Origin of the sequence: Microbacterium sp. NPDC056057 (genome assembly GCF_042266945.1) — a bacterium.
Taxonomy (GTDB): Bacteria; Actinomycetota; Actinomycetes; order Actinomycetales; family Microbacteriaceae; genus Microbacterium; species Microbacterium trichothecenolyticum_C.
On record NZ_JBHJWS010000001.1, the window covers coordinates 913,978 to 971,018 of the forward strand.

The following is a 57,041-nucleotide window of genomic DNA, read 5'->3' on the forward strand; positions in this document are numbered from 1 at the left end:
ACGAACGAGAAGTCGCACGACCTGGGCGTCGTCCTCGACGGCTCGACCCGCGCCGGCCGCGTGAACCACTACGCCTTCTGGGTCGACACCCGCGAGGAGCTGCTCATCGCGGCCGACGTCCTCGGCGAGAACGGCTACCCGATCGAGTACGGCCCGTCGATCCACGGCATCGGCGAGCAGAACTTCCTCTACTACCGCGAGCCCTCGAGCCTGCGCATCGAGCTCAACACCGGCGGCTACCGCAACTACGTGCCCGACTGGGAGGCCAACACGTGGAAGCCGTCGCAGGGGTCGAACAACTTCTACCGCAACAGCGCGATGCCGATGTCGATGACCGAGTCGTTCCCGCCCGCCGACGGTCCGTCCGCGACGGAGGAGGGCGTTCCGGATGAGATCAAGGACGCCCTGCTGAACCCGTACGCCAAGCACGGCCAGGGCTGACAGGCTCGAGGGTGGGGATGCCGCGGAGGCGTCCCCACCCTCGCACCACGTTCCGAACCACGGATCTGGAGAGAACATGACGACGTCGTCACACGGACTGACCGCCCCTTTCGCCCTCGCGCGCTTCCGCGACGGCGATTCCGTGCGTCTCGGGCTCGTCGCCGGCGACCGCATCAGCGCGGTCTCGGATGACGAGCTCGGCGCCGCCGGCCTCAACGCCTTCCTGGCGCATCCCGATTGGGACCGCCTCCGCGCGCTCGCCTCACACGACAGGGGGTGGATGCCGCTGGCCGAGGTCGTGCTCACCGCCCCGGTCGAGCCGCGCCAGGTGGTGCAGGCGGGCGCGAACTATCGCGAGCACGTCATCGAGCTGGTCGTGGCGGGCCTCACGCAGGACTCGTCCCGCTCGCCGGAGGAGGCGCGCGAGTTCGCGGCCAAGATGATGGACGACCGCCGTGCGAACGGCGAGCCGTACTTCTTCCTCGGGCTGCCCACCGTCGTCGTCGGCGACGACGTGCCGCTCGTGCTGCCCGGCTACAGCGAGGTGCACGACTGGGAGCTCGAGCTCGCCGTCGTGATCGGCACCCAAGCGTTCCGCGTCTCTCGCGAGGACGCGCTGCGCCACGTCGCCGGCTACACGATCGTCAACGACGTGACGACGCGCGATCTCGTCTTCCGCAAGGACATGAAGGAGATCGGCACGGACTGGTTCCGCTCCAAGAACGCCCCCGGCTTCCTTCCGACCGGTCCCTTCCTGGTGCCGGCGCCTTTCGTGGCGGGGGAGGACCTCACGGTGCGACTCGATCTCAACGGCGACACGATGCAGAACGGATCGACGAGCGACCTCCTCTTCGACATCCCGGCGCTCATCTCCGCCGCGTCGCAGACGACGGCGCTGCTGCCCGGCGACCTGCTCCTCACCGGAAGCCCTCCCGGGAACGGCCAGCACTGGAAGAGGTTCCTGCGGGACGGCGACGTCATGACGGGATCCATCTCGGGCCTCGGGACGCAGGTGGTCCGCTGCCTCGCGGAAGGACCGGCGGTATGAGCGCGCCGAGCGAGAACCCCGGCGACCTCGACCGCACCGACCCCGCGGCCGAGATCGCCGCGCGCGCCGAGGCGTTCCGCAATTGGGGCCGCTGGGGTGAGGACGACGTGCTCGGCACGCTCAACCTCATCGACGCCGCCAAGCGCGTCGAGGCCGCCGCCCTCGTGCAGGATGGCGAGGTGATCTCGCTCGCGCAGGCGTTCGACACGAACGGCCCGCAGAAGGGGTGGCGCCGGCGCACCAACCCGGTGCACACGATGACCGACACCGGCACCGACGCCGAGCGCGGCAAGCAGGGCTTCCCGCACGGGATCGGCGGCGCCGACGACGTGATCGCGATGCCGCTGCAGTGCTCCACCCAGTGGGACGGGCTCGGCCACATCTTCGACCACGGCAATGCCTGGAACGGCCGGCGCGCGGGCGACGTCGTCACGAGCGACGGCGACCTGGTCACGGGCATCGAGCACGCGGCATCCGTCATCGTCTCGCGAGGTGTGCTGCTCGACGTGGGCCGTCATCTCGCGCCCGAGACCGGCGAACTCGAGGACGGCTACGCGATCACCGTCGCCGACCTCGAGGCGACCATCGCCGCGCAGGGCGCCTCGAGCCGGGTCGGCCGCGGCGACATCGTGCTGGTGCGCACCGGCCAGTACGCCCGCACCCGCCGCGACGGCTGGGGAGAGTACGCCGGCGGACCCGCACCCGGCCTCTCGCTCACCACGGCCGGGTGGCTGCATCGCACCGAGATCGCCGCGATCGCCACCGACACGTGGGGCTTCGAAGTGCGGCCCAACGAGTTCGACTCGCCGGCGTTCCAGCCGCTGCACCAGGTCGTGATCCCGAACATGGGACTCACGATCGGCGAGATGTGGAATCTCGACGCCCTCGCCGACGCGTGCGCTGCGCGCGGGCGCTGGGACTTCCTGCTGTCGGCGGCACCGCTGCCGATCACGGGGGCGGTCGGCTCGCCGATCAACCCCGTCGCGATTCTCTAATCCCCCCCCGAACACGAAGAACAGAGAGGTTCTGACATGACCGCAGTCAACAAGGTCGCGATCGCCGGGAGCGGCGTCAGCGGACTCGCCGCCGCCATCCAGCTCGCCAAGGCGGGCGTCGAGGTCGACGTCTTCGAGGCGAAGCCCGAGCTCAGCGCGCTCGGATCCGGCATCTCGCTGCAGGGCAACGCCCTGCGCGTGTTCGACGCGCTCGGCGCGTGGGACGACATCCGCGCCGCCGGCTACCCCTTCGAGGGGCTCAACCTGCGCGCGCCCGGGCCGGGGGCGCCGATCGTCGCCGAGCTTCCGGACGTCAAGACCGGGGGACCCGACTACCCGGCGGCGATGGGGATGCCGCGGCCCGCATTGGCCCGCATCCTCCTCGACCACGCGCAGAAGGCGGGTGCGAACGTCCGCTTCGGAACCAAGGTCACAGGTCTCGAGCAGAGCGGCGACGGCGTCGAGGTCTTCGCCGACGGCGCCTCCGTCGGCACGTATGACCTGCTCGTCGGCGCCGACGGCCTGAACTCGGCCGTCCGCGGGCTCATCGGCATCGAGACCAAGCCCGAGCCGACCGGCATGGGCATCTGGCGCTCGTTCGTCTCGCGGCCCGCCGAGGTCGTCCGCAGCGAGCTCTACTACGGCGGCCCCGTGTACATCGCGGGCTACACGCCGACGGGCGACGACACCATGTACGCCTTCCTCGTCGAGAAGGCGCAGGACCGCTTCGACATCTCCGACGCGGACGCCACCCGCATCATGCTCGAGGAGTCGCGCGCCTACGACGGTCCGTGGAACTCGATCCGCGCCGACCTCGAGGGCGGTGCGCACGCGAACTACACGTGGTTCACCAAGCACATCGTCGAGGGGTCGTGGAACCGCGGCCGCGTCGTGCTCATCGGCGACGCCGCGCACTCATGCCCTCCGACGATCGCGCAGGGCGCGGCGCAGGGCCTCGAAGACGCGCTGGTGCTCACCGAGCTGCTGGCCGGACGCGACGCGGTCGACGCAGCGCTGTGGGACGAGTTCCACGCACGCCGGCTGCCGCGCGCGAAGGCCGTGGTCGAGGCATCCGTCCAGCTCGGCCAGTGGCAGCTCGACGGCGTGCGGGACGCCGACGTCGCCGGGCTCATGTTCGGCGTCGCCCACCAGATGGCGGTTCCGGCATGACTGAGCTCCCTTCGGTCAGCGGCGACCGGCTGCCGGTTGTAGACGTCCACGCACACCTGCTGCTGCCGGCGCTGCATGCCGAGGTCGAGCGCCGAGCGCCCGAGGACGTGGCCGCGGCCGCCGATCTCGAGCGCCGGCGCAACGGCGTCGAGAGCCTGCAGGCCTCGGGCGCGATGATCGGCGCCCGCATCCCGAAGCTCACCGACGTGCACGCGCGACTGGCCGCGATGGACGAGCAGGGCGTCGATCGGCAGTGGGTCAGCGTCTCGCCGAACCACTTCTATCCGTGGGCGAACGAGGGGCTGTCGGGCTGGGTCGCGGGGGAGACGAACCGGCTCATCGCCGAGCACGTCGCCCAGGCGCCCGAGCGCCTCATCGGCCTCGGCGTGGTGCCGCTGCAGCACCCTGCGCATCTCGTGGAGTACCTCGACGACGCGGTGCTCGGCCGCGGTCTCGCCGGCGTCGAGATCTCGTCGTTCGCCGGCGATGTGGAACTGTCCGACGAGAGGCTGGAGCCGTTCTGGGCGCGCGCTGCCGAGCTCGGCTGCGTGATCTTCCTGCACCCGTTCGGCTGCAGCCTCGACGAGCGCCTGGACCGCTTCTACCTCTCGAACACGGTCGGGCAGCCGACCGAGAACGCCGTGGCGCTGTCGCACCTGATCTTCGCGGGCGTGCTCGACCGGCATCCGGGGCTCAAGGTCGTCGTCGCGCACGGCGGCGGCTACCTGCCGTTCGCGATCGGCCGCTCCGACCGCGCGTGGCGGGTGCGCCCCGAGGCGCGCCGCTGCGCGCACGAGCCATCGAGCTACCTGAAGAAGCTGTGGTTCGACACCGTCGTGCACGACCCCATCGCCGTGCGGCACCTCGTCGAGGTCGCGGGCGGTTCGCGCGTCGTGCTCGGCAGCGACTTCCCGTTCGACATGGGGCTCGACGACCCGGTCGCGTTCGTGCGCTCGGCCGGCCTTCCGGTCGAGATCACCGACCGCATCCTCGCCGGCAACGCCGACGAGCTGCTGCGCACGAAGGTCTCCGCATGAGGATCGCGCGCTGGACCGACCGCCGCTCCCCGGTCCCCGAGCCTGTCGAGGGGTTCGTCGTCGGCGAGGGCTTCGTCGTCGGCGATCGCGTCATCGCATTCCCCGACGGCCAGACGGTCGCCGACATCCTCGCCGGGGGATTGGATGCTGCGCACGCAGCCTTCGGCCGGGTGGAGGGCGAGTCCGGCACAGCGCTCGCCGAGGTGCGGCTGCTGGCACCGGTGGTCCCGGCATCCGTCCGTGACTTCGTCGCGTTCGAAGAGCACGTCGAGGGCGTGAGCGCGTCGGTGGACGGCAAGAGCGAGGTCGTGCCGGAGTGGTACCAGGCGCCGACGTTCTACTTCACGAACCCGCACACGATCCTCGGCCCCGGCGAGCCCGTCGCCCCGCCGGTCACCGAGCGCCTCGACTTCGAGCTGGAGGTCGCCGTCGTCGTCGGCAACGCACCCGGGGTCGGCGAGGCGAACCTGACGGCGGCGGAGGCGGCCTCCCGCATCTTCGGCTACACGATCATGAACGACTGGTCGGCCCGCGACATCCAATCCCGCGAGATGAAGGTGCGACTGGGGCCGGCGAAGGGCAAGGATTTCGGCACCAGCCTCGGCCCGTGGATCGTGACGGCCGACGAACTGGAGCAGTACGTCGACGCCGACGGCTTCCTCGCGATCCGCGCCGAGGTGCGCATCAACGGCGAGCTCGTCGGTGAGGATCTCGTGTCGAACATGGGCTGGCCGTTCGCCGAGCTGGTCGCGTACGCCTCGCGCAACTCCCGGGTCGTGCCGGGGGACGTGCTGGGCAGCGGCACGGTCGGCAACGGCGGATGCCTCGGCGAGCTGTGGGGGAGAGGCTCGACCATCCCCGCCCTGCGCGAGGGCGACGAGGTGCGCATGACCGTCGAGGGCATCGGCGAGCTCGTCGGGACGGTGGGAGCGGCGGTGCCCACGCCCGCACTGCCCGCGGCGCGCCCGCGCCCGCGCACGAGGCAGCGGTAGCGCCCTGCGCCGAACGAGCTGCCGAGACAGGGGATCCCGCACGAGACCCAGGGCGACGTCCTCGGTCTCGTCGTGAGTCCCCGGTTTCGACGCCAGGCGCGCCAGGGTGGGCGCTGGCTTATGTTGATTTACGACCGAAGAGTGGCTAGAATCGACAGTGACGTCGGGGCCCACGCAGGCCCGTTCCCTGTGGCGAGGCCGCCCAGGGGCACACCCCGTCGCGTCGATCGCCCGGTCGTACGGGCCAGAACGCGTATGAGCATGTCACCGTGGAGGCTTCGCCTCCTGATCGTCTCCCTCCTGACGGTCGCGATCCTCGGAGCCCTCGACCACACGATCGTGTCGACCTCCCTCGCGACCGTCGCAGGAGAACTCGGAGCCCTCGCCCAGATGGGGTGGGTCGTCGTCGGCTACACCCTGGCGAGTACCGTGCTGCTGCCGGTCCTCGGAAAGCTCGGGGACGCGGTGGGACCGCGCGCCGTGTTCCTGGTGTCCCTGGTGCTGTTCCTCGTGGCGTCGCTCGCCTGCGGCTTCGCGCAGGACATGCCGCAGCTCATCGGCGCGCGCGTCGTGCAGGGTATGAGCTCGGCGGGCCTGCACCTCATGTCGCAGACGATCGTCGCCCGGGTGACCACCCCGCGCGAGCGGCCGAGGTATCTCGCCATCATCGGCGCCGCCTTCCCCGTCGCGATCCTCGTCGGCCCCGTGCTCGGCGGCCTCATCACGGACTACTGGGGCTGGCAGTGGGTGTTCTGGATCAACATCCCGTTCGGCGTCGCCGCGCTCCTGCTCGCCCTCGTCGCGGTGCCGCACCTGCCGGGCTTCGGCCGGCGCCGGTTCGATGTCGGCGGCTCCGTCTCGTTCGCGATCGCGATGGTCGCTCTGGTGCTCGCGGTGACGTGGATCGGCGATCCCGCGCTGGCGGCAGCATCCGTCGTCTCCTTCGCCGTGGCGGGCATGGCGTTCGCCGCGTTCTTCCTCATCGAGCTGCGGGCGCCCGAACCGCTGGTTCCCCTGCGACTCTTCGCCGACCGGACCATCGCGGTCGGCACGGTGCTGTCGGCGATCATCGGCATCGGCCTGTTCTCGATCACGGCGTATCTGCCCACGTACATCCAGATGGCCTACCGCACGAGCGCGACGGTGTCGGGTCTCGTGCCCATCGCGACCGTGTTCGGGATGCTGGTGAGCAATCTCGCGACCGGGTGGCTCGTGAGCCGCACCGGCCACTACCGCGTCTACTGCATCGCGGGCACCGCGCTGAGCACCGCCGGGCTCTTCGCCATGTCGGTCCTTCCGGTGGGCCTGCCGCTGTGGGTGCCGATGATCCTCATGGCCGTCGTCGGGGTCGGGACCGGCGCCTTCATGAGTCTCGTCATCGCGGTCGTGCAGAGCGCGGCGCCGCGTCGCGACACCGGCAGCATGACGGCGACGGTGAACCTCGTGCGACAGGTCGGCTCGACCGTCGCGACCGCGATCATCGGCGGAGTCATCGGCTTCGGCGTCGCGGCACTCCTCCCGTCCTCCCTCGATGCCGCGACGCTGACACCGCAGTTCGTGCACGAAGCGTCCGCCGCCGTGCAGAGCCAGGTCGCCGGGATCTACAGCGGCATCTTCGCTCCCGTGTTCGCGGCGCTCGCCGTCACCTACGCCGCCGGCGTCGTGGCCGCCGTGCTCCTCCCGGCCGGTCGCCTCTCGGACGAGTCCGAGCCCGCACCGGCACCCAGTTCCGAACCCCTCACCGCGTGACCAGAAGAGGTACTCCCATGTCTTCCACCCCCACCGTCGCCATCGTCGGCTCCGGCCCGATCGGCTCCGCGTACGCCCGCGTCATCCTCGAGGCGAGCCCCGACGCCCGCGTCGTGATGTTCGAGGCCGGCCCGCAGCTCACCGCGATCCCCGGTGAGAGCGTCCGCAACATCGCCGACCCCGACGAGAAGGCCCGCGCCCGCGAGATGTCGCAGGGGCCGCAGTCGGGCGCGTTCCGCGAGAGCCTCGGCATCCCCGCCGGTGTCGTCGTCGAGGGCATGTTCACGGCCCGGCAGGGGACGCACCTGCTCGACTTCGGCGGGCCGGGATCCGCGCACGCCGCCACCTTCCCCGCGGCGGCCGCCGCGACGAACGTCGGCGGCCAGGGCGCGCATTGGACCTGCGCGATCCCGCGGCCGGCCTTCAGCGAGAAGGTCGACTTCATCGGCGACGCCGAGTGGGAGGACCTGATCTCGACGGCCGAGGGGCTGCTGCACGCGCAGCAGGCGGCGTTCGCGGATTCGGCCATCGGGACGGCGATCCGGTCGCTCCTGAACGGCGAGTTCGGCGCCGAGCTGCCCACCGGCTACGGCGTGGGCACCCTGCCGGTCGCCGGAGACCCGCAGCCCGACGGCTCCATGGTGTGGGCCGGCGCGAACACGGTCCTGGGGCCGCTCATCGAGGCCGGCACCCCGGAGTCGGCGCGGTTCGAGCTGCGCGACCTCACGCTCGTGCGTCGCATCGAGACCGAGGACGGCGTGGCCACCGGAGTCACGATCGAGGATCTCCGCACGAAAGAGGTCTCGTTCTTCCCCGCCGATGTCGTCGTCGTGGCCGCCGACGCGTTCCGCTCTCCGCAGCTGCTCTGGGCCAGCGGCATCCGTCCCCGCGCTCTCGGGCGCTACCTCACCGAGCACCACGTCGTCATCACGACGGTGGCCCTCGACGAGGAGCGCATGAGCGCCCTGATCTCGGACGGCGAGTTCGAGGCCGAGCTCGCCCGTCGCGCCCAGAACGCGGCCGACCCGGTCGCGGCCGTCAACCGGATCCCGTTCTCCGAGCCGGGGCACCCCTTCTCGCTCCAGGTGATGTACGCCGAGAACCCGCCGTTCCAGCTCGACCCCTCGCACCCCGCCGCGGGCAACCGCTGGGGCTACGTGAACATGGGCTACGGCGTGCGCAAGCACCCGCGCGTCGAGGACGGCGTCACCTTCGACGACAGCGAGCTCGACTACCGCGGCTTCCCGAACATGACGATCGAGTACGCACTGACGGATGCCGAGCAGCCCGAGCTCGACGAGGCCACCGCGCGCGTCCGCCGGGCGGGCGCCGCCCTCGGCGCCTTCGTCGCCGAGCCACGACTGCTGCCGAACGGCTCGAGCCTGCACTACATGGGCACCCTGCGGATGGGGTCGGCCGACGACGGCACGTCGGTCGCGGACCCTTACTCGCGGGTCTGGGGGTACGACAACCTCGTCGTCGGCGGGAACGGCCTGATCCCGACGGCCAACACGATGAACCCGACGCTCATGAGCGTCGCGATCGCCGTCCGCGGCGCCCGCAAGCTCGTCGAGCAGCTGGACGCCGCGCGGGTCGAGGAGGTCGCCCGATGACGGATGCTGCGGCCCGCGCCGCGAACCGCGCGGTGGTCGAGGCGTTCTTCACCTCGAACCTCGACAACCCGTCGGAGCGGATCGCCCTGTGGCACCCGGACGGGGTGAAGGAGCTGCCGTTCGCACCGTCCGAGCTGCCCAAGACGCGGTGGGAGGGGCGCGACGACATCGTCGCCAACACGCACGCGAATGCCGGCATGTTCGAGAACGTCGTGCACACCGACCTCGTGATCCACGACTGCGTCGACCCCGGGCTGTTCTTCGTGACGAGTCGCATGGTCGACGAGGCGCGGTTCCTCGGGGAGCCCTACCCTCAGTCCTTCGTGCACCTGATCCGCGTGGAGGGCGGCGCGGTGATTCTGCAGCAGGAGTTCTTCAACTCGGAGATCCTCGCGGGCGCCGAGCGCGCCGCGCGGGCGAAGGGCCGCACGCCCCTCGGGTCGTGACGCGGGCGCTCGCCCTGCAGAACTCCACTGATCTGGTCGGTCAGCGGGTGAGGAACCGCTCCCTCGCCTGCCGCAGCCTCGAATTCGTGGAGTTCTGCGGGTGGGTCAGGACCCCGCGATGCGGTCGGCCATGAACTTGGCCCCGGCCGACGACGTCGCACCGCCGTCGACGGGGATCTCCGCTCCGGTGAGATACGACGCGGCGTCCGACAGCAGGAACGCGACCGCCTCTGCGACCTCGTCCGCCTGCCCGAGGCGTTCCAGCGGGGTCAGGGCGAGCTGCGCCGCGCGCATCGCCTCGGGTGCGTTCGCGGTCATCGGCGTCTCGATGAAGCCGGGGTGCACGACGTTGACACGGATGCCACGCGCCCCGAGCTCCGTCGCCGCGACATGGGTGAGGCCGCGCAGTCCCCATTTCGAAGTCGTGTACGCCACGGGGTAGTGCGCATTGAGCGCCGCCGACGAGCCGATGTTGACGATCGACGAGCCCGGGCCCATCAGCGGAGCGAGCGCCTGGATGCCGAGCATCGGCCCGGTGAGGTTCACCGCGAGCACCCGATCCCAGTCCGCACGCTCGACGGCGCCGAGCCGGGCGCGATGGGTGATGCCGGCGTTGTTCACGAGGCCGCGGAGAGGTTCGCCGTCGAGGAGTTCCGTGAGGGAGGCGGCGAGCGCGGCCCAGTCGCGCTCGTCCGACACGTCGAGCCGCCGGTACTCGACGCCGGCGATCGGTGAGGCCGGGGCGGCCGTGACATCCGTGGCGATGACGCGTGCTCCCGCTTCCGCGAGTACGCGCGCCTCCGCCGCACCCTGGCCGCCTCCCGCCCCGGTGACGACGATCGTGCGTCCTTCGAGCCCCGGATACCTGGTCATGGACGCGACGCTAGCCCGCCGTGCCGCCGGCGGGAACCGGCATCCGCTGATGCCGCGCATCGGAATCACCGAACCCGCGCCGGCGCCGCGCGCGCGAGGATGAGCACATGGAATCCTCGCCGCTCGCACCCGCGCGGCTCTTCTCGTGCGCGGGTCAGGTCGCCGTGGTGACGGGGGCCGCGACCGGCATCGGGCACGCGGCTGCCGAGGCGCTCGCCGCAGCGGGTGCCCGCGTGGTCCTCGCGGGTCTTGCTGCCTCGGAGCCCGAGCGCGCCGCGGCGGACCTCGTCGGCCAGGGCGCCGACGCGATCGGCGTCGCGTGCGATGTGACGGATGCCGCGGCTCTCGCCGGCCTCGTCGACACCGCGGTGCAGCGATTCGGGCGGCTCGACACCGTCGTCGCGAACGCCGGCGCCGCGCTCGACGACCCGGACGCCGACGCCATGGAGCGGCTCGACCGCATGTTCGATCTGCACGTGCGCTCGGTCGCACGGCTGGCCGACCTCGCGCTGCCGGTCGTGGCCGACGGCGGCGGGGGAGCCTTCATCGTGATGTCGAGCCTCTCGGGCCTTCGGGGGAACCGCCTGCTGTCGGGCTACGGCGTGACGAAGGCCGCGAATGCCCAGCTCGCCCGCAATCTGGCCGTGCAATGGGGTTCGCGCGGCATCCGCGCGAACGCGATCTCGCCCGGCGTCATCGCGACGGACTTCGCGCGGCCGATCACCGACGACCCGTCCGCCGCCCCCGTGCGCCTGGCGAAGACGCCGCTCGGTCGCTTCGGGACGCCGGCGGAGGTCGCCGGTGCCGTCGTATGGCTGGCGTCGCCCGCCGGCGCGTTCGTGAGTGGCCAGAACATCGTGATCGACGGCGGCACCCTCATCTCGGACTGAGGATCACGGCCCGGCGTCTGCGCCGACAGCTCGACGCCGAACCACGGCGTTCGCGCCGAAACCGGGGGCGTCGCCCTCGGTTTCGGCGCCAATCCCTTGGCTCGCCGACGCGCGCGCCGACCGCGGGTCAGCTCCCGGCACGGAAGCGTCGGACCAGCTGCCGGTAGACGTCGGCGCTCGGCTTCTCGGTGCGCGCGAAGGTCTCGGGATCCACCTCGTGCAGACCGAGCCGCGGGCCGTAGCCGAAGATCCACTCGAAGTTGTCCATGAGCGTCCAGTGGCAGTACCCGAGCACCGGGACGCCGTCGGCGATCGCCTGCGCGAGGCCCTCGAGCGACGGCTCGATGAAGTCGGCACGGATGCGGTCGTCCGGGGTGCCGACACCGTGCTCGCTGACGAGGATCGGAACGCGGGCGACCGAGTAGGCGTACTCGACGGCACCGCGCAGCGAGTCGGGCTCGACCGTGGTGCCCATGCCGTTGAGGCTGGCGTCGGGGTCAGCCGGCAACTGGCCATCGGGGCCGTAGGCGATGCGCTCGTAGTTCTGCACGCCGACGAAGTCGTCGTCCCGCGCGAGCTCGAGCCAGTGCTCGTAGACCTCGGCGCGCTTGCGGTCGCGCGTGGCCTCGCCGCCGGGGCCGGCGACGTCGTCGACCATCGCGAGCGACAGACCGACGGGCAGGTGGGGCCGGCGGGCCTTGATCGCGGCCTTCGCCGTGCGGTGGCCCGCCGTCATGCCCGCGCGCATGCCCGCGAAGTCCTCGCGCAGCATGACGTTGCCGGCGCGGTACTTGTCGACGCCGGCCTCGCGACCGGCCGCCTCGAGCGTCTGGCGCTCCAGCTCGACGACGAACTCGGGCAGGTGCGCCCACGTGAGCATCTCGGGCAGGTCGGGCTCGTTGAAGGTGATCGCGAGGGCGATGCGGTCGCCGAAGCGGTCCATGACGACGCCGCAGTAGCGGGAGAACAGCGCCGGCGCCTCCGGGTCGAGCCAGGCGCCCCGGGCGGCGAACCAGTGCGGCGACGTGAAGTGGTTGAACGTCACGATGGGCGCGAGGCCGCGGGCGAGGCATCCGTCGATCACGGCTTCGTAGTGCGCGAGCGCCTCGTCGGAGAACTCGCCCTCGAGAGGCTCGATGCGCGCCCACTCGACGGAGAAGCGGTATGCGTTCAGGCCCAGCCCGGCGACGATGTCGAGGTCGGACTCCCACAGTTCCCAGCCGTTGGTCGCCTTGCCCGAGCGCGCCTGGAAGACGGTCGGCGTGACGTTCTCGAGGAACCAGGTGTCGCTGGTGACGTTGTCGCCCTCGTTCTGGTGGCCGGCGGTGGCGACTCCCCAGAGGAAGTCGGCGGGGAAGGATGCTGCGGGCATGAGTGGTCCTCTCTGAACTCTCGTCCATCATGCACGAGTTGTTCATTCTCCGAAAGCTTGTTTCATCTGACGCAGCATGAAGAAGAGGTCGCGTTAGGCCGCGACTAACGCGTCGCAGTGGAATCCGAATGGCCAAACCGCGCGCGGCTCGTCACTGTTGACCGAAAGATCGCATCCCGAATCGCGATCACGACACCGAAGTCCGCAGCAGCACACCGATCACAGGAGATCAGGATGTCCCGACTCATCACAGCACGTGGCGCCGCCGTCATTGCGGCCGTCGCCGTATCAGCCCTCGCACTCGCGGGCTGCAGCGGCGCCGGCGATCCCAGCCAGACCGGCGGTGCGGCCGACACGTCGAAGCTCGTCATCGGCCTCGACTCCGACCAGGCCGCGCTCGGGTACGACCCCGTCCGCTACGGCAGCGGGCAGCGCTTCTTCTTCGAGGGGATCTACGACTCGCTGTTCCTGCTCGACGAGGACGGTCAGGTCGTCCCCGATCTCGTCACCTCGTTCGAGTACAACGAAGACAACACCCAGCTCACGCTGGACCTCGACACCAGCGCGACCTTCGACGACGGCACGGCGTTGAGCGCCGATCTCGTGAAGGAGAACCTCGACGCGCGCGGCAACCCGGATCTGTCGGCGTACAACGGCTTCGCGACCGGCGGGCAGAACGAGATCTCGGACGTGACGGTCGTCGACGACGACACCGTGACGCTCACGTTCGCGGCGCCGCAGCCCGGATTCGAGGCGAACCTCGTGCTGCCCGCAGGGGCGATCGTCGGGCCGACCGGCGCTGCCGACCGCTCCACGCTCGACACGACGCCGGACGGCTCGGGACCCCTCACGGTCGACGAGGACGCCACGGTGAAGGGCAACTCGTACCTGCTCGTCAAGAAGGAAGGCAGCGACGCCGCCGCGGACTACCCCTTCGACTCGTACGAGTTCCGCCCCGTCCTCGACCCGCAGGCTCGCGTCAACGCGGTGATCTCGGGCGAGGTCGATCTGGCCTACATCACGGCCGACACGCAGGCGCAGGTCGAGTCCGCGGGTGTCGGGCTCGTCGCCAACGGCGGCACCGTGCAGAACATCGTGGCCTTCGACAAGACGGGCGCCCTCGGCCCGCAGTGGGCAGACCCGCGCGTCTATCAAGCGCTCTCGATGGCGATCGACCGCGAGGCGTTCGTCACGGCGATCCACCCGGGCGAACTGCCGACGGCGAACGCGCTGCCCGCCGACAACCCGGGCTACCTGCCCGAGCTCGACGAGGAGTACGCCTACGACCCGGACGCCGCCAAGGACCTGCTCGCCGAAGCGGGGTACCCGGATGGCTTCGACTTCACCTTCACGATCTCGTCCGCCAGCCAGCGCGATCTCGAGGCGCTGCAGCCCTACTGGGAGGCGATCGGCGTCAACATGACGCTGAAGAACGCCGCGTCGACCGAGGAGATCTTCGCCGTCGTGCAGACCGAGCCGCTCGGCGGGCCGCTCCCGCTGACGTGGACCAACCCGCTCGGCAACGTGTTCGGGGTGCTGTTCGGCTTCGCGAACTTCCACGGCGCGGACAACCCCGAGATCAAGGCCGCCGCCGGCGCGTACGGCGCGGCGACCGGCGACGAAGCGGCGCAGACCGCGGCTCTCAAGGACCTCAACCGCGCGATCGTCGACTCGGGGTGGCTCATCCCGCTGTACGAGCAGCTCGCGCCGTGGGCGTACAACGCGAAGAAGGTCGCCGAGCCGACGTTCCCTGGCGCCGAGGCCTTCCCGATCCTGGCCACGATCCAGCCCGCATCCTGATCCGACGGCGGTGCCGGCGACCCGCGTCGTCGGCACCGCCCGTCAGGGAGAGTTCTGATGCTCATCTTCATCCTGAAGCGCGTCGCCTGGGGCATCGTGACGCTGCTGATCGCATCGTGGATCGCCTTCATGCTCGTCCACCTCTCGGGGTCGACGCCCGGCGGCGTCGCCCTCGGGCAGTCGGCCACGCCCGAGCAGGTGGCCGCGTACAACGAGTCGATCGGCTGGTACGACCCCTGGATCCAGCAGTACCTCGCCTGGGTCGCGCAGGTGCTGCAGGGCAACCTCGGCACGTCGCTCATCGACGGGCGTCCCATCGGTCCCGACATCGCCAAGCGCCTCCCGGTGACCGCCGCGCTCGCCGTCTTCGGCACCCTCGTCGCCGCGCTCATCGGCGTCGTGATGGGCGTCGTCGCGGCGGTGCGCCGCGGAGCCGTCGACAAGGCGATCACGGCGACCTCCGGCATCCTGCTCTCCGTCCCGGCCTTCTGGGTCGGAGTCCTGCTCGTCTACGTCTTCGCCGTCCAGCTGCGGCTGCTCCCCGCGACCGGGTTCGTGCCGTTCGCGAACGACCCGGCCGCGTGGGCGCGCTCCCTCGTGCTGCCCGTCCTCACGATCGCGATCACCTCGGCCGCGGGTATCGCCCGGCAGACGCGGGCCTCGATGTCGGAGTCTCTCGCACAGGAGCACATCCGCACCCTCCGCGCCGTCGGCACGCCGACGAACCGCATCATCTACGTCCACGCGCTGCGCGGAGCGAGCCTCCCGATCCTCGCGAGCGTGGCCGTCATGTTCATCGTCCTGTTCAGCGGCTCGGTGGTCATCGAGGTGCTCTTCGCCCTGCCCGGCATCGGTCAGGCCATGCAGAGCGCCGTCGGCTCCGCCGACCTCCCGTTCGTGCAGGCGCTCGTGCTCGTCGCGACCCTCGTGGTCGTGATCGTGAACGTCGCGCTGGAACTCCTCAACCGGACCCTCGACCCGAAGCTGCGTGCCTCATGACCGTCTCGACGACTTCGATCGTCCGCCCCCGCCGCTCGGAGCGGAAGCTGCGCCTGCGCGTGCTGCGCTCGCCGGCCGCCGTCATCTCGATCATCTGGCTCGTCGGGCTCGTTCTCGCGTCGCTCACCTCGCCGCTGTGGCTGCGGTACGGCCCGCTCGAGCAGGACCTCTCCGTCGTGCTGCAGGGCCCCTCGCTCGCACACCTCCTCGGGACGGACGAGCTGGGCCGCGACATCCTCTCGCGCCTGGTGACCGCCGCCGCCCCGACGATCTTCATCGGACTCGTGGTGCCGATCGTCGCGGTGCTGGTCACCATCCCCATCACCCTGTGGGCGGCTCGGAGCCGGCGCGGCGAAGGGGCGATGAACCAGGTCAGCGAGATCGTCCTGTCTCTGCCCGGAACCGTCATCATCCTGGCCTTCATCGCGGCGGTCGGCACCAACATGCCGCTCGTGATGGCGGCGTTCGGTCTGCTGCTGTTCGGCGCGATGTACAAGATCTTCTTCGGCCAGGCGAAGTCGCTGCACACGCAGCTCTACGTCGAGGCCGCCGCGATCGACGGTGTTCGGCCGATGCGCGCCAGCATCCGCCACGTGCTGCCGAACATGTCGACGACCGTCATCGTGCAGTTCGTCCTGCTCTTCGGCGTCGGCATCGGGATGCAGGCGGCCCTCGCGTTCATCGGACTCGGCCCCCAGCCGCCTGAGCCGACGTGGGGCGGCATGATCCAGACGGCGTCGCGCTTCATCTTCCAGCAGCCCTGGATGATGGTCCCGACCGGCGGCATCCTCGCGCTCACGCTCATCGCCGCCAACTCCCTCGCGGACGTGCTCGCGGGAGGTACGGCCGTGCCGCCGCCGCTCGTCGCCCTGCGTCGCCGCCTGCGGCGCACGCCCGCGACCGAGGTCGCCGCGTCCGCCGTCGCCGACGATCTCCCCGTCGTGGAGCAGACGGACGATGCCGCCCCAGAATCCCTCGACATGATGGCGGATGCCTCGTACCCCGGGTCGAACGCCGACCCGCTGCGCGACGCGGAAGCGCAGGTCGACGTCATCGCCCTCGACGATCTGCCCGCCGACGCGGCGTCGGGGCCGACTTCCGGGCCGGCGTCGCCGGGCGCATCGACGAGCCACGAGCGGCTCGCGAACGACGATCACGGGCTGGTCGTCGAGGATCTCGTGATCGGTGTCGACGGCGGCCCCGCCCTCGTGACCGGCGTCTCGATGCGGGTCCGCCCGGGCACCGTCATGGGGCTCGTCGGCGAATCGGGCTGCGGCAAGAGCGTGACGTCCTACGCCCTGCTCGGCCTTCTCGCACCGGGACTCTCGGTGCGCTCGGGTCGCATCGGCTGGCGGGGCGCGGATCTCGCCGGGGCCACCGAGAAGACCCTCCAGGGGGTGCGCGGCCACGAGATCGCCTTCATCTCGCAGGAGCCGACGCGAGCGCTCGATCCCATGTTCACGGTCGGCGCACAGCTCGCAGCGGCGATCCGGCGACTGCGCGGCGTCGGACGGGGCGAGGCCAAGGGGATCGCCTCCCAGCTGCTCACCGACGTCGGCATCGTCGATCCGCCGCGCGTGCTGAAGAGCTACCCACACCAGATCTCGGGCGGCATGGCCCAGCGCGTCGCGATCGCCCTCGCCCTGAGCGGCACGCCGAGTCTGCTCGTCGCCGACGAGCCCACGACGGCCCTCGACGTCACGATCCAGGCCGAGATCCTGGCGCTGCTGCGCGGGCTCATCGCGGAACGCGGGATGTCGATCATCATCGTGACCCACGACCTCGGTGTCGTCGCCGACATCTGCGACGACGTGTCGGTGATGTACGCGGGCGAGATCGTCGAGACCGGCACCGTGCGCGATGTGCTGCTGCGGCCCGAGCACCCGTACACCATGGCGCTGCTCGCGGCCGATCCGCACGCGATCCTCGATCTCGAAGGGACCGCGCGCCTCGCGTCGATCCCCGGTCAGGTGCCGCTGCCGGGTTCGTGGACGACCGGGTGCCGCTTCGCCCAGCGCTGCCGCTTCGCGCGCGACGAGTGCCTCGTGACGGTGCCGCTCGACCCGCGCGTCCAGGGTGAAGGCGGAGTCCGCTGTGTCCGCAGAGACGAGGTGCAGGGGCGCCAAGACGAATGGCGTCTGCCCGTGACGACAGGAGCAGGACGATGAGTGCCCCAGACGCGGTTTCCGTCGGCGTGCGAGCCGCGGATGCGCCGCTGCTCGAGGTGCGCAACCTCGTCGTGCGCTACGGCAAGAAGGGCCCGGCTGCGGTCGAGGACGTCTCATTCACGATCGCCCGCGGTGAGACGCTGGGGCTCGTCGGCGAGTCCGGTTCGGGAAAGACGACGATCGGCCGCGCGATCCTCGGCCTGCAGCCCGTGAGCGACGGGCAGATCCTCTTCGATGGGCGCGACATCACGCGCGCGAGCGTCGCCGAGCGTCGTGCGCTGCAGGGAGACCTGCGCGCGGTGTTCCAGGACCCGTTCTCGTCGCTCAACCCGCGCCGGGTGATCGGCGACGCCCTCACAGAGCCGCTTCGGGTGGCCGGTGTCGGGCGGGAGGAGCGCGTGCGACGCGCGAACGAGGCCCTGGCATCGGTGGGGCTTCCCGCCGGCTCGTACGACCGTTACCCGCGGCAGTTCTCCGGCGGGCAGCGGCAGCGGATCGCGATCGCGCGCGCCCTCGTGACGGATCCGCGCCTCGTCGTGTGCGACGAGGCGGTGAGCGCCCTCGACCTGTCGACGCAGGCGCAGGTGCTGAACCTTCTCGCCGAGCTGCGCACGGGCGCCGATCTCGGCTACCTCTTCATCGCCCACGACATGGCGGTCGTGGAATTCCTCGCCCAGAGGGTCGTCGTGCTCTACCGCGGAAAGGTGATGGAGCAGGGAGCCACGGCCGACGTCATCCGCAACCCCCAGAGCGATTACACGCGCGTCCTCATGGCCGCCTCGCCGGTGCCCGATCCCGACGAGCAGGCCCGCCGTCGAGAGGTCTGGCAGAGGCTGCGGGCAGATGCGAAATCAACGGTCGGCTGACTCGAGGGCTCAGTGAAGCGTCGCGTCGACGAGGGGTGAGAGTTCCTGCGCCGTCTCGCGGAACGTCCTGACCATCGGGTTCGGCGAATCGCTGAGGCTGCACAGCACGATCGTCGCGGGCTCGATGTCGGAGATCGGCACGAAGGCGAGCTCGTCACGGCGGTACTGCCGCGAGGCCGACTGCCCGGCGATGTTGACGCCCGCCCCGGCCGCGACCAGCTCGAAGAGTCCGTCGACGCTGTCGGCGGTCGGGCCCCGCCGGGGCCGCGATCCATCCGGGCGGGGGTCGACGATCCACCAGTTCACGACTTCGGGAACGCCGCCCGCGACCGCGACGAACACCTCGTCGTTGGTCTCGACGATGGTGACCGACTCCCGCTCGGCGAGGGCGTGATCGGCGGGGACGACGAGTACCCGCGGTTCTCGCCACAGCGGCTCGACGCGGATCCGCGGGGGCAGCACCATCGGCGACGGCGCGAACACGACGTCGACCCGCCCGGCCTCCAGCTCGGAGGCGACGTCGAAGAATCCGAGCCGCCGCATCTCGATCCGCGCCTGCGGGATGGCCTGCATCGTCGCGGTGATCGCGGCCGTCGTCAGGGCGCCGGCGCCCGCGGCCACCACTCCGACGCGCAGGAGCGGGGTGCGCTGATCACGGCGCACCGATTGCGCCCAGGCGAGGAGCTGGTCGTGGTCGTCCTGCACGCGGCGGGCGAGGGGCAGCAGGTCGCGCCCGTAGCCGGTGAGCTCCACCTTGCGGGGGCTTCGATCGAACAGCTTGACGCCGATCTGCTGCTCGAGCCGGCTGATCTGCTGGCTCAGCGACGGCGGGGTGATGCTGAGGCGCTCGGCCGCACGACCGAAGTGCAGCTCCTCGGCGAGCACGCAGAAATACCGGATCACGTGGATAGGCACGTCCATGCTCGAATCTTAGCCTCAGGCTAACGCCGGGTAGGGATGTCGAACTTCCTCAGGGTGCGGAACCTCGTGAGACTTGAGGCATCTGGAACGGTCGATCGGAATGACCCGATGTTCCCGTCTGCCTAACGGCACCGCTGTCTTACATGGAGGTAAGCATGACCACTTTCGCCGCTGACGACCCCGACAAGGTCGCGTTCGCCGGAATCCTGCCCGCGGCCCCGAAACCCTACGTGATCGGCAACGGGCAGGGTGAGAAGTCGCTCGTCTTCGACCAGCTCTTCGAGATCCTGGTCTCGGGAGACGAGACGGACGACCAGTACGGCGCGTGGACGATGAAGGCGCGTCAGGGCGACCGCATCCCCGCCCATACGCACCTCAAGACGCACGAGTTCTTCTACGTCGTCGACGGCGAGATCTCGGTGTGGATGGACGACCAGGCGGACTACCACAGCAAGACCACGCTCACCACGGGCGACTTCGCGTTCGTGCCGGCGAACATCGTCCACGCATTCAAGATCGAGAACACCACGACGGTGTTCGGCGCCGGCACGGCGGGCTTCGAGCGGTTCTTCCACGCGATCGGCCAGAAGACCGACCTCGACGAGCCGCAGGGCGTCTACGTGCCGGACTTCTCGATCATGCGCGCCGCCGGCGAGAAGTACGCCACGGTCTTCATGCCCGAGTTCCGGTTCCGCGACTGACCTCACCTGTGTCCTCGCTCTTCGAGGTCGACGTCGCCCAGCCGGAGGGCTTCCGGCCGCTGTCGCTCGACCTGCGCACCCCGGATTCCGCCGGCGCACCCCTCATCGTGTTCCTCCACGGTGGAGGGTGGCTGCGCGGCAGCCGGAAGGTGTTCACTCCTGGCATCTCCGATGCCCAGTCGTTCGAGCGCATCGTCGCCGCGGGCTTCGCGATCGCCGCGTGCGAATACCGGCTGAGCGGCGAAGCCCGCTTTCCCGCACAGCTGGACGATGTGGATGCCGCGATCACGTGGTTGCAGGACCACGCAGCCGAGTACGGGGTGGATGCCTCGCGCCCGGTGCTGTGGGGAGTCTCGGCGGGCGCGACGATCGCCGCGCTCACGGCGCTCCGTCGCCGTGATGTGCGCGGCGTCGTGGACTGGTTCGGTCCGGCCGATCTCTTCACGATGGCGGAACACGACATGGGCGATCCGCCCGCTGAGACCCGCGAGGCCCGGTGGATCGGCGGCCCCGCGGCACAGCATCCCGAGATCGCCCGTGCAGCGAGTCCCGCCCACCAGGTGCACGCCGGCGCTCCGCCGTTCCACATCGCGCACGGCACCGCCGACGAGCACGTGCCGTTCGCGCAGAGCGAGGCGCTCGCCGAGGCGCTCCGAGGCGTCGGAGCGGATGTCGAGTTCCACACCGTCGCGCGCGGAAAGCACTTCTGGCAGGGGCTCGACGACCCGTCCGCGGTGTTCGACGCCGCGATCGACTTCTGCTCGCGCGTCACACGTTCACAAGGAGACTGAAGTGACAGACCCCACCCGAACGGGCGATTCCGGCGCTCCGCGCGCTCGCGTCATCCTCGACAACGACTTCGGAGGGGATCCCGACGGACTCTTCCAGCTCGCGCATCACCTGCTGAGCCCTTCGGTGCACGTCGCACTGGTCGTCGCGTCGAAGATCCCCGACTCGTTCGCCGAATTCGACCCGGGCGTGGTGGAGCGCGGGGTGATCGCAGCCGATCGCATCGTCGAGATGCTCGGTCGTCCCGAACGCGCTCTCGCCGGCGCCGAGACGGGCTTGCGCGCCGGGATCACGCCGCCGCTCACCGGCGCGGCGCGGGCGATCATCGCGGAGGCGCTCCGTGATGATCCGCTGCCGCTCTTCTACTGTGCGGGCGGGGGGCTGACGGACCTCGCCACGGCGTATCTCCACGAGCCCGGCATCGCGGATCGACTGACGCTCGTCTGGATCGGCGGTCCCGGCTATGGCCCGGCGCATGCGGAGGATCCCCGCCCGGCGGAGTTCAACACGACCATCGACCCTGTCGCGGCGGGGGTGGTCTTCGCGTCTTCGATGACCATCTGGCAGGTGCCCGAGACGACGTACGAACAGTGCCTCATCACCTGGGCCGAGCTCCACCGCCACGTCGCGCCGCTCGGACCTCTCGCGGCACACCTCGTCGAATGCCTCGACACCTTCACGGCGACGATGTCCGAGATGCTCGGGTTCCACCGCGGCGAGACGGTCGTCCTCGGCGACAGCCCGCTCGTCCTGCTGACCGCCCTCCGGGGGCCCTTCCGCGTCGACCCGTCGTCGTCGCCGTCGTCCCTGCAGCCACGGCGCGCGATCAGAGAAGACGCCACCTACGGCGACCTGCTCGTCGGGGCGCCGCCCGTTCGCGTCTTCACCGCCCTCGACACCCGGCTCATGTTCGGCGACCTGGTCGCGAAGCTCACAGAGGTGGGAGAGACCGCATGACGAACGCCCTGATGATCGCGCCCGGGTGGACGAGTTGCGAGTGGCGCTGCGTCCGGCATCCACACCCGATGAGAGGAACAAGCAGATGACCGTGATCCACGACGTCGCCCTCGCCGGCGGCGGCTTCGACTTCCGCCTGCGCGTGTACCCCGCGGCGGAGCCGAACGGCGCGCTGCTGGTCTGGCTGCACGGCGGCGCGTTCATGTTCGGCGATCTCGAGATGCCGGAGGCTGACCAGATCGGTCGCCGTCTCAGCGACGGCGGGATCACCGTCGTCTCGGTCGATTACACGCTCGCGCCGCTCGACGCGCTGGAGTCGCTCGGCCCGCCCGAGCCGGGCCTCGACATCCCGTCGCCTGACGAGATCCGGGCCGCTGCAGAGGCTGCGGGGCCGCGGGCGCGGTTCCCGGTCGCGTCGCTGCAGATCGTCGCGGCCTTCGACTGGGCTGTCGCGAACGCGGGCGAGTACGGTGCGGACCCGGGCCGCGTGTCGCTCGGCGGGGCGAGCGCGGGCGGCAATCTGGCCACCGGCTCTGCGATGCGGCTTCGCGACCGTGCGACCTCGGTGCCCGCTCTTCTGGCCCTCGTCTACCCGGTGCTGCATTCGCCGTTGCCGGCGGCGGGAGCGGAGCTCGAGTCGCTGCTCGACGGCCTGCCGCCGTTCCTGACGTTCCCGCCCGAGTCCACGCAGGCGATCAACGCGAACTATCTCGGGGGCGCGACCGACGACGAGGGCTACGCGTTCCCCGGAGGACACGACCTCGCCGGCCTGCCGTCGACGCTCATCGTGAACGCCGACCGCGACCGCTTGCGGGCATCGGGTGAGGCGTTCGCCGCGGAGCTCGCGCTCGCCGGTGCCGACGTCAGGCTCGTCCGCGAGCGCGGCGCGATGCACGGCTTCCTCAACGAGGTCGGCGACGCGGCCGCCGAAAGGACGCTCGGGCTGCTCGCGGGTGCCGTCGCCCACGCGCGACCCGCCGTCGCGCGGGCGGTGTGACGGTCGATCAGGTGGCGCGGAGGAGCCGCGAGATGTCGTCCGCCGTCGCCCGCAGGCGATCGAGGATCGGTCCGCGCAGCGAGGCGAGATCATGACGCTGCGTCGACACCGCGATGTTGATGGCGGCGGCGGGCTTCGCGGCGTCCCGTCCGAACACGGGTACCGAGACCGAGCGCAGTCCGGCCGCGACCTCCTGGTCCTGGAGCGAATAGCCCTGTTCGCGGATGACCGCCAGGCGCTCGCGCAGCTCGTCGAGCGACGTCGCGGCGTTGGGTCCGGCATCCGTCTGGAAGTCGTGTGCCGCGAGGGCCGCGGCGAGCTCGGCATCGCTCAGGTAGGCCAGCAGGAGCTTGCCCATCGAGGTGTAGGCGGCAGGCAGGGTCGACCCGACCTGGATGTTCGCCGTCACGAGGTCGGAGTTGCGCAGGCGCGCGAGGTACAGCACCTGGTCGCCGACGAGGACGCCGAGGTTGACGGTCTCGCCGGACTGCTCGGCGAGGTGGCGCAGCGGCTGCTCGCTGAGCTGGACGAGGCTCGACCCGCGCAGTGCGGCCGAGCCCAGCAGCAGCACGGCGACGCCCGGCCGGATGGCCCCATCGGCCAGGCGCTCGAGGTAGCCGCCCTCTTCGAGGGTCGCGACCACCCGGAAGGCGGTCGGCATCGGGATGCCCGTGCGGTCGCTGATGTCGCGGAGCTTGAGCGACGTGACGGACTCGTCGAAGAGCCGCAGGACGTCGAGTCCTTTCGCGAGCGCCTCGATGCGATAGCGGCTCGGCGACTTCTCGGCGGACTCGCTCGGGGTCTCTTCGGCTTTCATCGTGTGAAACCGTATCTCTCGGTTCGGAGGCGTGCAATCTCAGCCATCAACGCGGAACACGCGCAGCTGGAGGGCGAGGGTGGCGTAGTAGCCGACGAGCGTCGTGAGCTCGAACACGACGGCTGCGCCGAGGGCGACGGATGCCGCGTCCCAGAGTTCGTCGTCGAGATCGCCGCCGACGAGCTGGAGGGTGACGGCGGCGACGAGACCTTCGTCACCTTCGAAGGGCGTGATGTCGCCCGTGCGCAGCGCGGTCAGCTCGGCGTCGCCGAGGCCCGCGGCGGCGCCCACCGCCTCGTGGGCTTCGCGCTCGAAGGCGCTGTCCCAATGGGACGCCACGAGCAGGATCGCGATCTCTCGCGCGCGATCGGTGAGCGCACCCCGGTAACGGATGGCGGAGCCGACGTGCTGGAGCGCGCCACCCAGGTCGGGGGCGAGCAGAAGGGCGTTGAAGGGGCCGCGCAGCGAACCGTCCGGCCTGGTCAGGGCGAAGTGCTGCGGCCCCTGGGCGCGCGGCCCGCCGGCGATCGCGCCGTACAGGTCGGCCTGTGCGGGGGAGAGCTCCTCGGGACGGAGCGGGGGAACGCGGGGCGGCATCTGTCTCCTCCATTTGACGAATCGCTGGGATCAGCCTACATTCAATCAACGAAAGTCGCTTTCATCCAATGAACTCGATTGCGAGAGACGTCATGGCAGACACCCTCCACGCCGCCAAGGCCGCATGGCTCGGACTCGATGGCGCGCGCGTGCTCGTCGCCGGAGCCGGCGGGATCGGCGGCGCGTGCGCCCTCGCGTACGCCGAGGCCGGGGCATCCGTCGCCGTCGTCGACCGCGATCAGCGCGCGCTGGATGCGATCGGCGCCGACCTCGACGCCACGGGGGCGCGGTACGCGCTCTTCCAGGCCGACCTCACCGAGCACGGCGCGGGGGAGCGGGTCGTGGCCGACGTCGTCGAAGAGCTGGGCGGCCTCGACGTGCTGCTGCATGCCGTCGGCATCAACGACCGGCGTCCGATCCTCGAGTTCACCGAGGACGAGTGGGACCACATCCTGCGGGTCAACCTGTCGTCCCTCTTCGGGCTGGCGCAGGCCGCCGGCCGCCACATGGTCGCGCAGGCTCACGGTCGAGTGCTCGCACTGTCGAGCGTCTCCGGACTGCTGGCCCACCACTCCCACGGCCCTTACGCGGCTTCGAAGGGCGGGATCAACCAGCTCCTGCGGGTCATGGCGCGCGAGTGGGCCGCGTCGGGGGTCACGGTGAACGCCCTGGCGCCGGGCTACATCGAGACGCCGCTCACCGCGGGCGAGCTCGCCAAGCCCGGCAAGCGCCAGGATCTCGAGAGCCTCGTCCCGGCCGGCCGTCTCGGCACCCCCGACGAGCTCACCGGCCCGGCGCTCTTCCTGTCCTCACGGCATGCCGGGTTCGTCACCGGCCATGTCATGTACATCGACGGCGGACGCACGCTCGTCTGAGCGCGCTCGACGATTGGAGAACCCGATGACCGACCCCCAGATCTTCCCCCGCTTCGCCGGCAAGACCGTGCTCGTCACCGGCGCCGGCACCGGCTTCGGCGCCGAGATCGCCGTCCGTGCCGCGCAGGAGGGCGCGAAGGTCGCCGTCCACTACCGCTCGTCCAAGGCGGGCGCCGAGGCGACCCTCGAGCGCATCCGCGAGGCGGGCAGCGACGGAATCCTCGTGCAGGCCGACATCGGCTCGTGGGACCAGATCAAGCGCATGGCCGACGAGGTGTGGGCCGCGTTCGGCACGCTCGACGTGCTCGTCAACAACGTCGGCGACGTCTCGAGCGAGCAGATGAACTGGGACGAGCTCACGCAGGAGGCCCTCGACGCCGTCATCGACATCGACGTCAAGGGCACGCTCCTCATGACGCACGAGTTCGGCGAGCGGATGCTGGCGCAGGGCCACGGCAGCATCGTGCAGGTCGGCTCGACGGTGATCGTGCGCGGCTCGGCGCGGGCACCGCAGTACGCCGCGGCGAAGTACGCGATCCTCGGCATCACCAAGTCCTACGCCAAGGCCTTCGCCCCGGCGGTGCGCGTCAACACCTTCGCGCCCGGATTCATGGAGACGGAGCGCCTGCTGAACCGCGAGGACTGGAAGAACGGACGCCGCGAGGTGCTGCTGTCGCAGACGCCGATGGGCGTCATCCCGCCGCCCGAGTTCGTGACCGGCGCGTGCCTCTGGCTCGCCACCGACGAGGCGGCGCACCTGACCGGCGGATACATGCTCGCCGACGGCGGCTTCAACATGGTCGGCGCCTGATCCTTCGACAGGCTCAGGAACCGTCCTTCGACACACCTAGGAGACAGAACACATGAAGCTCATCACCTTCGACGGCGGACGCGTCGGCCGGCTGGAACTCGAGGAGGGCGTCGTCATCGAGCTCGACGTCCCCTCGACCCGTGAATACTTCGAGCGCGGCGGCGACGTCCGCGAGACCGGCGAGCGCCTCGCGTACGGCGACGTGAAGCTCGAGGCGCCGATCCGCCCCAAGAAGTTCTTCCACACGGCGGGCAACTTCGCCGACCATCACAACGAGCTCGAGGCCGTCAACTGGTCGCACCCCGTGCACAAGGGCATCGTGTTCTTCCAGAACGTCGACGCGATCATCGGCCCCGACGACGACATCGTCTACCCCGACCACCTGACGAAGGAGATGGACTACGAGCTCGAGCTCGCCATCATCATCGGCAAGTCCGGCAAGTTCTTCGGACCCGACGAGGCCGACGACTACATCGCGGGCTTCACGGTGTTCAACGACATCTCGGCGCGCGACATCCAGCGCAAGGAGATGGAGTCGGGCGTCTTCTCGTTCTCGAAGGCGATCGACACGTTCTGCCCCATCGGCCCGTGGATCGTCACGCGCGACGAGGTGCCCGACATGCACGAGCTGCCGATGCAGCTGCGCGTGAACGGCGAGGTGCGCCAGCAGGGCAACACGAACCAGACCCGCATCAAGTTCCCGCACCTGGTGGCCTACCACTCGCCGCAGATCTACAGCGCCGGCGACATCATCACGACCGGCACGATCTCGGGCGTCGCGGCGATCCAGGACAACCCGTTCGACTTCTACCTGAAGCCCGGCGACCAGATCGAGGCCGAGATCACCGGCATCGGGACGCTGCGCAACACCGTCATCAGCTGGGAGGACCGCTACGGCGAGCCCGCTCCGCAGCGGGTCGACTGGTGAGGCTCGCGAACCTCGCCGGTCGCGCGGTCGTCGTCATCGGCGACCGCGCGGTCGACGTCGAGCAGGCATCGGGCGGGCGTTTCGGCGCCGATCCGCAGGCGCTGTTCAGCGACTGGCAGTCGTTCGCGGAATGGGCGTCGGCGGTTCCGGATGCTGCGGCCGCAGCATCCATCGCCTTCGAGGCGACCCGACTCGGCGCGCCGGTGCCTCGCCCGCGGCAGGTGTTCGCGATCGGGTTGAACTACGCCGAGCACGCCGCGGAGGCCGGATACCCGCCGGACGGGATGCCGGTCACGTTCACGAAGTTCCCGTCGTCGATCGTCGGCCCGGAGGCCGTCGTGGAGCTGCCCGAGGGCAACGTCGACTGGGAGGTCGAGCTCGTCGTCGTGATCGGCCGTGAGGCGTACCGCGTCGACCGGGAGCACGCGTGGGATCACGTCGCGGGGCTCACGATCGGCCAGGACCTGTCGGAGCGGATCACGCAGCTGCAGGGCTCGGCCCCGCAGTTCAGCCTCGGCAAGTCGTTCCCCGGCTTCGGCCCGACCGGGCCGTGGCTCGTGACGCCGGACGAGTTCACCGACCGCGACGACCTCGCCATCTCGTGCACGCTGTCGGGCGAGGGCATGCAGGCCTCGCGCACGTCGATGATGCTGTACGACGTCCCCGAGCTGCTGATGCGGCTGTCGGCGGTCTGCCCGCTGCTGCCGGGCGACATCATCTTCTCGGGCACGCCATCGGGCATCGGCAACCGGCGCACCCCGCCGCGGTTCATCACCCCGGCGGATGTGCTCGTGAGCGAGATCGAGGGCATCGGCACCCTGACCACGCGATTCGCCGCCGCCCACTGACGTCGGATCGACCATGACTGCCGCCCCCCACGACCTCCGTGTCGAGCACCTCAGCGCCCCGATCGGCGTCGGCGTACGCCGCCCGCGCTTCTCGTGGTTCGTCGACCACGTTCGGGCCGCGTGCGAACTCGAGGTGTCGACCGCGGGCAGGGTCGTGTGGGCGAGTGGCGAGATTCAGACCGCCGACGCCGCCCCCATCGTCTACGCCGGGGAATCATTGATCTCGAACACGGCATACGAGTGGCGGGTGCGCAGTCGTGCCACCGAGGGCGAGTGGTCGGACTGGGCAGATTCGACCTTCGAGACGTCCCTGCTGGACGCCTCCGACTGGGTCGCGCCCTGGATCGAACCCGTTCAGCGGGATGCCGTGGTCGAGCGGTGGAGCATCGTCGACTGGATCCGCGGACTCGGTCCCGACTCGCCGCCCGAGGAGCGGCTGCGTCCCGCGCAGCTGCTGCGCCAGCGGTTCGAGGTCGGTCCCGGTGCCGTGCGGGCGCGGCTGTTCGCCACCGCCCGCGGCGTGTACTCCGCGTTCATCAACGGTGCGCGCTCCGACGATCACGTCCTCGCACCGGGCTTCGACAGCTACGAGCATCGCGTGTCGTTCTCGACGGCCGACGTGACGGCGGCTCTCGTCGAAGGGGAGAACGTCCTCGGCGTCGCGCTGGCGGACGGCTGGTGGGCGGGCAGGATCGGCCTGACCGGCTCGAGTGCGCAGTTCGGCACGCGCACGTCGGCGGTCTGGCAGCTCCACATCGACTACGCCGACGGCGCGACGCAGATCGTCGCGTCGGGCGCCGACGTGCGCAGCGAGACCGGGCCGTGGGCGTACGCCGACCTGTTCGTGGGCGAGCGATTCGACCGGCGCGCCGTGCCTGCAGGTTGGGACCGGCCCGGCTTCGACGACGGCGGATGGATGCCGGCGGCCGACGCCGGCCGCGACCACGCCGCTCTCGTGCCCCTGCGTGGCGAGCCGGTCCGCCGCGTGCTCGAAGTGTCGCCGGTCGCGGTCGTCGAGACCGCCGAGGGGGCCGTCGTCGACTTCGGGCAGGTGCTCGTCGGCCGCGTGCGGCTCCGTCTGCGCGACACAGCCCCCGGTCAGCGCGTGGCGATCGAACACACCGAGACGCTCGCCGCGGATGGCTCGTGGTTCGCGAACATCGCCGGGATCAACAAGGAGCAGACCGACGTCTTCATCGCCGCCGGCGGACCCGACGAATGGGAGCCGGAGTTCACGTTCCACGGCTTCCGCTACGCGCGCGTCAGCGGCCTGACCATGGACCTGTCGGTCGACGACGTCGTCGCCGTCGTGCTGGCGAGCGATCTGGAGCAGACCGGCTGGTTCGAGGCATCCGATCCCCGTCTCGACCGCCTGCATCAGAACGTCGTCTGGAGTCAGCGCGGCAACTTCCTGTCGGTGCCCACCGACTGCCCGCAGCGCGAGCGCGCGGGCTGGACCGGCGACATCCAGGCGTTCGTCGGAGCGGCGACGAACAACGCGCAGGTGGTGCCGTTCCTCGCGCGGTGGCTCGACAATCTGCGCGCTGATCAGCTGCAGGACGGCCGGATCCCGATCTTCTCGCCGCGCTCGCCGTTCGACGCCGAGGCCGCGGCGAAGGCGCAGGGGATCGGCTCGATCGTGGCCGCCGCCGGGTGGAGCGACGCCATCGCGATCGTGCCGTGGACCCTCTACGAGCGCACCGGCGACCGCCGCGTACTCGAGGAGAACTTCGACGCGATGCTCCGGTGGATCGACTACCAGACGACGACCGCGCGCGCCGAGCTGCCGGCGTCCCTCGCCGAAGTAGCGCTCGATGAGGCGCGTGCGGACGCGCAGGCGCTGCTCTACGACACCGGCGCGCAGTTCGGCGACTGGCTGACCCCGAGCACGATGGAGGGGCGCCCGATGCATGAGGCGATCGGCATCGCGCCGGCGCTCACGGGGGAGTACCTCGCGCCGATGTTCCAGGCGAACACGCTCACGATCGCCGCGCGTGCCGCTGCGGTCCTCGGGCGGGCGACGGATGCTGCGCACCTCGGCGAGCTGGCCGCTCAGGTGCGCGCGGCGTTCGCCGCGGAGTACGTCGATGCCCACGGCGACCTGCCGGTGCGGCTGCAGGGCCTGTACGTCGTCGCGCTCGCGTTCGACATGATCCCCGCCGAACTGCGCGCCCGCACCGCGGCGCGCCTCGTGGAACTGATCCGCGAGCGCGGGAACCGCCTCGACACCGGATTCCTGTCGACGCCCTACCTGCTGGACGTGCTGTGCGATTCCGGCCACCCCGACGTCGCCCGCACGCTGCTGTGGCAGTCCGAGATGCCGTCCTGGCTCTACGAGGTCGACCGTGGCGCTACCACGATCTGGGAGGCGTGGGACGCGATCTCACCCGACGGCGAGATCCGCCCGATGTCGTTCAACCACTATGCGCCGGGCAGCGTCGACGACTTCCTCTACCGCCGGGTCGCCGGCATCCGTCCCACCGCACCCGGCTACCGCACCGCGGTCATCGCGCCCGACTTCGAGGCCGGGCTGGACCACGTGCGCGCGCACGTCGGAACGCCCTACGGGCGGCTCGCCGTGGAGTGGGCGGTCGCCGGCGATGCGGCATCCGTGACGGTCGACGTGCCGCATGGCGTGACCGCCCGACTGGCCACGCCCCGCGGAGAGCTCGCGCTGGAGCCCGGGCGCTCGCGCCACTCGATGTCTATCGGACCCCGCGCATGAGCTTCAGCACCGGCTTGGCCGCGGCGAGAAGCGCGAGGCCCAGCACGATGGCGATGCCGCCGAGCAGGGTGAAGTAAGGGATCTCGTTCGTCGGGTCGTAGAACTGGGCGAGCCAGCCGGCGATCGCGGTGCCGAGAGCGATCGAAAGGAAGTACAGCGCCACCATCTGCGTGTGGAAGCGCTCGGGCGCGAGCTTGGTCGTCACAGAGAGGCCCGGAGGAGAGATGAACAGCTCGGCGATCGTGAACACGAAGAGGATCATCACGATCGCCAGCAGGGGTGTCGAGTTCGGTGCGCCGTTCGCCCACGGCAGGAAGAGCAGGAACGCGACGCCCATGATCATCGCGCCGAGCGAGAACTTCACAGGTGCCGACGGGGCGCGGTTGCCGAGCTTCGTCCAGATCGCGGCGAAGACGCCCGACAGGATGATGACGAAGATGGGATTGATCGAGTTCACCCACGACACCGGCATCTCCCAGCCGAAGATCGTGCGGTCCAGCTGCTTGTCGGAGTAGATCGTCAGCACCGTGAACTGCTGCTGGTACAACGACCAGAAACCCACGTTGACGATGAAGAGCGGGATGAACCCGACGACGCGCGAGCGGTCGTCGCCGCTGATCGCGCGCGACGAGATGATGACGCAGAAGTAGGCGATGGCAGCGGCAAGAGTGACGAGGATCACGACGCCGGCGAGGTTGTCGGCGCGGATGACCCCGGTGAGCACGAGCACGACGATGAGCAGCAGCCCCGCGATGCCGATGCCGATCATCATGCCCCGGCGGTTCGCGGGGAGCGGGTTCGCGACCACCCGTGACGACGCCGGCAGCTGCTTGCGTCCGAACGAGTACTGGATGAGGCCGATCGCCATGCCGATCGCCGCGACCCCGAATCCCCAGTGGAACCCGACGTTGCTCTGCAGGAACCCGGTCACGAGCGGGCCGAGGAACGCACCGAGGTTGATGCCGAGGTAGAAGAGGGAGAACCCGGCGTCTCGGCGCGGGTCCTTCGGGGAGTACAGCGTGCCGACGACGGCGGTCGCGTTGGCCTTCAGCCCGCCCGAGCCGACGGCGACGAGGATGAGGCCGACGCCGAGCCCCCACACGCTCGGGAGCAGCGCGAGGGCGATGTGGCCCGCCATGATGACCCACGCGCTGAAGAACAGGACGCGTTCCGAGCCGAGCAGGCGGTCGGCCACCCAGGCGCCCAGGATCGTCGAGAGGTACACGGTGCCGCCGTAGGCGCCGACGATGCCGGTCGCCGTCGCCTCCGGGATGCCCAGGCCCCCGTCGGCGACGGAGTAGTACATGTAGATGAGCAGGATGCCCTGCATGCCGTAGAAGCTGAAGCGCTCCCACATCTCCACGCCGAAGATGTGCGCAAGGGCCCAGGGCTGCCCGAAGAACCGGGTGTCGTGGTCGGCGCCGTCTTCCGGGGCGGTGGTGCCCGCGGCATCCGTTCCGCTCGCGGCGGCTACCGTGCCGGTTCGGGTGGCATCCGCGGCGGCCGTGGCCCCGTCGGGCGGGCCGACCGGTACCTGCTCGGGCTTGCGATCTCCCCGCGTCGCGTCGTCCCCCTGAAAGCCCTGCTCACGTCCGTCCATCGCCCGCTCCCGTCGCCCCCGGTTGACGTCAGGCTAGCGACGGGGCGCGCGGGCGCGATAGCCCCAGGGGCGAACGCCCTAGTCTGAGCGGGGGCTCACAGAACGGCGCGCACATGCGGATCGGCATCATCGGCGGCGGCGCCGCGGGACTCGCGGCCGCATGGCTGCTCGAGGACGACCACGACGTCACGCTGTTCGAGAAGGACGACCGTCTCGGCGGTCACGCGCACACGGTCGACGTCGAGGTCGACGGGCGGGTGCTCGCTGTCGACGCCGGTTTCCAGTTCTTCGCGCGCAGCGCCGCCTACGCGACGTTCAACCGGCTGCTCGACGAGCTCGAGGTGCCGCGCACGACGTACCCGGCGACGCTGACGGTGTCTCGGATCGACGGCACGCGGCCGGTCGCCATGCCGCCGTTCCGGCGCGGCCGGCCGGTGTGGGCGTCGCTCACGCCGCGCGCGATCGTCCACCTGGTGCGCTTCCGGGCGTTCCTGTCGCGCCTGCCGGCGTTCCTCGCCGAGCACGACACGACCGTGACGATCGCCGAGTACGTCGAGCGCGAGCGGCTGCCGAAGGCGTTCGTCGACGACTTCCTCTTCCCGCTGCTGCTTGCGTTCTGGTGCGTCGACCTCTCCGACTTCCGCCGGTTCGCCGCCTACAACGCGCTCTACTACCTGGGGGCGAACCTCCCGCGCGGGCTGACGCCGCCCGAGCAGAGCGAGATCCCCGGCGGGCTCCGCGTCTACGTCGACGCCCTTGTCGCCTCGCTCGACCGCGCGAGCCTGCACACCGGCGCGCCGGTCGATTCCGTCACGCGGGATGCCGACGGCTCGCTGCTCGTCGAGGCGGCCGGGGCGCAGCATCCGTTCGACCATCTCGTGTTCGCGTGCGATGCGCAGACGGCGCACGACCTGCTCGCGCCGCTGCCGGAGCTCGCCGAACTCACCGCGCAGCTCGCGCGGCTCGGGTACTTCGACACGACCATCGCAATCCACGGCGACCGGCGGCTGATGCCGCGCGACGAGCGCGCGTGGTCGGTCGTGAACGTGCGGACGGATGCTGCGCACAGCTCGCTCTCGATCTGGAGCCCCTCGCGCGGGGTCGAGGTCTTCAAGAGCTGGGTGACGTACGACGCTGAGCTGCCGGAGCCGCTCTACGCGACCGCAACATACCGGCACGGCCTCATCGACACCGAGTACTTCGACGCCCAGAGCCGGCTGCGCCCGCTGCAAGGACGGCACGGGGTGTCGCTCGCGGGGCTCTACACCGCCGACGCCGACTCCCACGAGAGCGCGATCCTCTCGGCGGTCGCCGTCGCCGAGCGGCTCGCGCCCGGCTCTCCACGACTGGCCCGGCTGCGCGGCTGAACCCGCCGGGTCCGCGCAACTGCTGCACTTTCCGGCAACTGCGCCGTCGCGCGACGCAGCGGTCGCAGGAAGGTGCAGCAGTCCGTCACTCCGGGAGGGACGGATGCCGCTCCTGGGGCGCGTGGTGGCGCGGGATGAACAGTGCGACGAGCAGCGCGACGAGCGCGGCCCCGCCGCCGAGCAGGAACGAGACGTGGAACGCCGCCGGATCGGGCACCGGCACGCCGTCGACCTCGACCGCGAACGTCGCGAGCACCGCGCCGATCACGGCGGCGGCGGTGCTGGTGCCGAGCGAGCGGAACAGCGCGTTGAGGCCGTTCGACGCGCCCGTCTCGGACTGCGGCACCGAGCGCATGATGAGCATCGGCATCGCCGCGTAGCCGAAGCCGATGCCGAAGCCGATGCCGATGTTCGCCACGAGGATCTGCCACACCTCGCTCGCGAACAGGAGGGTGAACCCGTAGGTGATGACGAGCGAGACGGCGCCGACGACGAGGAGCAGCTTGGGCCCGACCGTGCGCGCGAGCTGCCCCGAGAAGGGCGAGAGCACCATCATCACGAGGCCTGCCGGCATCACGATGAGGCTCGCGGCCACGAGCGAGAGGCCGAACCCGCCTGCCGCGGTCGGCAGCTCGAGCATCTGCGGGTAGATCACGTTCGACGCGAACAGCGAGAAGCCGAATGCGATCGAGGCGAGGTTGGTGAGCAGCACCGGCCGCCGCGCCGCGACGCGGAGGTCGAGCAGCGGGTCCGTGATGCGCAGTTCGTACCAGCCCCACAGCAGCAGCACGGCGAGGCCGCCGAGGCCGCACGCGAGCACGACGGGGGAGGTCCAGCCCCACTCGTTGCCCCGCGACACCGCGAGCAGCACGCCGACGAGGCCGACCGCGAGGCCGGCCGCGCCGAGGTAGTCGAACTTCCCGCCCGTGCGCAGGGCGCTCACCGGCACGATCCACAGCACGAGGGCGAACACTATCGCGCCGAGGCCGGCGGCGACCCAGAACAGCACGTGCCAGTCGCTGCGCTCGGTGATGAAGGCGCTGATCGGGAGCCCGAGCGCACCGCCCACACCGAGCGTCGCACTGATGAGGGCGATGGCCGAGTCCACCCGGTCTTCGTGCAGCACGTCGCGCAGGATCGAGATGCCGAGCGGGATCACGCCGGTCACCGCGCCCTGCAGCGTACGCCCGATGATCACGCCGACGATGCCGGGGGAGGCGGCGGCGATCACCGAGCCGGCGACCAGCAGCGCCAGCAGCACGAGCACGATGCGGCGCTTGCCGTACATGTCGCCGAGACGTCCGGCGATCGGGGTCATCACGGCGGCCGCGAGAAGGGTCGAGGTCACGACCCACGCGGTGTCGTCGCGGCTCGCGTTCAGGAGTTCGGGCAGCTTCGACTGGATGGGCACGACGAGCGTGAACATGAAGGAAGACGCGAGCCCCGCGATCGCCAGGACCGCCACGATGGCGCCCTGGCGAGGCATCCGGGTGAGTCTTCTTCTCGCGTCCTCGTCACCCGTGCCCATCAGTTCAGGCTATCGGGGCTGCGAGCACCGGGCTCCGCCGCCGGCGCTGCAGAACTCCTTCGATGGCGCGTCCAGGCCGCCGTTTCATGCGGGATTCCGTGGTGCCCCGGCCGGATCGAAGGAGTTCTGCCGGGCTCCGCGGGTGCAGACTTAGCACATGGCCGAGACCGCGACGCCGCCCGGCATCGACATCCGCTTCCTCGACACCGTCGAAGAGGTCCACCGCGCGTCGGCCGTGCTCGCCGAGGTGTGGGGCGGCGACCGGGGCGGCATGCCGCCGAACCTGCTGCGCGCCCTCGCCCACGCCGGCAACTACGCCGTCGGCCTGTACGACGAGGAGCGCATGGTCGGGGCATCCGTCGCGTTCTTCGCGGAGCCCGCCGCGCGCTCGATGCACAGTCACATCACCGGCGTCCTCGCCGACCACCAGGCGCAGGGGCTCGGCCGCGTGCTGAAGCGGCACCAGCAGGAGTGGGCCCTCGCCCGCGGCGTCGGTCACATCACCTGGACGTTCGACCCCCTCGTCGCCCGTAACGCCCACTTCAACCTGCGCGTGCTCGGCACGCGCGTCACCGAATACCTCGTGAACCACTACGGTCCGATGGACGACGGCGTCAACCGCGGCGACGAGACCGACCGCATCATGGTCTCGTGGGCGCTCGCCGCGCCGCCGGTGCCCACCCCCGAGGACGAGCGCGTGGTCGCCTCGGTCGAGATCCCGCACGACATAGAGACCCTCCGCCGCGAGACGCCGGTGGATGCCGCGGTCTGGCGCACGCGCGTGCGCGAGCAGCTCGTCGGGCACCTCGCCGACGGCCTCGTCATCGGCGGCTTCGACGACGCTCGCGGGTACCTGCTCGTCCGGCCCTGAGGGCCGGAGCATTCCTGCCGTCTGACGGGAGTCGCCTGCCATTCTCCGAACCCAGCCGTGGGAGACGGATGCTGCGCCCCTACGCTGACCGCATGCCCGAATACCGCGCCCACTTCGACTTCGACATCCGCTTCGCCAACGGCGGTGGCCTCGCCGGCACGGGGTTCCGGCTCGACCTTCCGAGCGCGGATGCCACGGAGGGCGAGATCGCGCGACTCCTGATCGCGCACCTCGGGCTGGCCCTCGTCGATGAGGTGGAGCTACGGGGCCTGCGCATCGTCGAGGAGGCGCACCGCGGCAGCAGGGGAGTGGATGCCGCGTCCCCGGTCGCCGGCGGAACGCGCGTGGTCGACCTCAGCCACCCGATCCGCGCCGGGCTCGTGACCTACCCCGGCCTTCCCGCGCCCACGATCACGCCCCACCTCACCCGCGAGGACTCGCGCGCCCGGTACGCGCCGGGCACGGAGTTCGCGATGGACGTCATCCACATGATCGGCAACACCGGCACCTACCTCGACTCGCCCTTCCACCGCTACGCCGACGGCAGCGACCTGGCGGGCCTCGACCTGTCGTCGCTCGTGGGCCTGCGCGCCGAGGTGTTCCACCTCGAGGACGCCTGGGATGGCTCGCGCCGAGGCATCCGTTCCGCCACACTCGCCGATCGCGACGTGCGCGGCGCGGCCGTCCTGCTGCACACCGGCTGGGACCGCTGGTTCGGGCAGCCGGAGTACGGAGCCGGGGCGCCGTTCCTCGCGGGCGAGGCCGCCCAGTGGCTCATCGACGCCGGGGCGGCGCTCGTCGGCATCGACTCGGTGAACATCGACGACACCGAGTCGGGCGGCGAGCGGCCTGCGCACTCGCTGCTGCTCGGCGCCGGCGTGCACGTGGTCGAGCACCTCACGAACCTCGGGGCGCTGCCGCCGCGCGGCGCGCGGTTCACCGCAGCGCCGCCCGCCGTCGAGGGCTTCGGCACGTTCCCCGTGCGCGCCTTCGCCGAGCTGCCCGCCTGACCTCGGGAGCCATCACAGGACTGCTCACCTGTCGCGAAGTGCCGGCTCGAGCCACACATCGTGACAGGTGAGCAGAGGGCGTCGGCGCCTGCGGGGAGCGTTCACTCTGGCGACACGTCGAATTCGAGTGGGCGAGCCAGGGTCGGAGGCATGTCTCCCCGACTCCTACTCGCGGCGCCGCTGGCCGCCGTCCTCGCTGTGTCCGTGCCGCTGGCCGCATCCGCGCGTCCCTCCGGCGAGCCCGTGCCGCTCGCAGTCGTCACCACGTCCGTTGAGACGCCCGTGCTGTACGACGACGAGGAGGGCGGCAACGCCTCGGGCGACGACCCGGCCATCTGGGTCGACCCCGGCGACTCGCGCGACTCGATCGTGATCGCGACGGCCAAGGAGGGCGGCCTGCGCGTGTACGACCTCGACGGCGCCGAGCTGCAGTCGCTCACCGCTGAGCCTGCTCCGCGCGCCGACGGCGTCGACGGCCGCTACAACAACGTCGACATCGCGTATGGGATCGACCTGGGCTCGGGGCCCGCCGACATCGCGGTCGTCTCGGACCGCTACAACGACCAGCTCCGCTTCTTCGCGATCGACGCGGCCGGGGCCGAGGCATCCGTCCCTCTGCACGAGGTGACTGCGCCGGAACTGCCGTTCCTCTTCAGCGCCGATCGCGACGAGGTCGACGAGGAGCAGACGGCGTACGGTCTGGCGGTGTGGCAGCCGAAGGGTCAGGCGCCGGTCGCCGTGGTGACGCGCGAGGGACACACCACCGTGGCGACCGCGGCGCTTACCGTGGCCGACGGGCGGGTGGGCTACACGCCGGTCGCGTCGGTCGACTTCCCGGCGTCGTTCGCGCTGCCCGACGGCACGACGTGGACACCGTGCGACGAGCCGGGCGTGCTGCCGCAGCTCGAGGGCCTCAGCGTCGATCAGCGCACGGGCGTGCTGTATGCGGCGCAGGAGGACGTGGGCCTCTGGCGCCTGCAGCTGCCGATCGGTTCGGGCGAGCCGAAGCTCATCGACCGCGTGCGCGACTTCGGCATCCACGACGCGTACGACCCCGAGTCGGAGGAGTGCGCACCGGTCGACGCCGAGGCGACCGGCTTCGGCGGGACGGCGCTCGAGGCCGATGCCGAGGGCGTCGACGTCTACTACGGTCCCGGCGCCACGGGATACGTCATCGTGTCGAGCCAGGGCGACGACACCTACGCGGTCTACCGCACGCAGGGCCGCAACGACCTCGTCGGCACGTTCCGCGTCGCGGGCGTGGGCGGCGTCGACGATGTGAACGGGTCGGACGGGCTCGCCGTGACCAACCGCCCGGTCGGCGACTATCGCGAGGGTCTGCTCGTCACGCACGACGAGCCCGACAGCGGTCCCGAGGTCGACGACGAGCGCGACGCGACGAACTTCTCGTACGTCTCGTGGCGCGAGGTCGCGGACGCGCTCGGCCTCAAGGTCGACACCTCGCCGCGGAGCGACCCGCGCTTCCGCTGAGCGCGGCTCCGCAAGGATCGGAGATCCCGTGGGAATCGGACGGATGCCGCGTGCCCGGCCGATTCCCGCGGGATCCCCGTGTTTCGCAGGCCGGCGCCGGGGCCGATGTCGGACCCCCGGCGTAGCGTGACGGACAGATAGAGAGACGTATCACCGGCGGCACCGCGGGCTCTTCTCAGGGGAACGAGGAGGAATCATGCGCGAGCACATCGAGACCCTGATCGTCGCCATGAGCGACGCGCTGCGGGGAACGGCGCACCACACGGCGCCGGCAGAACCGCGTCGCCGGCGGCCGCGGGTCGCCCGGTCCACGTACGTCCCGGTCCTCCGAGACGTCGCGACCGCGCGCTTCGCGCACTGACCGCCTCGCTCCGTAGCCGGCCGGGCGTACGCTGAGCGCATGCCCATCGCCCGGCCGGCGGCATCCGTCACCCTCGAAGGATTCGAGCTGCGAGTGCTGCACCTGCCGCTCGTCGCTCCGTTCACCACGTCGTTCGGCACCGAGACGGTGCGTGAGGTCATCGTCGTGCGGGCGCTCACCGCTGACGGCGACGGCTGGGGCGAAGTCGTCACGCAGGCCGATCCGCTGTACTCGAGCGAGTACACGCAGGGCGCGTGGGACGTCGCGCTGCGCTTCCTCGTGCCGGCACTCCTCGACCGGGAGCGCCTCGCACCGGAGGAGGTCGCGAGCGTGCTCGAGCCTTTCAAGGGCCACCGCATGGCCAAGGCCGGACTCGAGCTCGCCGTGCTCGATGCGGGGCTGCGCGCCGAGGGACGCAGCTTCGCCGAGTACGCCGGGGCGGTGCGCGACCGCGTGCCGAGCGGGGTGTCGGTCGGCATCCAGCGCGATCCCGCCGCGCTCGTCGAGACCGTGCGCGGCTACCTCGACGAGGGCTACGTGCGCATCAAGATCAAGATCAAACCCGGCCGCGACGTCGGCGACACGGCCGCCGTGCGCGATGAGTTCGGCGCGATCCCGCTGCAGGTCGACGCGAACTCCGCCTTCACGATGGCGGATGCCGACACCCTCGCCGAGCTCGACCGCTTCGACCTGCTCCTCATCGAGCAGCCGCTGCAGGAGGACGATCTCGTCGACCACGCGACGCTGGCTCGCCGTCTTCGCACCCCGGTCTGCCTCGACGAGTCCATCGTGTCCGACAAGGCCGCGGCCGACGCGCTCACGCTGGGCTCGGCATCGGTCATCAACATCAAGGCCGGCCGGGTGGGCGGGTACGTCGAAGCGGTGAAGATCCACGACCGCTGCCTGGCGGCCGGGGTGCCGGTGTGGTGCGGCGGCATGCTCGAGACCGGGATCGGCCGTGCCGCCAACGCGGCCCTCGCCGCGCTCCCGGGCTTCACCCTGCCGGGCGACGTCTCGGCCTCGAGCCGCTTCTACACGCGCGACATCGTCACCGAGCCCGCCGTGCTCGAAGACGGGCATGTGCGCGTGCCGATCGGCCACGGCCTCGGCGTCGACATCGACCCGGTGGCGCTCGAGGACTTCACGGTCGCCCGCGAGACGCTGACGCGGTAAGGCCGATGCGGACCCCGGCGCGACCGCGTCCCCGCCTCGGGGCGGTCGCGCTCGCGGGTGCGCTGGCGCTGACCGGGTGCGCTGCGTCGCCTCAGAGCCCCGAGTCCGCGCCGACGCCGCCGGCCGGGGTCGTCGTCGAGCTCCAGCAGCTGCGCTCGGACGTCGCCGGCCGCCAGGCCCAGGTGCATCTCGAGAACGGCGGCGATGCGCCGCTCACGGTCGGAGAGGTCCGTGTCGAAGACGCGCGATTCGACGGCCCGGCGATCCGCGTGATCGCCGGTCGCGTCAGCACCGTGCCGCCCGGCGGCACCGTCGACATCCGCGTGCAGCTGCCGCCCGTCGACTGCACCGCGCCCGACGACGGCGGGGCCCACGTCGTGCTCGAGCTGACAGGTGACGCCGCGTCGACCGAGGTGACGGCATCCGCTGCCGATCCGCTGGGATTCCTCGCGGAGCTGCACGCCCGCGAGTGCCTGCTGGAGAGGGTGACGGATGCTGCCGCCGTCGCCTTCACCGGCTTCGAGCCCTCCGCACCCGGCGCCCCTGCAGCGCTCGAGCTCACGGTCAGCCCGACCGGCGACGGGGCGGTGACGATCGAGGGCATCGGACGCACGAACCTGATCGACTTCGCCGGGGCGACCTCCGAGGAGGTCCACGCGCTCGACATCGAGGTCGCCGAGGGGGACGCGGAGCCGATCGTGGTGCAGATCCCGATCGTGCCGTTCCGATGCGACCCGCACGCCGTCCAGGAAGACAAGCGCGGCACGATCTTCGACCTGGCCGTGGAGCTGGAGGGCGAGCCCGGTTCGGTCGAACTGTTCGTCGGCGAGGAGATGCGCGGGCGCATCCTGACGTGGGTCGCCGCCTGGTGCGGCTTCGGCGGCTGACCCCGGGTTGATCCCGGCGCGAACGCGAAGCGGCCGGCCGCCCGAAGGCGACCGGCCGCATTCCCGGAGTCCGGCTACCTCACGGTGACCGTGATCGATTGGGAGTTGGTGGCTCCGGCGGCGTTGGCGAACTCGGCGACGTAGGTGTACGTGCCGGGCGCGCGTCCCGCGATGGCGGTCTTGGCCTGCTGTGCGTTCGGGGAGGCGGCGGTGAGCGACTGCTGGTCGATCACCGTGCCGTTCTCGAACAGGCGGTAGGTGGTGGCGTTGGTGCCCCACCACAGGTTGGCGGTGACGGTGTAGTTGCCGTCCTTGTCCCAGTTGTCCTGGGAGAGGACGGGTGCCGCGGGCGCGGCGTCCTTCACCTTCACCGTGACCGAGGTGGTCGCGGTGGTGCCCTTCGCGTTACTCAGCTCGCCCGTGTACACGTAGGTGCCGTTGGGTTTGCCCGACACGTCGACGGTCGACAGCTGCGCCTTGGGCGAGTTCGCGTCGAGCAGCTTCGTGGCGATGAGCGTGCCGTTCTCGTACAGCTTGTACACCGCGCCGTTGACCCCCGACCAGAGGTTCATCGACAACGTGAACGTGCCGTCGTGCAGCCCGTCCTCCCAGCCGGAGTTCGTCGACAGCACACCGCGGCCGGGCTTGGCCGTGGCGCCTTCGTCGTCGAACACCAGCAGCTCCACCGACGCGGCGGTGACGAGGCCGTCGTGGTTGACCGCGTTGACGGTGAGCGTGTGCACCCCCACCCTGTCGGCCAGCGCGATGACCTGTCCCGGTGCGACCGGCTCGCCGTCGAACGCGATGTCGAGGTTGCGCACGCCCGATTCCGGGTCGTCCGCACTCACCCCCACCGTGAACGTGCCCGTGCTGGGCAGCAGCGTGCCGTCCGCGGGCAGCCCCGTTAGCACCGGGGCGGTGGCGTCCGTCGCCCCCGACGGGTCACCGGTGACCGCGATGCGCGGTGCCGGTGGGGTGCTCATGCCGTCGCCGAGGAAGAACGACGTCTGCGGCGGCTGGTTGTAGCCGGTGTTCTGCCACGCGACCGACAGGCGGTAGACCGGGTCGTGCATCAGCGTGCGGATGCGCAGGTCGGTCTCGTCGGTGGTCGAGTAGATCCGCAGCTCGCTCGAGTCGGCCGAGCGCCACGCGATCTCCTCGCGCCAGTCGCCGAACAGGTCGGCCTGCAGGTTGGGCGTGCCCTTCGTCGAGTTGTTCGACCGGGCGCCGTCGGCCTTCACGATCACGTCGGCGGACTCGGTCTCCCAGTTCCACTTGGAGATCGTCGGCACGCCCTGGGACGTGGTCGCGTTCCATTCGTGGTCGACGATCTCGCGGAGCGGGTCGCCGTCGAACCACGCGAGGAAGTTCGCCGCCGGGATCTTCTCGCCGATGAGCTCGCCCGTGGACGACTTCAGCTGGCCGACCGGGGAGTTCCACGCGGCGTCGCCGCCGATGGCCCATCCCTCGGCCCCTTCGTAGCGGGGATCGATGTCGCCGGATGCCGCGCGGCCGGTGTCCCTCACTGCGGGGATCGACCACAGCACCTCGCCGGTACGGGCGTCGCGCATCGTCGCGCCGACGTTGCCGGAGTTGGCCATGTCCTCGTGGGCCGCGAAGACCTCGAGACCCGGGTTCGAAGGCACGAGATCCGACACGTGGATCGCGTCGCCGTGGCCGAGGCCGGTCGAGTAGAGCAGCTGCCCGTCGTCGTCGACCGTCGCCGAGCCGTAGACGATCTCGTCCTTCGAGTCGCCATCGACGTCCGCGACCGACAGGTTGTGGTTACCCATCCCGTAGAAGCCCTCGTTGCCGTCCTCGTTCGAGTCGAGCACCCACCGCTGGGTGAGCGTCGTTCCGTCGAAGTCGTACGCCGCCATCACCGCGCGGGTGTAGTACCCGCGGCTGAAGACCGCGCTCGGGTGCTCGCCGTCGAGGTAGGCCGTCGCCGCGAGGAACCGGTCGACCCGGTTGCCGTAGGCATCGCCCCACGCTCCGACGTCACCGCGGGCCGGCACGTAGTCCACCGTGTCGAGCGCGGCGCCGGTGAGACCGTTGAACACCGTGAGGTACTCGGGGCCCGTGAGCACGTAACCCGAGCTGTTGCGGTAGTCGGCGCTCGCGTTGCCGATCGGCTGGCCCACGCCGTCGATCGTGCCGTCGCCGGTCTTCATGATGACCTCGGCACGTCCGTCGCCGTCGTAGTCGTACACCTGGAACTGCGTGTAGTGCGCGCCGGCCCGGATGTTCACGCCCAGGTCGATGCGCCACAGCCGCGTGCCGTCGAGCCGGTAGGCGTCGAGGTACACGTTGCCGGTGTACCCGGCCTGCGAGTTGTCCTTCGCGTTGGACGGGTCCCACTTCACCAGAAGCTCGTACTGGCCGTCGCCGTCGACGTCGCCCACGCTCGTGTCGTTGGCGGAGTAGGTGTACGGCTGACCGTCCTTGCTGTAGGCGTCGGCGGGCTTGTCGAGCGGCACCGACCGGTACGCACCGGTCTGCACGCCGAACGAGTCCGTCTCGGTGGTCTCGACGCCGTCCACCACCTTGGTGACGAAGTACACGGATGCCGCGTCCCCGGCCTCGTCGAGATAGTTCGTCGAGTCCGTGATCGGCGCCGAAGTGAGGCGCGTGCCGTCACGGTAGACGTGGAAGGCCACGCTGTCGGGATCGGTGCCGAGCATGCGCCAGGACACCAGGTTGCCGGCATCCGTCCTCACCGCCGCCGGGGCGCGGTCGAGGTACTCGGCCTGCCGCTGCAGCACCGTCACCGCCTCGGTGCCGAGCTGCGCGGATGCGGCACCTGCGCCGCCGGCGTTCACCGCGACCACCGTGTAGAAGTACGGGATCGTGGTGAGCACGTCGGTGTCGGTGTAGCGGCTCGCGTCCGCCACGCCGATCAGCTCGCCGCGCTCGCCCTCGACCTCGGAGCGGAACACCAGGTAGTACAGCGCGCCCAGCGGCTGCGCCCACGAGAACTCCACCGCTCGCTTGTCGATGCTCTCGACCGCGAGCCCCGACGGTGCCGCGGGCGGCGTCACGTCGGCGTCGACGAACGAGACCTCGACCGTGGCCGACGGCACCGACTCGAGCTTCGTCTGGTCGACCGCGGTCACGTGGTACGCGTAATCGAGCCCGACGCGAGCCGTCGTGTCGACGAACTCAGGCTCGCTCACCGCCGCGACGAGCACGGCCTTGGCGTCGAACGGCGACTGCCGGTAGACGTTCCAGGTGAGTCCGGGCTCGGCATCCCACGCCAGCGCCACGCTGGGCGCCGCCGGGTCGGCGTTCACGTCGGTGACCTCGAGTCCCACCGGCCCGAGCAGGATCGGCGTGATCTCCAGGCCGTTCAGGCGCGTGCCCGCCGCGGCGCCGTACGCCTCGACGTTGAGCTGCCCGTCGGTGACGAGGAACGGTCCGCGCAGGGTCGAGTTGACGCTGCCGGAGCCGGCGTTGCCGGTGCCGGCCTCCTTGCCTTCGATGCGGAAGCTCGTGCGCGTCGACCCGATCCAGTCGCCCGAGTAGGTCTTCACCGAGTACGTGCCGTTCGGGACGTCCAGGGCGAAGGTCGAGCTGTCGCCCGGGAGCACGAAGTCGCGCACCAGGTCGTTCGAGCCGGTCGCGGCGCCCCGGTCACGGCCGGCGTTCGCGGCCAGGGTGTTGAGGAAGCCGTACCCGCGCGCAGCCGTGTACGCCGTGTTCGGGTTCACTTCGGTGTAGCCCGCCATCAGGGGGTTGCCCGCCAGCTGGAAGTCGTACTTGTAGACCGCCTGCTTCGTCGTGAAGGTCACGGCGGCGCTCGGCGCGGACTCGCCGCGGCCGTTCACCGCGACGACGCGGTACCGGTAGCCGGTGCCCTCGGCGAGACCCTGCACGATCGAGCTCGTCTGCGTCACCATGCCCACGAGCGTCCACTCGGGAGCCGTGTCGGCCACCGCCTGACGGTAGATCTTGTAGATGTCGGCCGTCGGCGAGGCATCCCACTGGAGCGTCGCACCGCCGTTGCTGATCGCGCCGGCCACGACGTTCTGCGGAGCCGCGGGAACGTCGGCGGGCGGTGCGATGTCGGAGACCTTCGCCGCGAGCGGCGAGTCCAGTCCCGCGACATCCTGCGCGATGAGCCGCGCCATCTGGATCGCGCCGTACTCCTGGAAGTGCGTGTCGTCGACGATGCCGGCGGGCCGGTTCGCGAAGATGCCGGGATCGACGTGCAGGAACACGGCCTTCGCCGCCTCCGGCCCGATCTCGTTCAGGTACGCGCGGCTGGACGCCGACAGGTCGACCAGCAGCACGTCCTCCTCTGCGGCGAGCTCCTTCATCTTGTCGACGTACTCGGGGAAGCTCACGTTGAACAGGCCCGTGGCAGCGTCGAAGCTCCGCCGCGACACCGGGGTCACCAGAATCGGGGTCGCGCCGCGCTGGCGCGCGCCCTCGACGTAGACCCGCAGGTACTCCTTGTAGTCCGCGGGGCTCGCGTAGCGGTCGTCGACCCCCTGGGTGGCATCGTTGTGCCCGAACTGCACGAACAGGTAGTCGCCGGGACGGATGCTGCGCAGCACCTCGTCCAGGCGGCCCTGCGTGATGAAGTTCTTGGACGAGCGGCCGCCGATGGCGTTGTTCTGGAAGGCGATGTCGTCGGCGAAGAACCGGTCGATCATCTGGCCCCAGCCGGCCTGCGGCGCGTACGCGATCGGGTCGTAGGTCTGCACGGTCGAGTCGCCGGTGAGGAACGCCGTCGAGATGGCGCCGGCGACACGTGCCGGCAGGCGCGTGATCGTCAGCGCGTTGACGGCGGGGGCGTCGCCCGCGAACTGCAGCGTCAGCGTGCCGTCGACGAGCGCGATCGTGAACGACATGTCGAGGAACGCGCCCGCGGCCTGCGGGTTCGCCAGCACCTTCGCGATGCTCTCGGCCGTCACCGTGGTCGTGGTCGCCGCCTGGGCGTCGCCCGAGACCAGGCGCACGGAGTAGTCGCCGGCGCCGAGGTCGACCTCGAAGGTCGCGCCGGCCGCGGCGACGAAGTCGCCCCGCAGCGCGTCGGAGCCGCCGCGGTCGACGTCGGGCGTCGCCGAGGTGGGCGCGGTCGAGAAGCCGTAGCCCCACTCCGGGTTGTACGCCGTCGCCGACGTCACCGAGAGGGCGCCGTCCGCCACCTGGCCCGGGCCGAAGTCGAACGTCACGACGTCACCGGTCGGAAGCGGCGCCGGTGCGGTGTAGACGTTCGAGGTGACGGTGGCCGAGGCCGACGAGCCCGCCTGGTTGCGGGCGGTGACGCGGTAGGTCCACTGCTGCGCCGTGTCGGCAGCATCCGTGTATCCCGGCGTCGTGACGGTCGTCAGCGCGGAGAAGACGCCATCGGCGCCGGCGCGCTCGACGACGTACTCGTCGCCGTTCGCGACGGCCGACCATGAGAGCACGACCGCGTCGCGCGTGACCTGCGCCACAGCGAGGTCGGCCGGGGCGGCCGGCGCGACGAGCTCGGGGATGACGCCCGACCGCACCTCGGCCGACGGGGCGGAGGCCACGCCGTCGTCGTCCGTCGTGACGACCGCGTAGGCGTACGAAGCGCCCTCGGCGACGGAGGTGTCGCTGTAGGAGGGGACGGTGGTCTCGGCGATCTGCGCGAACTCACCGGTGGTGTCGTTCACCACGGGCGCGCGGAGCACCTGGTACGTGGTCGCGCCGTCGACGGCGGTCCACGCGAGGTCGACGCCGTTCCAGGCGACGCGGGTCGTGGCGAGACCGGTCGGGGCGTCGGGAACGATCGGCGCGACGACGAGGCCGTTGATGTAGGCACCGAGACCCGACCCGGTGAAGCCCACGGTGAGCTGGCCGTCGGTGACGGGGGTGGTGAACGTCGCGGTCGTGTTGAGTCCGCGCGCCGAAGTCATGCGGGTCTGGGCGACGCCCTCGAGCGTCACGGTGGCGTTGGTCCCGGATGCCGAGCTCAGGCCGTCGCCGATGGTCACTGTGACCTCGTAGTCGCCCTCGGGCAGACCGTCGAGCTGGAATCCCCAGTTCGTGCCGGCGACGAAGTCGTCCTCCATCGGGCCCGCGGGGGAGCCGTCGGTGCTGCGGTCGCGGTCGAAGAGCGTCAGGCCCTCGGGCACGGTGATGCCCCAGCCCGACTCAGCGGTGTACAGCGATGTCGTGCGCACCTGCTGCCAGCCCTCGGCGACGGCGCTCGTCGCGGTGCCGAAGTCGAAGCGCCAGGCGCCGTCGTCGGCCGGGGGGAGCAGCGCCGCGGCGGGGGTCGCGGTGATGAGAGCCGCGACCACGGCGGTGGCGCCGGCGATCGCGGTGAGTCGAAGCCCGCGGCGGGGTGCGCGGGCCGCGGGGGCGTGTTCTGCGGGTCGCGTCGCGCCGTCGGCGCGTGCGGACACGTGGGGCACGGTTCCTCCTGTTGTCAGCATCGGCAAAGGATGACGGCGCACGCCGCGGCATCGCGGCATCCATCGTCGTGAACCGGGCGCGTACGGACTCGAGCCCTGTCCGGTGTGGACCGCGCTGGTGCCGCGGTCCGGTTCTGTCGTCGCGACCGCGGAAAGCGTTTCCCGCGCTCGGTCGCTCGCAGTCTGGCACGGCGTCGTGCCGAGAGGCAAGAACTTCGTGAAACGTTTTTACGAGTTGACCTGCCCACCTTGCGCCGTCGACCTCCGGTGCCCTAGGGTTCCCGGCGAGCGCTTTCCCAATCCCCCGTCGCCGATGCGTATACGGACCGTGTCGGCGACGGGCTCGGCGCGCCGCCGTTCTGCGTAGGCTGGCGGGCATGGCCCAGAGCAGCGTTGCTCCCGACGACCCCGCCGCCGCGTCGCGCGGCATCTCGCGTCGGACCCAGTCCGACATCTACCGCGCCGGCATCAGCGGCACCCGGCCCCGCGTGCCGGTCGACACCGACGCCCTCGAGACCGCGGCACGCAAGGCGCTGAGCGCCGAGGCGTTCGCGTACATCGCCGGGGGAGCGGGCGCCGAGCGCACCGTCGCCTCGAACCGCGCCGCCTTCGGCCGCTGGCAGGTGTGGCCGCGGCCGCTGCGGGACGTATCGTCGCGCGACCTGTCGATCGACCTCTTCGGCGTGCGGCGGCCCACGCCGCTCCTGCTCGCCCCGCTCGGGGTCATGGAGATGGCCCACGCCGACGCCGACCTCGCGGTGGCGCGGGCGGCGGCCTCGCTCGGCGTCCCGTACACGCTGTCGAACCAGGCCTCCTTCCCGATGGAGGCGGTGGCCGATGCCGCGCCCGACGGCTCGCGGCTGTTCCAGCTGTACTGGTCGGCGTCCGACGAGCTCAACGCGTCGCTGCTCGGCCGGGCCGAGGCATCCGGATGCGAAGCCGTCGTCGTGACGCTCGACACCCACCTCCTCGGATGGCGCACGCGCGATCTCGACCTGGCGTACCTGCCGTTCACGCGGGCGATGGGCATCGCACAGTACACGAGCGACCCCGTCTTCCAGCAGCTGGTGCGCGAGCGGTCGCGAGGGACGGATGCTGCCGCCCCGCCTGCGCCGCCGGTCAGAGTCACCCCGAAAGCCGTGGCGGCAGGGGTGCGGATCGCGCGCAAGGGCGCGGCCCTCACGGGCACGAGCAGTGTGCGCGAGAATCTGCGCTCGCCGCTGCCGCGCGCCGCGGTGGAGACGTTCCTCGACGTGTTCTCGACGCCGGCGCTCACGTGGGACGACCTGGCGAAGGCCCGGCAGTGGACGTCGCTGCCGATCATCCTGAAAGGCATCGTGCATCCCGACGACGCGATCCGGGCGCTCGACGCCGGCGTCGACGGCATCTGGATCTCGAACCACGGTGGGCGTCAGATCGACCAGTCGGTGCCGACCCTCGAGGTGCTGCCCACGATCGCCGAGCGCGTCGCCGGGCGGGTGCCGATCGTCTTCGATTCCGGCGTGCGGCAGGGCTCCGACGTGTTCATCGCGCTCGCGCTCGGGGCGACCGCGGTCGCACTCGGGCGCCCCTACGCCTACGGCCTCGGAATCGCCGGCGAGGCCGGGGTGCACGAGGTGGTGCGCAACGTGCTCGCCGAACTCGACATCACCCTGGGGCTGTCGGGACACACTTCCATCGCCGAGGTCGGGCGCGACGCGCTGCGGGAAGCGTGAAGCCCGACGTCAGCGCGGCTCACCGTCCTCGGTGAAGCCGAAGATCGGCGTCGCCCCGGCGAGCTCGCCGACGGGCAGCGGCTCGTGCGCGACGGGATGGTCAGGCCACCCGGGGTAGAGGATCGCGGTCAGCTCCGCAGGATCGCCGTCGAAGCAGGTGCTCGTGGCACCCACGCCGATCGCGTCCGCCCGGCCCGCGCCGCCGCGGATCTCGATGGTGAGGGTCGCGACGTCCAGCGCGGGATCGGACGCCTCGACCACGACCTCACCGTCGGCGTGCTGGGCGGGTGGCCTCGTCGTCCAGCCTCGGGCGGTCAGCCAGTCGCCGAGGCGATCCGCCGTCGTCGGCGCGTCGGCGTCGGTCGTCCAGCCCTCGTACGTGGTGCGGTGCAGCGAGAAGGCATAGCCGCGGTGGCAGTCGACGGGGATGTCTCCGTACTCCTGCACCTGCCAGCTGCCGTCGGAGACGTGGACGAGCAGGGTGGCGACGGCCTCCTTGAACAGCAGGTTCGCCTGTCGTGCCGAGGCGTACAGCTCGTCCCCGTGCGGCGGCGAGCCGGTGCATCCGGGCAGTGCGAGAAGCGCGAGCAGGGCGACCGCGAGCCACCGCGAGAGGCGAGCGGGGCGTCTCGGAGCGGGCTCGGTCATCGCGACCTCCGGTCCACGCGACCAGGGTATGCCGCGTCTGCGCGGCCGGGGAGGTACCGCTCGTCTGTGCGCCCGCGGCCGGGAGCCTTAGGCTTCTGACATGCCCGCACGAAGCCGGCGCTCGCCCGCCGACAGCTCGCCCCTCGCCCGGATCCGACCGCGTCTGCTCGCGGGCACGACAGTGCTGATCGCCGCGGCCATCGCGCTGACCGGGTGCTTCGGCGCCGACCCCGTGGTCGAGGAGTCGGGCGGCGGCGATTTCGCCGACGACGGCTGCACGAGCGTCGTCGTGGCGACCTCGTCCGAGAAGGTCAACATGCTCGACGCGCTGGCCGACGCGTTCAAGCAGTCGGCACAGCACGAGCAGCTCGCCGAGTGCGCGACCGTGCATCCGATCAACGTCTCGTCGGGCGACGCGACCCGGTTCCTCACGGCAGGCGGCGACTGGCCCGACGACGACACGCGCCGCTGGCCCACCATGTGGTCGCCCGCGTCGACGGTGTGGACCGATCGGGTCGCGGCCGCAGCATCCGCTTCCCTCGTCGGCGAGCCCGAATCGTTCACGCACACGCCGGTCGTGTTCGGCGTTCCCGAGACGATGGCGAAGGCGCTCGGCTACCCGGCGTCGCCGATCGGCATCGCCGACTTCGAGGCGCTCTGCCAGGACCCCGCGGGCTGGGCGAGTGTCGGCAAGCCGCTGTGGGGCTCGTTCAAGATCTCGAAGACGAATCCGAACACGTCGACGACCGGGCTCTCGGCGATCCTGATGCAGTCGTACGAGGCATCCGGCAAGTCCGCCGATCTCACGGCAGACGACGTCGCGGCCGCCGCGGAGTTCTCGCGCGTGTTCGAGGAATGCGTCATCCACTACGGCGACACCACCGGCAAGGTGCTGACGCGGCTCTACGACGAGACGCAGAACGGCGCCGGCGGCTCGGGGTACGTCTCGGCGGTGGCGCTCGAAGAGACCTCGCTGCTCAACTACAACCAGGGCAACCCCGACTCGCACACGGTGCAGCCGGGTGAGACGCTGACGCCTCCGAAAGAGAAGCTGGTCGCGGTGTACCCGTCGGGCGGCTCGATGTGGTCCGACAACCCGATCACCGTGCTCGGCGCAGACTGGGTGACGCCCGAGCAGGCCGAAGCGGGCGCGGCGTTCGCCGCGTTCCTGCAGACCGACGCGGCGCAGAAGATCCTGCCCGAGTACGGCTTCCGCCCGCTGGATGCCTCGGCGCCGCTGGGCGACCTCTTCACGGCCGAGTACGGCGTCGATCCCGCCGGCCCCGCGGTCACGCTGCCGAAGCCTGCCGTCGACGTGGTGTCGGCCGCGATCGACCAGTGGACGCAGATCCGCAAGCCCTCGTCGGTGCTCGAGGTGATCGACATCTCGGGCTCCATGGACGAGGCGATCGGCGACGGCCGCTCGAAGCTCGACGGCGCGATCGAGGGCGCTCAGGCGACCCTCGGCCACTTCCGCTCGTCCGACGAGGTCGGCGTGTGGGCGTTCACCACCGGCGTCGAGTCGGAGGCCGGGAAGAACATCGTCGTGCTGCGGGACGTGTCTCCGCTCGCGAGCGATCGGGAATCGGTGGACTCGTCGCTCGACGACCTGCGCTTCGCTCACCGCGACGGCACCCCCCTGTACGACGCGATCGCCGCCGCGTACGACGAGATGGTCGCGCGGGCACAGCCCGGTCGCATCAACGCGATCGTGCTGCTGTCGGACGGCCAGGACACCGACTCCGAGATCTCGCTGGACTCGCTCGTCGCGAAGATCGGCGCCGCGTCGAAGGAGGGCGGCGACGACGCGCCGGTGCGCATCTTCCCGATCGCGTACGGCGAGGGCGCCGACACCGGCGCGCTTCAGCGCATCGCCGAGGCGACCGGCGGCCAGTGGTTCGATGCGTCCGACGCCGCGAAGATCGACCTCGTCTTCGCGTCCGTGATCAACAACTTCTGAACGGCGGACGGATGCTGACGCTCGCTGACGCCGAAGGGTACATCGACGAGGCGGCCACAGCCCTCGCGCAGGGCAATGTGTACGTCTCGCCTGAGATTTCCGACTCGGCGGCGCTCGAGGCGAAGCTGGATCAGCAGATCGGCGACTCGTCGGTGGCCGTCGCCGTCTTCTCGTCGAACGCCGCGCTGGAGGGCTCGAGCACCGAGATCCTGCGGGACCTCGCCGCTCCGGCAGACCCCGGGGCGCCGACCTATGACACCGTCATCGTTGCGGTGGGCGGGGATCTGGTCGCAGGGTCGAACGTGCTCCCCAAGGGCGAGGCGATGCGGATCGCGAACGAGGCTGAGGCGTCGGCGGGTTCTTTGGATGCCGCGCTCACTGAGACCGTGCAGCGCGTGGTCGCCGCGACACCGGCTGACTCCAGCCAAGGCGGCGGCGTCGACGGCGGTCTCATCGTCGGCGGCGCGCTGGGCCTGGTCGTGCTCGTGGCCGCGGGCGGCGCGCTGTGGGCGGTGCTCCGCCGGCGCGCTCGCCGCGGCACCCCTGGCCACCACGCGCCGCTTCCCGACGCCGTGCGCCCGCTCGTCGGGCGCTTGCGGGCGCTGAGCGGCGAGTACGCGGCGGCCGGGGCATCCGGAAATCGCGATGCGACCGAGGTCGCGAGCGAGATCGTGACCGTCGCGAACAACACGACGGAGCTCTTCGAGCGCCTCGACCGCAAGGGCGACGAAGGCCAGCGGGCCACGGCCGCGGTCGAGTACGGCGAGACGCTGCGCAAGCTCACGGCCGCCCTCGACCGCGACTATCTGCTCGACATCCTGCAGCACCCCGACCTGTGGGACGACCCGGTCGACCGCGTCCGCGAGGTGCGCACCGCGCTGACCTCGTTCTCGACCGAGCTCGTCGAGAACATCAAGCAGGTCAACGCCCGGCGGGGCCTGCACTTCCAGGTGTCGCTCGACGGGCTCATCGGCCGCCGCAAGGAGCTGCAGGAGTGGGACCGCGCGTTCAAGAGCGCGGACGGCGAGGCCGGCCCCTCGGCACACCACGACTAGAATCGACGGATGCCGCGGTCAGCGGCTTCTCGCACTCTCGTGCATCCCCTCCCGACCATTGGAGCCACCGTGGCCGAGCAGTCTCGCCTCGACAAAGTCATCGCCCTCGCCCGTCACCGCGGGTTCGTGTTCCAAGCGGGTGAGATCTACGGCGGATCCCGGTCGGCTTGGGACTACGGCCCCCTCGGCACGGAGCTCAAGGAGAACATCCGTCGCCAGTGGTGGCAGACGTTCGTGCGCGGCCGCGGCGACATGGTCGGCCTCGACTCGTCGATCATCCTGCCCAAGCGCGTGTGGGAGGCCTCCGGTCACGTCGCGACCTTCACCGACCCGCTCGTCGAGTGCCTGCAGTGCCACAAGCGCTTCCGCGCCGACAACCTCATCGAGGACTTCGAGGCGCGTAAGGGCCGCCCGGCCGAGAACGGCCTTGCCGACATCCCCTGCCCCAACTGCGGCACGAAGGGCCAGTACACCGAGCCCAAGGCGTTCTCAGGCCTCGTGAAGACCTACCTCGGCGTCGTCGACGACGAGTCGGGCCTGCACTTCCTGCGCCCCGAGACGGCGCAGGGCATCTTCGTGAACTTCTCGAACGTGCTCACCGCGAGCCGCAAGAAGCCGCCGTTCGGCATCGGCCAGGTCGGCAAGGCGTTCCGCAACGAGATCACCCCCGGAAACTTCATCTTCCGCACGCGCGAGTTCGAGCAGATGGAGATCGAGTACTTCGTGCCGCCCGCCGACGCGCAGGAGTGGTTCGAGCACTGGGTCGACGAGTGCTGGGACTGGTTCATCGGCCTCGGCATCGACCCCGACAACATGCGCCGGTTCGACGTGCCCGAAGAGGACCGCGCCCACTACTCCGACGGCACCATCGACGTCGAGTACCGCTTCGGCTTCGCCGGCAAGGAGTGGGGCGAGCTCATGGGCGTCGCCAACCGCACCGACTACGACCTGACCTCGCACTCGGAGGCGTCGGGGCAGTCGCTGACCTACTTCGACCAGGCCTCGGGCGAGAAGTACATCCCGTACGTCATCGAGCCCTCGTTCGGGCTCACCCGCGCGATGATGGCGTTCCTCGTCGACGCGTACCACGAGGAGGAGGCGCCGAACGCGAAGGGCGGCACCGACACCCGCACGGTGCTCAAGCTCGACCCGCGCCTGGCGCCCGTGAAGGTCGCGGTGCTCCCGCTGTCGCGCAACGAGCAGCTCTCCCCGATCGCCCGTGAAGTCGCCGAGCAGCTGCGCGGCGACTGGAACATCGACTTCGACGACGCCGGAGCGATCGGCCGCCGCTACCGCCGCCAGGACGAGATCGGCACGCCCTTCTGTGTCACGGTCGACTTCGACTCGCTCGACGACCGCGCCGTCACCGTGCGCGACCGCGACACGATGGGCCAGGAGCGCGTCCCGCTCGACGCCCTGCACGACTACCTCGCGGAGCGCCTGAAGGGCGCCTGACCCGCAGGACCCTGGATGCCTCGACCCGCCGGGTCGAGGCATCCGTGCTTCTCGGGGCGTGGTCGTCGCGCATTCGCCGAGCCATGGCGTTCGGGCCGAGACCGGGGGTGTCGCGCCGGGTCTCGGCGGGAATCCCCGGTTTCGGCTACGGATGGCGGGGGCGTGGGCCGGGTGCGTGGGCCGGGCTGTGGGCCGTGGGGTGCCGTCGTCGCGCATTCGCCGAGCCATGGCGTTCGGGCCGAGACCGGGTGTGTCGCGCTGGGTCTCGGCGGGAATGCCCGGTTTCGGCGACGGATGGCGGGGGAGCTCCGCGCGAGGGCTCCTAGGTGGTGGGTGCGTCGGAGCCGGCGGCGACCAGGCCCCGCCACACGGACGCGGTGGTGGCGGCGGTGGCGTCCTGCCACGGGAAGCCGTTCAGGAGGTCGTCGGTCGCGAGCGTCGCGACGCCGTGCACCGCCGCGAACGCGACGACCGCGGCTTCTTCGGCGGGGCCTGCGGGCAGCTCGCCGGCGTCTTGCGCCGCGGTGATGAGCGCGACGAGCGCGGGCATGGCGACGTGGCTCACTTCGACGAGCTCCGCGGAGGCGGTCGCGTGGTGCTTGGCGGTATACATGGTGCGCAGGATCGCGGGATGCCGCACCGCGAAGCTGACGTAGGCGTCGCCGGCGGCGCGGAAGCGGTCCGCGAACGGTGCGTCGCCCGACACGGCGTCGCCGAGCGAAGCATTGAGGCGCTGGAAGCCCTCCACTGCGAGCGCGTCGAGCAGGGCCTGCTTGTCGCGGAAGTGACGCGCTGAGGCGCCATGGCTGACGCCGACGTCGCGTGCGAGCTGCCGCAGCGACAGGCCGTCGGCGCCCTCGGCGTCGACTACCTCCCACGCGCGCTCGAGGAGCGCGGCCCGCAGGTTGCCGTGGTGGTAGGTGCGCTCGCTCACGCTCTCACCCTAGCGCGATGTTGGCATTGACAACAATGCTGTCAGTGTCTACATTGGCTGGCATGACCAGGGACTATCGCGGCACCACCGCGCTCATCACCGGCGCGAGCGCCGGACTCGGCGTCGAGTACGCGACGCAGTTCGCCGCGCGGGGCGCGGACGTCGTCCTCGTCGCGCGCCGCGAGGACCGGCTCCGCGACCTGGCGGACCGGCTCAATCGAGATCACGGGGTGCGGGCGACGGCGATCGCCCTCGACCTGACCCGTCCGGATGCCGCGGCGGTGCTGCGGCGGGAACTCGACGAGCGAGGCATCCGCATCCAGACCCTCGTCAACAACGCAGGGTTCGGCATGAAGGGCGCATTCGCCGAGGCGGATGCGGCTCGCATCGGTGAGATGGTGCAGGTCAACGTCGCTGCACTCGTGGCGATCACCCGTGCGGTGCTGCCGGAGATGGTCGCCGACGGGCGGGGTGCCCTCGTCGGCATCGCGAGCACCGGCGCCTACCAGCCGTGCCCGAACATGGCGGTCTACGGCGCGACGAAGGCGTTCGTGCTGAGCTTCACCGAGGCGCTCGCGTACGAGACGAAGGGCACCGGGCTCGGCGTCATCGCGGTGAGCCCGGGCGCGACGCGGACCGAGTTCTTCGACATCACCGGCGCCGACGCGGCGGTCGGGCGGTTCCAGACGCCGGCCCAGGTCGTCGAGCTCACACTGCGTCGGCTCGATCGCGACGACGTGCCGCCGAGCGTGGTCTCCGGGCGCGCCAACGCCTTCAGTGCGTGGGCGGCGGGGGTGATGCCGCGCCGCTTGACGCTGGCGGTGAGCGGCCGCGTGCTCAAGTAGCCCGAACCGCGAGGGAACGACGACGCGCCCGGCCCCTCGCGGGACCGGGCGCTGTGCGACAGAAGGGGTCAGCCGCCGATCGCGGCGGCGGCATCCTTCGCGGCGTTCTTCGCAGCTGTGCCCGCATCGCCGGCTGCGGACAGCGCGTCGGCCCCGGCGGTCTTCAGCGCGAAGGCCTGCAGCAGCGTGGTGAGGTCGAGGCCGGTGAGGCCCTTCACGACCTCGGTGCCCTCGCCGAGCACGCGTCCGACGGTCTTCGTCATCTCGGATGCGCCGTCGGTCGAGACGACCGTGAGCTTGTCGATCGAGGCGATCGGCTCGGCCGCGGCCCGCACGATGTCGGGCAGGCGCGAGATGATCTCCTGCGCGAGCGCGGCCTCCCCGTACTTCTGCAGCGCGAGCGCCTTCGCGTCGGTCGAGGCGGCCTCGGCGAGACCCTCGGCCTGGATCGCCGAGGCGCGGGCCTCACCCTCGGCCTTGATGCCGGCGGCGAGGGCGACCTGCTTGTCGCGCTCGGCCTCACCCGAGAAGCGCACCGCGGTCGCGGCGGCTTCGGCGTCCTGCACGGCGGCGACCTTGTTCGCCTCGGCGATCTTGGTGCGCTTGAACGCGTCGGCCTCGGTCGCGGCGTTGGCCGCGTCACGGAGGGCCGTCGCGCGCTGCACCTCGGCGTAGGCCTGCGCCTCGGCGGGCTTGCGGATCTCGATGTCGAGGCGCTCCTGCGTCACGAGCGCCTGCTCGGTGAGGGCCTCGCGCTCCTGCACGGCGACGAGCTTGTCCTGCTCGGCGGTGGCGAGCTGGCCGGAGGCCTGCGCTTCGGCGTTCGCGCGGTCGGTCTCGGCCTTGATCGTGGCCTGCTTGAGGGCGAGAGCCTTCTGGCGCTCCGCGATCTGCTCCGACGCCTCGATGCGCGCGAACTCGCTGGCGCGGGATGCCTCGGCCTCGCTGATCTCGGCGACCTGGCGGGCGCGGGCGGCCTCGGCGCGACCGAGGTTGGCGAGGTAGTCGCTGCCGGGCGTGGAGATGTCGCTGATGTTGAGGAGGTCGACCTGCAGGCCCTGCTCGACGAGGTCGGCCTTGGTCTCGGCGACGACGCGGTCGGAGAGGCTCTTGCGGTCGGAGATGATCTGCTCGATGGTCATGTCGCCGACGATCGAGCGCAGCGAGCCTTCGAGCGACTCCTTGATGATCTCGGTGAGGAGGTCCTGCTGCGAGAGGAAGCGCTGTGCGGCGCGGCGCACGCCGTCCTCCGTGCCCGAGACCTTGAAGTTGATCGAGGCCTTGATCGCGATCTTGATGCGGTTCTTGTCGACGCCCTCGACGG

At 70.9% G+C, this 57,041-nt stretch carries 46 protein-coding genes (2 of these 46 only partly in view); 35 read left to right on the forward strand and 11 right to left on the reverse strand.

Going from position 1 to position 57,041, the window contains the following annotated elements; all coding sequences use genetic code 11:
* From ACFC1K_RS03910 to ACFC1K_RS03950, 9 genes are all read left to right on the forward strand, one after another.
* A protein-coding gene (locus tag ACFC1K_RS03910) for a VOC family protein (protein WP_310286313.1) crosses the window boundary here: on the forward strand, positions 1 to 441 show its 3' portion. 579 nt of this gene lie to the left of the window's left edge; 441 of the gene's 1,020 nt are visible here — the last part of the coding sequence; its start codon lies off the left edge, out of view; it ends in the stop codon at positions 439 to 441.
* Positions 442 to 517: 76 nt separating this feature from the next.
* Complete coding sequence (locus ACFC1K_RS03915; RefSeq protein ID WP_375870520.1) at positions 518 to 1,489, forward strand: fumarylacetoacetate hydrolase family protein; 972 nt, start codon at positions 518 to 520, stop codon at positions 1,487 to 1,489.
* Positions 1,486 to 2,484, forward strand: coding sequence for a cyclase family protein (locus ACFC1K_RS03920; RefSeq protein WP_375870521.1), 999 nt, complete (start codon positions 1,486 to 1,488; stop codon positions 2,482 to 2,484). Before ACFC1K_RS03915 ends, ACFC1K_RS03920 begins: the two co-directional genes overlap by 4 nt.
* Positions 2,485 to 2,520: 36 nt before the next feature.
* Complete coding sequence (locus ACFC1K_RS03925) at positions 2,521 to 3,654, forward strand: FAD-dependent oxidoreductase (protein WP_375870522.1); 1,134 nt, start codon at positions 2,521 to 2,523, stop codon at positions 3,652 to 3,654.
* Complete coding sequence (locus ACFC1K_RS03930; protein WP_375870523.1) at positions 3,651 to 4,691, forward strand: amidohydrolase family protein; 1,041 nt, start codon at positions 3,651 to 3,653, stop codon at positions 4,689 to 4,691. The genes ACFC1K_RS03925 and ACFC1K_RS03930 overlap by 4 nt, the downstream gene beginning before the upstream one ends.
* Entirely contained in the window at positions 4,688 to 5,683 is a 996-nt protein-coding gene (locus ACFC1K_RS03935; RefSeq protein ID WP_375870524.1) for a fumarylacetoacetate hydrolase family protein, read from the forward strand. The genes ACFC1K_RS03930 and ACFC1K_RS03935 overlap by 4 nt, the downstream gene beginning before the upstream one ends.
* 261 nt (positions 5,684 to 5,944) lie before the next feature.
* Positions 5,945 to 7,432, forward strand: coding sequence for an MFS transporter (locus tag ACFC1K_RS03940; protein ID WP_375870525.1), 1,488 nt, complete (start codon positions 5,945 to 5,947; stop codon positions 7,430 to 7,432).
* A gap of 17 nt (positions 7,433 to 7,449) precedes the next feature.
* Positions 7,450 to 9,045, forward strand: coding sequence for a GMC oxidoreductase (locus tag ACFC1K_RS03945; RefSeq protein ID WP_375870526.1), 1,596 nt, complete (start codon positions 7,450 to 7,452; stop codon positions 9,043 to 9,045).
* Positions 9,042 to 9,491, forward strand: a complete 450-nt coding sequence (locus ACFC1K_RS03950) for a nuclear transport factor 2 family protein (protein WP_375870527.1) — start codon at positions 9,042 to 9,044, stop codon at positions 9,489 to 9,491. Before ACFC1K_RS03945 ends, ACFC1K_RS03950 begins: the two co-directional genes overlap by 4 nt.
* 105 nt (positions 9,492 to 9,596) lie before the next feature.
* On the opposite strand, the gene ACFC1K_RS03955 is transcribed toward ACFC1K_RS03950, so the two are convergent.
* Positions 9,597 to 10,364 carry an SDR family NAD(P)-dependent oxidoreductase gene (locus tag ACFC1K_RS03955; RefSeq protein ID WP_375870528.1) on the reverse strand — a complete coding sequence of 256 codons (768 nt, stop codon included), beginning with the start codon at positions 10,362 to 10,364 and terminating at the stop codon, positions 9,597 to 9,599.
* A gap of 107 nt (positions 10,365 to 10,471) precedes the next feature.
* Between ACFC1K_RS03955 and ACFC1K_RS03960 the strand changes: the two genes are divergently transcribed.
* Positions 10,472 to 11,254 carry an SDR family NAD(P)-dependent oxidoreductase gene (locus ACFC1K_RS03960; protein WP_375870529.1) on the forward strand — a complete coding sequence of 261 codons (783 nt, stop codon included), beginning with the start codon at positions 10,472 to 10,474 and terminating at the stop codon, positions 11,252 to 11,254.
* A gap of 127 nt (positions 11,255 to 11,381) precedes the next feature.
* On the opposite strand, the gene ACFC1K_RS03965 is transcribed toward ACFC1K_RS03960, so the two are convergent.
* Complete coding sequence (locus tag ACFC1K_RS03965) at positions 11,382 to 12,626, reverse strand: glycoside hydrolase family 1 protein (protein WP_375870530.1); 1,245 nt, start codon at positions 12,624 to 12,626, stop codon at positions 11,382 to 11,384.
* Between the two features lie 234 nt (positions 12,627 to 12,860).
* Here ACFC1K_RS03965 and ACFC1K_RS03970 point away from each other — a divergent pair, with 234 nt between their 5' ends.
* Genes ACFC1K_RS03970 through ACFC1K_RS03985 form a run of 4 tightly spaced genes read left to right on the forward strand, consistent with a single transcriptional unit; the run spans position 12,861 to position 18,459 of the window.
* Positions 12,861 to 14,426 (forward strand): ABC transporter substrate-binding protein, encoded by a 1,566-nt coding sequence (locus ACFC1K_RS03970; RefSeq protein ID WP_375870531.1) that lies wholly within the window; start codon positions 12,861 to 12,863, stop codon positions 14,424 to 14,426.
* A gap of 57 nt (positions 14,427 to 14,483) precedes the next feature.
* The gene (locus tag ACFC1K_RS03975) at positions 14,484 to 15,425 is read left to right on the forward strand and encodes an ABC transporter permease (protein WP_375870532.1); all 942 of its coding nucleotides are present in this window, start codon (positions 14,484 to 14,486) and stop codon (positions 15,423 to 15,425) included.
* Positions 15,422 to 17,593, forward strand: a complete 2,172-nt coding sequence (locus tag ACFC1K_RS03980) for a dipeptide/oligopeptide/nickel ABC transporter permease/ATP-binding protein (RefSeq protein ID WP_375870533.1) — start codon at positions 15,422 to 15,424, stop codon at positions 17,591 to 17,593. Before ACFC1K_RS03975 ends, ACFC1K_RS03980 begins: the two co-directional genes overlap by 4 nt.
* A complete protein-coding gene (locus tag ACFC1K_RS03985) occupies positions 17,590 to 18,459 on the forward strand; it encodes an ATP-binding cassette domain-containing protein (RefSeq protein WP_375870534.1) in 870 nt (289 codons plus the stop codon). Before ACFC1K_RS03980 ends, ACFC1K_RS03985 begins: the two co-directional genes overlap by 4 nt.
* 9 nt (positions 18,460 to 18,468) lie before the next feature.
* On the opposite strand, the gene ACFC1K_RS03990 is transcribed toward ACFC1K_RS03985, so the two are convergent.
* The gene (locus tag ACFC1K_RS03990; protein ID WP_375870535.1) at positions 18,469 to 19,380 is read right to left on the reverse strand and encodes a LysR family transcriptional regulator; all 912 of its coding nucleotides are present in this window, start codon (positions 19,378 to 19,380) and stop codon (positions 18,469 to 18,471) included.
* A gap of 155 nt (positions 19,381 to 19,535) precedes the next feature.
* Here ACFC1K_RS03990 and ACFC1K_RS03995 point away from each other — a divergent pair, with 155 nt between their 5' ends.
* The 4 genes from ACFC1K_RS03995 to ACFC1K_RS04010 all read left to right on the forward strand — a co-directional run bounded on the left by ACFC1K_RS03995 (position 19,536) and on the right by ACFC1K_RS04010 (position 22,824).
* A complete protein-coding gene (locus ACFC1K_RS03995) occupies positions 19,536 to 20,081 on the forward strand; it encodes a quercetin 2,3-dioxygenase (RefSeq protein WP_310286293.1) in 546 nt (181 codons plus the stop codon).
* A gap of 8 nt (positions 20,082 to 20,089) precedes the next feature.
* A complete protein-coding gene (locus ACFC1K_RS04000) occupies positions 20,090 to 20,872 on the forward strand; it encodes an alpha/beta hydrolase fold domain-containing protein (RefSeq protein WP_375870536.1) in 783 nt (260 codons plus the stop codon).
* Between the two features lies 1 nt (position 20,873).
* Positions 20,874 to 21,827, forward strand: coding sequence for a nucleoside hydrolase (locus ACFC1K_RS04005; RefSeq protein WP_375870537.1), 954 nt, complete (start codon positions 20,874 to 20,876; stop codon positions 21,825 to 21,827).
* 85 nt (positions 21,828 to 21,912) lie between these two features.
* Positions 21,913 to 22,824, forward strand: coding sequence for an alpha/beta hydrolase fold domain-containing protein (locus ACFC1K_RS04010; RefSeq protein WP_375870538.1), 912 nt, complete (start codon positions 21,913 to 21,915; stop codon positions 22,822 to 22,824).
* A gap of 7 nt (positions 22,825 to 22,831) precedes the next feature.
* On the opposite strand, the gene ACFC1K_RS04015 is transcribed toward ACFC1K_RS04010, so the two are convergent.
* Positions 22,832 to 23,641 carry an IclR family transcriptional regulator gene (locus ACFC1K_RS04015; protein ID WP_375870539.1) on the reverse strand — a complete coding sequence of 270 codons (810 nt, stop codon included), beginning with the start codon at positions 23,639 to 23,641 and terminating at the stop codon, positions 22,832 to 22,834.
* A 39-nt stretch (positions 23,642 to 23,680) separates the two neighbouring features.
* Complete coding sequence (locus tag ACFC1K_RS04020; protein WP_375870540.1) at positions 23,681 to 24,238, reverse strand: carboxymuconolactone decarboxylase family protein; 558 nt, start codon at positions 24,236 to 24,238, stop codon at positions 23,681 to 23,683.
* Positions 24,239 to 24,330: 92 nt separating this feature from the next.
* Between ACFC1K_RS04020 and ACFC1K_RS04025 the strand changes: the two genes are divergently transcribed.
* From ACFC1K_RS04025 to ACFC1K_RS04045, 5 genes are read left to right on the forward strand one after another with little or no spacing between them, the layout of a single operon-like run.
* Positions 24,331 to 25,113, forward strand: coding sequence for an SDR family NAD(P)-dependent oxidoreductase (locus tag ACFC1K_RS04025; protein ID WP_375870541.1), 783 nt, complete (start codon positions 24,331 to 24,333; stop codon positions 25,111 to 25,113).
* A 25-nt stretch (positions 25,114 to 25,138) separates the two neighbouring features.
* Positions 25,139 to 25,924 carry an SDR family NAD(P)-dependent oxidoreductase gene (locus ACFC1K_RS04030; protein ID WP_375870542.1) on the forward strand — a complete coding sequence of 262 codons (786 nt, stop codon included), beginning with the start codon at positions 25,139 to 25,141 and terminating at the stop codon, positions 25,922 to 25,924.
* Positions 25,925 to 25,976: 52 nt separating this feature from the next.
* Positions 25,977 to 26,852 (forward strand): fumarylacetoacetate hydrolase family protein, encoded by an 876-nt coding sequence (locus ACFC1K_RS04035; protein ID WP_375870543.1) that lies wholly within the window; start codon positions 25,977 to 25,979, stop codon positions 26,850 to 26,852.
* Positions 26,849 to 27,700 (forward strand): fumarylacetoacetate hydrolase family protein, encoded by an 852-nt coding sequence (locus ACFC1K_RS04040; protein WP_375870544.1) that lies wholly within the window; start codon positions 26,849 to 26,851, stop codon positions 27,698 to 27,700. The genes ACFC1K_RS04035 and ACFC1K_RS04040 overlap by 4 nt, the downstream gene beginning before the upstream one ends.
* 13 nt (positions 27,701 to 27,713) lie before the next feature.
* On the forward strand, positions 27,714 to 30,425 hold the full coding sequence (locus ACFC1K_RS04045; RefSeq protein ID WP_375870545.1) for a family 78 glycoside hydrolase catalytic domain: 2,712 nt from the start codon (positions 27,714 to 27,716) through the stop codon (positions 30,423 to 30,425).
* Here the strand turns inward: ACFC1K_RS04045 and ACFC1K_RS04050 are convergent.
* Positions 30,406 to 32,025 carry a peptide MFS transporter gene (locus tag ACFC1K_RS04050; protein ID WP_375870546.1) on the reverse strand — a complete coding sequence of 540 codons (1,620 nt, stop codon included), beginning with the start codon at positions 32,023 to 32,025 and terminating at the stop codon, positions 30,406 to 30,408. The genes ACFC1K_RS04045 and ACFC1K_RS04050 overlap by 20 nt on opposite strands.
* A 113-nt stretch (positions 32,026 to 32,138) precedes the next feature.
* On the opposite strand from ACFC1K_RS04050, the gene ACFC1K_RS04055 reads away from it, so the two are divergent.
* On the forward strand, positions 32,139 to 33,392 hold the full coding sequence (locus ACFC1K_RS04055) for an FAD-dependent oxidoreductase (RefSeq protein ID WP_375870547.1): 1,254 nt from the start codon (positions 32,139 to 32,141) through the stop codon (positions 33,390 to 33,392).
* Between the two features lie 85 nt (positions 33,393 to 33,477).
* On the opposite strand, the gene ACFC1K_RS04060 is transcribed toward ACFC1K_RS04055, so the two are convergent.
* Positions 33,478 to 34,878, reverse strand: coding sequence for an MFS transporter (locus ACFC1K_RS04060; protein WP_375870548.1), 1,401 nt, complete (start codon positions 34,876 to 34,878; stop codon positions 33,478 to 33,480).
* A 199-nt stretch (positions 34,879 to 35,077) separates the two neighbouring features.
* On the opposite strand from ACFC1K_RS04060, the gene ACFC1K_RS04065 reads away from it, so the two are divergent.
* The 6 genes from ACFC1K_RS04065 (at position 35,078) to ACFC1K_RS04090 (ending at position 40,713) form a co-directional block, all read left to right on the forward strand.
* Positions 35,078 to 35,791, forward strand: coding sequence for a GNAT family N-acetyltransferase (locus ACFC1K_RS04065; RefSeq protein WP_375870549.1), 714 nt, complete (start codon positions 35,078 to 35,080; stop codon positions 35,789 to 35,791).
* Positions 35,792 to 35,883: 92 nt separating this feature from the next.
* The gene (locus tag ACFC1K_RS04070) at positions 35,884 to 36,801 is read left to right on the forward strand and encodes a cyclase family protein (protein WP_375870550.1); all 918 of its coding nucleotides are present in this window, start codon (positions 35,884 to 35,886) and stop codon (positions 36,799 to 36,801) included.
* A 150-nt stretch (positions 36,802 to 36,951) separates the two neighbouring features.
* Positions 36,952 to 38,292, forward strand: a complete 1,341-nt coding sequence (locus tag ACFC1K_RS04075) for a phytase (protein WP_375870551.1) — start codon at positions 36,952 to 36,954, stop codon at positions 38,290 to 38,292.
* Between the two features lie 196 nt (positions 38,293 to 38,488).
* Entirely contained in the window at positions 38,489 to 38,653 is a 165-nt protein-coding gene (locus ACFC1K_RS04080) for a hypothetical protein (protein WP_310286267.1), read from the forward strand.
* Between the two features lie 39 nt (positions 38,654 to 38,692).
* Complete coding sequence (gene menC / locus ACFC1K_RS04085; RefSeq protein WP_375870552.1) at positions 38,693 to 39,826, forward strand: o-succinylbenzoate synthase; 1,134 nt, start codon at positions 38,693 to 38,695, stop codon at positions 39,824 to 39,826.
* 5 nt (positions 39,827 to 39,831) lie between these two features.
* A complete protein-coding gene (locus ACFC1K_RS04090) occupies positions 39,832 to 40,713 on the forward strand; it encodes a hypothetical protein (protein WP_375870553.1) in 882 nt (293 codons plus the stop codon).
* 74 nt (positions 40,714 to 40,787) lie between these two features.
* On the opposite strand, the gene ACFC1K_RS04095 is transcribed toward ACFC1K_RS04090, so the two are convergent.
* The gene (locus ACFC1K_RS04095) at positions 40,788 to 47,096 is read right to left on the reverse strand and encodes a fibronectin type III domain-containing protein (protein WP_375871149.1); all 6,309 of its coding nucleotides are present in this window, start codon (positions 47,094 to 47,096) and stop codon (positions 40,788 to 40,790) included.
* Positions 47,097 to 47,482: 386 nt separating this feature from the next.
* On the opposite strand from ACFC1K_RS04095, the gene ACFC1K_RS04100 reads away from it, so the two are divergent.
* Entirely contained in the window at positions 47,483 to 48,820 is a 1,338-nt protein-coding gene (locus ACFC1K_RS04100; RefSeq protein ID WP_375870554.1) for an alpha-hydroxy-acid oxidizing protein, read from the forward strand.
* Between the two features lie 9 nt (positions 48,821 to 48,829).
* Here the strand turns inward: ACFC1K_RS04100 and ACFC1K_RS04105 are convergent, their stop codons facing one another.
* Complete coding sequence (locus ACFC1K_RS04105) at positions 48,830 to 49,468, reverse strand: hypothetical protein (protein ID WP_375870555.1); 639 nt, start codon at positions 49,466 to 49,468, stop codon at positions 48,830 to 48,832.
* Between the two features lie 100 nt (positions 49,469 to 49,568).
* Between ACFC1K_RS04105 and ACFC1K_RS04110 the strand changes: the two genes are divergently transcribed.
* The 3 genes from ACFC1K_RS04110 to ACFC1K_RS04120 all read left to right on the forward strand — a co-directional run bounded on the left by ACFC1K_RS04110 (position 49,569) and on the right by ACFC1K_RS04120 (position 53,938).
* Positions 49,569 to 51,428: a substrate-binding domain-containing protein gene (locus ACFC1K_RS04110; protein ID WP_375870556.1), complete on the forward strand. Its 1,860-nt coding sequence runs from the start codon at positions 49,569 to 49,571 to the stop codon at positions 51,426 to 51,428.
* An 11-nt stretch (positions 51,429 to 51,439) separates the two neighbouring features.
* The gene (locus ACFC1K_RS04115) at positions 51,440 to 52,483 is read left to right on the forward strand and encodes a hypothetical protein (RefSeq protein WP_310286256.1); all 1,044 of its coding nucleotides are present in this window, start codon (positions 51,440 to 51,442) and stop codon (positions 52,481 to 52,483) included.
* A 69-nt stretch (positions 52,484 to 52,552) separates the two neighbouring features.
* Positions 52,553 to 53,938, forward strand: coding sequence for a glycine--tRNA ligase (locus ACFC1K_RS04120; RefSeq protein WP_310286254.1), 1,386 nt, complete (start codon positions 52,553 to 52,555; stop codon positions 53,936 to 53,938).
* 322 nt (positions 53,939 to 54,260) lie between these two features.
* Here the strand turns inward: ACFC1K_RS04120 and ACFC1K_RS04125 are convergent, their stop codons facing one another.
* Positions 54,261 to 54,872, reverse strand: a complete 612-nt coding sequence (locus ACFC1K_RS04125) for a TetR/AcrR family transcriptional regulator (protein WP_375870557.1) — start codon at positions 54,870 to 54,872, stop codon at positions 54,261 to 54,263.
* Between the two features lie 62 nt (positions 54,873 to 54,934).
* On the opposite strand from ACFC1K_RS04125, the gene ACFC1K_RS04130 reads away from it, so the two are divergent.
* Positions 54,935 to 55,717 (forward strand): SDR family NAD(P)-dependent oxidoreductase, encoded by a 783-nt coding sequence (locus ACFC1K_RS04130; protein ID WP_375870558.1) that lies wholly within the window; start codon positions 54,935 to 54,937, stop codon positions 55,715 to 55,717.
* Positions 55,718 to 55,785: 68 nt separating this feature from the next.
* Here the strand turns inward: ACFC1K_RS04130 and ACFC1K_RS04135 are convergent, their stop codons facing one another.
* Positions 55,786 to 57,041: the 3' portion of a flotillin family protein gene (locus ACFC1K_RS04135; RefSeq protein WP_375870559.1), read on the reverse strand. 259 nt of this gene lie beyond the right edge of the window; 1,256 of the gene's 1,515 nt are visible here — the last part of the coding sequence; its start codon lies beyond the right edge, outside the window; the stop codon is at positions 55,786 to 55,788.

What these genes read in the sequence shown, in the direction of transcription:
- ACFC1K_RS03915 (WP_375870520.1), top strand. Translation starts at nt 518, where the DNA reads ATGACGACGTCGTCACACGGACTGACCGCCCCTTTCGCCCTCGCGCGC.
- ACFC1K_RS03920 (WP_375870521.1), top strand. Translation starts at nt 1,486, where the DNA reads ATGAGCGCGCCGAGCGAGAACCCCGGCGACCTCGACCGCACCGACCCC.
- ACFC1K_RS03925 (WP_375870522.1), top strand. Translation starts at nt 2,521, where the DNA reads ATGACCGCAGTCAACAAGGTCGCGATCGCCGGGAGCGGCGTCAGCGGA.
- ACFC1K_RS03930 (WP_375870523.1), top strand. Translation starts at nt 3,651, where the DNA reads ATGACTGAGCTCCCTTCGGTCAGCGGCGACCGGCTGCCGGTTGTAGAC.
- ACFC1K_RS03935 (WP_375870524.1), top strand. Translation starts at nt 4,688, where the DNA reads ATGAGGATCGCGCGCTGGACCGACCGCCGCTCCCCGGTCCCCGAGCCT.
- ACFC1K_RS03940 (WP_375870525.1), top strand. Translation starts at nt 5,945, where the DNA reads ATGTCACCGTGGAGGCTTCGCCTCCTGATCGTCTCCCTCCTGACGGTC.
- ACFC1K_RS03945 (WP_375870526.1), top strand. Translation starts at nt 7,450, where the DNA reads ATGTCTTCCACCCCCACCGTCGCCATCGTCGGCTCCGGCCCGATCGGC.
- ACFC1K_RS03950 (WP_375870527.1), top strand. Translation starts at nt 9,042, where the DNA reads ATGACGGATGCTGCGGCCCGCGCCGCGAACCGCGCGGTGGTCGAGGCG.
- ACFC1K_RS03955 (WP_375870528.1), bottom strand. Translation starts at nt 10,364, where the DNA reads ATGACCAGGTATCCGGGGCTCGAAGGACGCACGATCGTCGTCACCGGG.
- ACFC1K_RS03960 (WP_375870529.1), top strand. Translation starts at nt 10,472, where the DNA reads ATGGAATCCTCGCCGCTCGCACCCGCGCGGCTCTTCTCGTGCGCGGGT.
- ACFC1K_RS03965 (WP_375870530.1), bottom strand. Translation starts at nt 12,626, where the DNA reads ATGCCCGCAGCATCCTTCCCCGCCGACTTCCTCTGGGGAGTCGCCACC.
- ACFC1K_RS03970 (WP_375870531.1), top strand. Translation starts at nt 12,861, where the DNA reads ATGTCCCGACTCATCACAGCACGTGGCGCCGCCGTCATTGCGGCCGTC.
- ACFC1K_RS03975 (WP_375870532.1), top strand. Translation starts at nt 14,484, where the DNA reads ATGCTCATCTTCATCCTGAAGCGCGTCGCCTGGGGCATCGTGACGCTG.
- ACFC1K_RS03980 (WP_375870533.1), top strand. Translation starts at nt 15,422, where the DNA reads ATGACCGTCTCGACGACTTCGATCGTCCGCCCCCGCCGCTCGGAGCGG.
- ACFC1K_RS03985 (WP_375870534.1), top strand. Translation starts at nt 17,590, where the DNA reads ATGAGTGCCCCAGACGCGGTTTCCGTCGGCGTGCGAGCCGCGGATGCG.
- ACFC1K_RS03990 (WP_375870535.1), bottom strand. Translation starts at nt 19,380, where the DNA reads ATGGACGTGCCTATCCACGTGATCCGGTATTTCTGCGTGCTCGCCGAG.
- ACFC1K_RS03995 (WP_310286293.1), top strand. Translation starts at nt 19,536, where the DNA reads ATGACCACTTTCGCCGCTGACGACCCCGACAAGGTCGCGTTCGCCGGA.
- ACFC1K_RS04010 (WP_375870538.1), top strand. Translation starts at nt 21,913, where the DNA reads ATGACCGTGATCCACGACGTCGCCCTCGCCGGCGGCGGCTTCGACTTC.
- ACFC1K_RS04015 (WP_375870539.1), bottom strand. Translation starts at nt 23,641, where the DNA reads ATGAAAGCCGAAGAGACCCCGAGCGAGTCCGCCGAGAAGTCGCCGAGC.
- ACFC1K_RS04020 (WP_375870540.1), bottom strand. Translation starts at nt 24,238, where the DNA reads ATGCCGCCCCGCGTTCCCCCGCTCCGTCCCGAGGAGCTCTCCCCCGCA.
- ACFC1K_RS04025 (WP_375870541.1), top strand. Translation starts at nt 24,331, where the DNA reads ATGGCAGACACCCTCCACGCCGCCAAGGCCGCATGGCTCGGACTCGAT.
- ACFC1K_RS04030 (WP_375870542.1), top strand. Translation starts at nt 25,139, where the DNA reads ATGACCGACCCCCAGATCTTCCCCCGCTTCGCCGGCAAGACCGTGCTC.
- ACFC1K_RS04035 (WP_375870543.1), top strand. Translation starts at nt 25,977, where the DNA reads ATGAAGCTCATCACCTTCGACGGCGGACGCGTCGGCCGGCTGGAACTC.
- ACFC1K_RS04045 (WP_375870545.1), top strand. Translation starts at nt 27,714, where the DNA reads ATGACTGCCGCCCCCCACGACCTCCGTGTCGAGCACCTCAGCGCCCCG.
- ACFC1K_RS04050 (WP_375870546.1), bottom strand. Translation starts at nt 32,025, where the DNA reads ATGGACGGACGTGAGCAGGGCTTTCAGGGGGACGACGCGACGCGGGGA.
- ACFC1K_RS04055 (WP_375870547.1), top strand. Translation starts at nt 32,139, where the DNA reads ATGCGGATCGGCATCATCGGCGGCGGCGCCGCGGGACTCGCGGCCGCA.
- ACFC1K_RS04060 (WP_375870548.1), bottom strand. Translation starts at nt 34,878, where the DNA reads ATGCCTCGCCAGGGCGCCATCGTGGCGGTCCTGGCGATCGCGGGGCTC.
- ACFC1K_RS04065 (WP_375870549.1), top strand. Translation starts at nt 35,078, where the DNA reads ATGGCCGAGACCGCGACGCCGCCCGGCATCGACATCCGCTTCCTCGAC.
- ACFC1K_RS04070 (WP_375870550.1), top strand. Translation starts at nt 35,884, where the DNA reads ATGCCCGAATACCGCGCCCACTTCGACTTCGACATCCGCTTCGCCAAC.
- ACFC1K_RS04075 (WP_375870551.1), top strand. Translation starts at nt 36,952, where the DNA reads ATGTCTCCCCGACTCCTACTCGCGGCGCCGCTGGCCGCCGTCCTCGCT.
- ACFC1K_RS04080 (WP_310286267.1), top strand. Translation starts at nt 38,489, where the DNA reads ATGCGCGAGCACATCGAGACCCTGATCGTCGCCATGAGCGACGCGCTG.
- menC (WP_375870552.1), top strand. Translation starts at nt 38,693, where the DNA reads ATGCCCATCGCCCGGCCGGCGGCATCCGTCACCCTCGAAGGATTCGAG.
- ACFC1K_RS04090 (WP_375870553.1), top strand. Translation starts at nt 39,832, where the DNA reads ATGCGGACCCCGGCGCGACCGCGTCCCCGCCTCGGGGCGGTCGCGCTC.
- ACFC1K_RS04100 (WP_375870554.1), top strand. Translation starts at nt 47,483, where the DNA reads ATGGCCCAGAGCAGCGTTGCTCCCGACGACCCCGCCGCCGCGTCGCGC.
- ACFC1K_RS04105 (WP_375870555.1), bottom strand. Translation starts at nt 49,468, where the DNA reads ATGACCGAGCCCGCTCCGAGACGCCCCGCTCGCCTCTCGCGGTGGCTC.
- ACFC1K_RS04110 (WP_375870556.1), top strand. Translation starts at nt 49,569, where the DNA reads ATGCCCGCACGAAGCCGGCGCTCGCCCGCCGACAGCTCGCCCCTCGCC.
- ACFC1K_RS04115 (WP_310286256.1), top strand. Translation starts at nt 51,440, where the DNA reads ATGCTGACGCTCGCTGACGCCGAAGGGTACATCGACGAGGCGGCCACA.
- ACFC1K_RS04130 (WP_375870558.1), top strand. Translation starts at nt 54,935, where the DNA reads ATGACCAGGGACTATCGCGGCACCACCGCGCTCATCACCGGCGCGAGC.